At 54.3% G+C, this 57671-nt stretch carries 51 protein-coding genes and 7 tRNA genes (2 of these 58 only partly in view); 23 read left to right on the top strand and 35 right to left on the bottom strand.

The features are described 5' to 3' along the window. Window positions 1-1163, top strand: the 3' portion of a protein-coding gene (locus tag K2184_RS07135; RefSeq protein WP_049591742.1) for a glycoside hydrolase family 127 protein. It extends 805 nt beyond the left edge of the window; 1163 of the gene's 1968 nt are visible here — the last part of the coding sequence; its start codon lies beyond the left edge, outside the window; its stop codon occupies window positions 1161-1163. Window positions 1164-1221: 58 nt separating this feature from the next. Here the strand turns inward: K2184_RS07135 and purF are convergent, their stop codons facing one another. The 9 genes from purF to pdxB all read right to left on the bottom strand — a co-directional run bounded on the left by purF (window position 1222) and on the right by pdxB (window position 10293). Continuing rightward, window positions 1222-2739, bottom strand: a complete 1518-nt coding sequence (gene purF, locus K2184_RS07130) for an amidophosphoribosyltransferase (RefSeq protein ID WP_004104140.1) — start codon at window positions 2737-2739, stop codon at window positions 1222-1224. Window positions 2740-2772: 33 nt separating this feature from the next. Then, window positions 2773-3261, bottom strand: coding sequence for a colicin V production protein (cvpA, locus tag K2184_RS07125; RefSeq protein ID WP_142448116.1), 489 nt, complete (start codon window positions 3259-3261; stop codon window positions 2773-2775). A gap of 199 nt (window positions 3262-3460) precedes the next feature. Continuing rightward, a complete protein-coding gene (gene dedD, locus K2184_RS07120) occupies window positions 3461-4141 on the bottom strand; it encodes a cell division protein DedD (protein ID WP_004104150.1) in 681 nt (226 codons plus the stop codon). Further along, window positions 4131-5399, bottom strand: coding sequence for a bifunctional tetrahydrofolate synthase/dihydrofolate synthase (gene folC, locus K2184_RS07115; protein WP_196557105.1), 1269 nt, complete (start codon window positions 5397-5399; stop codon window positions 4131-4133). The genes dedD and folC overlap by 11 nt, the downstream gene beginning before the upstream one ends. 72 nt (window positions 5400-5471) lie before the next feature. Next, window positions 5472-6386, bottom strand: a complete 915-nt coding sequence (gene accD / locus K2184_RS07110) for an acetyl-CoA carboxylase, carboxyltransferase subunit beta (RefSeq protein WP_016808402.1) — start codon at window positions 6384-6386, stop codon at window positions 5472-5474. Between the two features lie 194 nt (window positions 6387-6580). After that, window positions 6581-7240, bottom strand: coding sequence for a DedA family protein (locus K2184_RS07105; RefSeq protein WP_004104153.1), 660 nt, complete (start codon window positions 7238-7240; stop codon window positions 6581-6583). Between the two features lie 27 nt (window positions 7241-7267). After that, a complete protein-coding gene (gene truA / locus K2184_RS07100; protein ID WP_004104154.1) occupies window positions 7268-8080 on the bottom strand; it encodes a tRNA pseudouridine(38-40) synthase TruA in 813 nt (270 codons plus the stop codon). Next, window positions 8080-9093 carry an aspartate-semialdehyde dehydrogenase gene (locus K2184_RS07095; protein WP_004104155.1) on the bottom strand — a complete coding sequence of 338 codons (1014 nt, stop codon included), beginning with the start codon at window positions 9091-9093 and terminating at the stop codon, window positions 8080-8082. Before K2184_RS07095 ends, truA begins: the two co-directional genes overlap by 1 nt. 63 nt (window positions 9094-9156) lie before the next feature. Further along, complete coding sequence (gene pdxB / locus K2184_RS07090) at window positions 9157-10293, bottom strand: 4-phosphoerythronate dehydrogenase PdxB (protein ID WP_163525175.1); 1137 nt, start codon at window positions 10291-10293, stop codon at window positions 9157-9159. Between the two features lie 123 nt (window positions 10294-10416). Here pdxB and flk point away from each other — a divergent pair, with 123 nt between their 5' ends. Further along, a complete protein-coding gene (gene flk / locus K2184_RS07085) occupies window positions 10417-11376 on the top strand; it encodes a flagella biosynthesis regulator Flk (RefSeq protein ID WP_004104157.1) in 960 nt (319 codons plus the stop codon). A gap of 38 nt (window positions 11377-11414) precedes the next feature. On the opposite strand, the gene K2184_RS07080 is transcribed toward flk, so the two are convergent. After that, entirely contained in the window at window positions 11415-12590 is a 1176-nt protein-coding gene (locus tag K2184_RS07080) for an MFS transporter (protein WP_004104159.1), read from the bottom strand. A gap of 206 nt (window positions 12591-12796) precedes the next feature. Continuing rightward, window positions 12797-14014: a beta-ketoacyl-ACP synthase I gene (gene fabB / locus K2184_RS07075; protein ID WP_004104161.1), complete on the bottom strand. Its 1218-nt coding sequence runs from the start codon at window positions 14012-14014 to the stop codon at window positions 12797-12799. Between the two features lie 158 nt (window positions 14015-14172). Between fabB and mnmC the strand changes: the two genes are divergently transcribed. Next, window positions 14173-16161 carry a bifunctional tRNA (5-methylaminomethyl-2-thiouridine)(34)-methyltransferase MnmD/FAD-dependent 5-carboxymethylaminomethyl-2-thiouridine(34) oxidoreductase MnmC gene (mnmC, locus tag K2184_RS07070; protein ID WP_070585473.1) on the top strand — a complete coding sequence of 663 codons (1989 nt, stop codon included), beginning with the start codon at window positions 14173-14175 and terminating at the stop codon, window positions 16159-16161. 63 nt (window positions 16162-16224) lie between these two features. On the opposite strand, the gene K2184_RS07065 is transcribed toward mnmC, so the two are convergent. Genes K2184_RS07065 through prmB form a run of 6 tightly spaced genes read right to left on the bottom strand, consistent with a single transcriptional unit; the run spans window position 16225 to window position 20775 of the window. Further along, entirely contained in the window at window positions 16225-16503 is a 279-nt protein-coding gene (locus K2184_RS07065) for a YfcL family protein (protein ID WP_004104165.1), read from the bottom strand. Between the two features lie 31 nt (window positions 16504-16534). Further along, a complete protein-coding gene (locus tag K2184_RS07060; RefSeq protein WP_004104167.1) occupies window positions 16535-17083 on the bottom strand; it encodes an elongation factor P hydroxylase in 549 nt (182 codons plus the stop codon). Further along, the gene (locus K2184_RS07055; protein WP_064355762.1) at window positions 17083-17892 is read right to left on the bottom strand and encodes a sulfite exporter TauE/SafE family protein; all 810 of its coding nucleotides are present in this window, start codon (window positions 17890-17892) and stop codon (window positions 17083-17085) included. Before K2184_RS07055 ends, K2184_RS07060 begins: the two co-directional genes overlap by 1 nt. Further along, window positions 17892-18716 carry a penicillin-insensitive murein endopeptidase gene (mepA, locus tag K2184_RS07050; RefSeq protein WP_004104171.1) on the bottom strand — a complete coding sequence of 275 codons (825 nt, stop codon included), beginning with the start codon at window positions 18714-18716 and terminating at the stop codon, window positions 17892-17894. Before mepA ends, K2184_RS07055 begins: the two co-directional genes overlap by 1 nt. A gap of 3 nt (window positions 18717-18719) precedes the next feature. Further along, window positions 18720-19805, bottom strand: a complete 1086-nt coding sequence (aroC, locus tag K2184_RS07045) for a chorismate synthase (protein WP_163525174.1) — start codon at window positions 19803-19805, stop codon at window positions 18720-18722. 37 nt (window positions 19806-19842) lie between these two features. Next, window positions 19843-20775, bottom strand: a complete 933-nt coding sequence (gene prmB / locus K2184_RS07040) for a 50S ribosomal protein L3 N(5)-glutamine methyltransferase (protein WP_024274529.1) — start codon at window positions 20773-20775, stop codon at window positions 19843-19845. A gap of 167 nt (window positions 20776-20942) precedes the next feature. On the opposite strand from prmB, the gene smrB reads away from it, so the two are divergent. Next, entirely contained in the window at window positions 20943-21494 is a 552-nt protein-coding gene (gene smrB, locus K2184_RS07035) for an endonuclease SmrB (RefSeq protein ID WP_004104178.1), read from the top strand. 20 nt (window positions 21495-21514) lie between these two features. Here the strand turns inward: smrB and sixA are convergent, their stop codons facing one another. From sixA to K2184_RS07015, 4 genes are all read right to left on the bottom strand, one after another. Continuing rightward, window positions 21515-22000: a phosphohistidine phosphatase SixA gene (gene sixA, locus K2184_RS07030; RefSeq protein ID WP_014230284.1), complete on the bottom strand. Its 486-nt coding sequence runs from the start codon at window positions 21998-22000 to the stop codon at window positions 21515-21517. Between the two features lie 209 nt (window positions 22001-22209). Continuing rightward, window positions 22210-24354, bottom strand: coding sequence for a fatty acid oxidation complex subunit alpha FadJ (fadJ, locus tag K2184_RS07025; RefSeq protein WP_163525201.1), 2145 nt, complete (start codon window positions 24352-24354; stop codon window positions 22210-22212). After that, the gene (fadI, locus tag K2184_RS07020) at window positions 24354-25664 is read right to left on the bottom strand and encodes an acetyl-CoA C-acyltransferase FadI (RefSeq protein ID WP_023329886.1); all 1311 of its coding nucleotides are present in this window, start codon (window positions 25662-25664) and stop codon (window positions 24354-24356) included. Before fadI ends, fadJ begins: the two co-directional genes overlap by 1 nt. A gap of 159 nt (window positions 25665-25823) precedes the next feature. Then, a complete protein-coding gene (locus K2184_RS07015; protein WP_004114294.1) occupies window positions 25824-26108 on the bottom strand; it encodes a YfcZ/YiiS family protein in 285 nt (94 codons plus the stop codon). Between the two features lie 371 nt (window positions 26109-26479). Here K2184_RS07015 and fadL point away from each other — a divergent pair, with 371 nt between their 5' ends. After that, window positions 26480-27844, top strand: a complete 1365-nt coding sequence (fadL, locus tag K2184_RS07010; RefSeq protein WP_004104187.1) for a long-chain fatty acid transporter FadL — start codon at window positions 26480-26482, stop codon at window positions 27842-27844. Between the two features lie 62 nt (window positions 27845-27906). Here the strand turns inward: fadL and mlaA are convergent, their stop codons facing one another. Then, complete coding sequence (gene mlaA / locus K2184_RS07005) at window positions 27907-28668, bottom strand: phospholipid-binding lipoprotein MlaA (RefSeq protein ID WP_004104189.1); 762 nt, start codon at window positions 28666-28668, stop codon at window positions 27907-27909. Window positions 28669-28926: 258 nt separating this feature from the next. On the opposite strand from mlaA, the gene K2184_RS07000 reads away from it, so the two are divergent. The 3 genes from K2184_RS07000 to K2184_RS06990 all read left to right on the top strand — a co-directional run bounded on the left by K2184_RS07000 (window position 28927) and on the right by K2184_RS06990 (window position 31326). Beyond that, on the top strand, window positions 28927-29823 hold the full coding sequence (locus K2184_RS07000; RefSeq protein WP_439237745.1) for a formate/nitrite transporter family protein: 897 nt from the start codon (window positions 28927-28929) through the stop codon (window positions 29821-29823). 74 nt (window positions 29824-29897) lie between these two features. After that, window positions 29898-29969, top strand: a tRNA-Arg gene (locus tag K2184_RS06995). A gap of 487 nt (window positions 29970-30456) precedes the next feature. Continuing rightward, on the top strand, window positions 30457-31326 hold the full coding sequence (locus K2184_RS06990) for a hypothetical protein (RefSeq protein ID WP_004114296.1): 870 nt from the start codon (window positions 30457-30459) through the stop codon (window positions 31324-31326). Window positions 31327-31530: 204 nt separating this feature from the next. On the opposite strand, the gene cynR is transcribed toward K2184_RS06990, so the two are convergent. After that, on the bottom strand, window positions 31531-32436 hold the full coding sequence (cynR, locus tag K2184_RS06985) for a transcriptional regulator CynR (protein WP_016809321.1): 906 nt from the start codon (window positions 32434-32436) through the stop codon (window positions 31531-31533). A 166-nt stretch (window positions 32437-32602) separates the two neighbouring features. Here cynR and K2184_RS06980 point away from each other — a divergent pair, with 166 nt between their 5' ends. Together K2184_RS06980 and ypdK are read left to right on the top strand one after the other, a co-directional pair. After that, window positions 32603-33790, top strand: a complete 1188-nt coding sequence (locus tag K2184_RS06980) for a cyanate transporter (protein WP_049127945.1) — start codon at window positions 32603-32605, stop codon at window positions 33788-33790. Window positions 33791-34156: 366 nt separating this feature from the next. After that, window positions 34157-34228 (top strand): membrane protein YpdK, encoded by a 72-nt coding sequence (ypdK, locus tag K2184_RS06975; protein WP_077777854.1) that lies wholly within the window; start codon window positions 34157-34159, stop codon window positions 34226-34228. A 41-nt stretch (window positions 34229-34269) separates the two neighbouring features. On the opposite strand, the gene alaC is transcribed toward ypdK, so the two are convergent. After that, window positions 34270-35508, bottom strand: a complete 1239-nt coding sequence (alaC, locus tag K2184_RS06970) for an alanine transaminase (RefSeq protein WP_004104296.1) — start codon at window positions 35506-35508, stop codon at window positions 34270-34272. A 397-nt stretch (window positions 35509-35905) separates the two neighbouring features. Between alaC and K2184_RS06965 the strand changes: the two genes are divergently transcribed. Next, window positions 35906-37585: a sensor histidine kinase gene (locus tag K2184_RS06965; RefSeq protein WP_163525199.1), complete on the top strand. Its 1680-nt coding sequence runs from the start codon at window positions 35906-35908 to the stop codon at window positions 37583-37585. 11 nt (window positions 37586-37596) lie between these two features. Continuing rightward, complete coding sequence (locus K2184_RS06960; RefSeq protein ID WP_126489399.1) at window positions 37597-38334, top strand: LytR/AlgR family response regulator transcription factor; 738 nt, start codon at window positions 37597-37599, stop codon at window positions 38332-38334. A gap of 43 nt (window positions 38335-38377) precedes the next feature. Here the strand turns inward: K2184_RS06960 and glk are convergent, their stop codons facing one another. Further along, a complete protein-coding gene (glk, locus tag K2184_RS06955) occupies window positions 38378-39343 on the bottom strand; it encodes a glucokinase (protein WP_004104302.1) in 966 nt (321 codons plus the stop codon). A 262-nt stretch (window positions 39344-39605) separates the two neighbouring features. On the opposite strand from glk, the gene K2184_RS06950 reads away from it, so the two are divergent. After that, window positions 39606-40841, top strand: a complete 1236-nt coding sequence (locus K2184_RS06950; protein ID WP_004104303.1) for an ion channel protein — start codon at window positions 39606-39608, stop codon at window positions 40839-40841. Here the strand turns inward: K2184_RS06950 and K2184_RS06945 are convergent. Further along, a complete protein-coding gene (locus tag K2184_RS06945) occupies window positions 40838-42499 on the bottom strand; it encodes an alpha-keto acid decarboxylase family protein (protein ID WP_163525170.1) in 1662 nt (553 codons plus the stop codon). The two genes, K2184_RS06950 and K2184_RS06945, sit on opposite strands and share 4 nt — an antisense overlap. A 176-nt stretch (window positions 42500-42675) precedes the next feature. Between K2184_RS06945 and mgrA the strand changes: the two genes are divergently transcribed. Both mgrA and K2184_RS06935 read left to right on the top strand, forming a co-directional pair. Continuing rightward, complete coding sequence (gene mgrA, locus K2184_RS06940; RefSeq protein WP_163525168.1) at window positions 42676-43668, top strand: L-glyceraldehyde 3-phosphate reductase; 993 nt, start codon at window positions 42676-42678, stop codon at window positions 43666-43668. A gap of 130 nt (window positions 43669-43798) precedes the next feature. Beyond that, window positions 43799-44146 (top strand): DUF2502 domain-containing protein, encoded by a 348-nt coding sequence (locus K2184_RS06935; protein WP_004104306.1) that lies wholly within the window; start codon window positions 43799-43801, stop codon window positions 44144-44146. Window positions 44147-44188: 42 nt separating this feature from the next. On the opposite strand, the gene K2184_RS06930 is transcribed toward K2184_RS06935, so the two are convergent. Beyond that, on the bottom strand, window positions 44189-45424 hold the full coding sequence (locus tag K2184_RS06930; protein ID WP_004114311.1) for an Nramp family divalent metal transporter: 1236 nt from the start codon (window positions 45422-45424) through the stop codon (window positions 44189-44191). Between the two features lie 346 nt (window positions 45425-45770). On the opposite strand from K2184_RS06930, the gene K2184_RS06925 reads away from it, so the two are divergent. Then, a complete protein-coding gene (locus K2184_RS06925) occupies window positions 45771-46973 on the top strand; it encodes a NupC/NupG family nucleoside CNT transporter (protein ID WP_004104312.1) in 1203 nt (400 codons plus the stop codon). 42 nt (window positions 46974-47015) lie between these two features. Here K2184_RS06925 and K2184_RS06920 read toward each other — a convergent pair whose 3' ends face one another. From K2184_RS06920 to K2184_RS06910, 3 genes are all read right to left on the bottom strand, one after another. Next, on the bottom strand, window positions 47016-49196 hold the full coding sequence (locus tag K2184_RS06920; protein WP_047720813.1) for an EAL domain-containing protein: 2181 nt from the start codon (window positions 49194-49196) through the stop codon (window positions 47016-47018). A gap of 197 nt (window positions 49197-49393) precedes the next feature. Next, window positions 49394-49469 (bottom strand) — tRNA-Ala (locus K2184_RS06915). A gap of 41 nt (window positions 49470-49510) precedes the next feature. Further along, window positions 49511-49586 (bottom strand) — tRNA-Ala (locus K2184_RS06910). 219 nt (window positions 49587-49805) lie between these two features. On the opposite strand from K2184_RS06910, the gene K2184_RS06905 reads away from it, so the two are divergent. Then, on the top strand, window positions 49806-50159 hold the full coding sequence (locus K2184_RS06905) for a YfeC-like transcriptional regulator (RefSeq protein ID WP_004104315.1): 354 nt from the start codon (window positions 49806-49808) through the stop codon (window positions 50157-50159). A 4-nt stretch (window positions 50160-50163) separates the two neighbouring features. Beyond that, complete coding sequence (locus K2184_RS06900; protein ID WP_163525166.1) at window positions 50164-50556, top strand: YfeC-like transcriptional regulator; 393 nt, start codon at window positions 50164-50166, stop codon at window positions 50554-50556. 60 nt (window positions 50557-50616) lie between these two features. Here the strand turns inward: K2184_RS06900 and gltX are convergent, their stop codons facing one another. Continuing rightward, a complete protein-coding gene (gene gltX / locus K2184_RS06895) occupies window positions 50617-52035 on the bottom strand; it encodes a glutamate--tRNA ligase (RefSeq protein WP_004104317.1) in 1419 nt (472 codons plus the stop codon). Window positions 52036-52294: 259 nt separating this feature from the next. Here gltX and K2184_RS06890 point away from each other — a divergent pair. The 4 genes from K2184_RS06890 to K2184_RS06875 all read left to right on the top strand — a co-directional run bounded on the left by K2184_RS06890 (window position 52295) and on the right by K2184_RS06875 (window position 52694). Next, window positions 52295-52370, top strand: a tRNA-Val gene (locus K2184_RS06890). Window positions 52371-52414: 44 nt separating this feature from the next. After that, window positions 52415-52490: transfer RNA gene (locus K2184_RS06885), tRNA-Val, on the top strand. Window positions 52491-52538: 48 nt separating this feature from the next. Further along, window positions 52539-52614: transfer RNA gene (locus tag K2184_RS06880), tRNA-Val, on the top strand. A gap of 4 nt (window positions 52615-52618) precedes the next feature. After that, a tRNA-Lys gene (locus K2184_RS06875) sits at window positions 52619-52694 on the top strand. Between the two features lie 316 nt (window positions 52695-53010). Here K2184_RS06875 and K2184_RS06870 read toward each other — a convergent pair. The 4 genes from K2184_RS06870 to K2184_RS06855 form a co-directional block, all read right to left on the bottom strand. Further along, a complete protein-coding gene (locus K2184_RS06870) occupies window positions 53011-53895 on the bottom strand; it encodes a LysR family transcriptional regulator (protein ID WP_004104318.1) in 885 nt (294 codons plus the stop codon). A gap of 98 nt (window positions 53896-53993) precedes the next feature. Next, on the bottom strand, window positions 53994-55250 hold the full coding sequence (locus K2184_RS06865; RefSeq protein WP_004104319.1) for a nucleoside permease: 1257 nt from the start codon (window positions 55248-55250) through the stop codon (window positions 53994-53996). 59 nt (window positions 55251-55309) lie between these two features. Beyond that, window positions 55310-56143, bottom strand: coding sequence for a xanthosine phosphorylase (gene xapA / locus K2184_RS06860; RefSeq protein ID WP_163525764.1), 834 nt, complete (start codon window positions 56141-56143; stop codon window positions 55310-55312). Window positions 56144-56265: 122 nt separating this feature from the next. Continuing rightward, on the bottom strand, window positions 56266-57192 hold the full coding sequence (locus K2184_RS06855) for a LysR family transcriptional regulator (RefSeq protein ID WP_004114320.1): 927 nt from the start codon (window positions 57190-57192) through the stop codon (window positions 56266-56268). An 89-nt stretch (window positions 57193-57281) separates the two neighbouring features. Between K2184_RS06855 and K2184_RS06850 the strand changes: the two genes are divergently transcribed. Then, a protein-coding gene (locus tag K2184_RS06850) for a bile acid:sodium symporter family protein (protein ID WP_004104330.1) crosses the window boundary here: on the top strand, window positions 57282-57671 show its 5' portion. 609 nt of this gene lie beyond the right edge of the window; only the first 390 of its 999 coding nucleotides appear in the window; the start codon lies at window positions 57282-57284; its stop codon lies off the right edge, out of view.

Genomic DNA, 57671 nt, shown 5'->3' with positions numbered 1-57671 from the left:
TCGGCCACGCCGTACGTTCGGTCTATCTGATGACCGGCCTGGCGCATATCGCCCGTATGACAAATGACGAAGAGAAACGTCAGACCTGTCTGCGGATCTGGAACAACATGGTGCAGCGTCGGATGTATATCACCGGAGGAATCGGCTCTCAGGGGATCGGCGAAGCTTTTACCAGCGACTACGATCTGCCCAACGATACCGCCTACGGTGAAAGCTGCGCTTCAATTGGCCTGATGATGTTCGCCCGTCGGATGCTGGAAATGGAAGGCGATGCGCACTATGCCGACGTGATGGAACGCGCTTTTTACAATACGGTACTCGGCGGGATGGCGCTGGACGGTAAACACTTCTTTTATGTTAACCCGCTGGAAACCTATCCGAAAAGCATTCCGCATAACCATATTTACGACCATATCAAACCGGTTCGCCAGCGCTGGTTTGGCTGCGCCTGCTGCCCGCCAAATATCGCCCGCACGTTGGTGGCTATCGGGCACTACCTGTTCACGCCGCGCCGGGATGCGCTGTTTATTAATTTCTACGCCGGAAGCGAAGCGCAGTTCACCATTAATGACCAGCCGCTGGCGCTAAAAATCAGCGGTAACTATCCATGGGATGAGGAGGTCAACATCACTTTCAGCCACCCGCAGGCCGTTCAGCATACGCTGGCGCTGCGCCTGCCGGAATGGTGTGAAGCGCCGCAGGTGCTCATCAACGGCGAAGCCGCGCAGGGCGAACAACTGAAAGGCTATATGCATATTACGCGCCAATGGCAGCAGGGGGATATCATTACGCTGCGCCTGCCGATGACCCTCCGCCGGGTCTACGCCAACCCGCTGGTTCGCCATAACGCCGGTAAAGTCGCCATTCAGCGCGGACCGCTGGTTTACTGCCTGGAAGAGGTTGATAACGGCGCCGAACTGCACAACCTGTCGCTACCCAAAGCGAGTCAGATACGCGAGATTCCAGGGACCGGGGTGCTAGAAGGAAAAATCGTGCTGCAGGCGGAGGGGCTTCGGGTACTGACCGCCCAGGAGGATAAACCGCTCTACAGCTTCGACCATCGCCAGACGGCGGTAGAGAAACAGACCTTAACCTTTATTCCATGGTTTAGCTGGGCCAATCGTGGCGAAGGCGAAATGCGAATTTGGATCAACGAGGCCTGACCTCTAAAAACAAAAAGCCCGCAGTCTTCGGACCGCGGGCTTCCAGTGAATCAAGGCATTACCCTTCGTTGTGCATCTCCAGGTTTTCCACTTCGTTCTGCAGCTGAACCGCTTTTGCGTCGTCGTTGCGCAGAGAGTCAAGGAAATCCAGATAGGTCTGATCAACATCTTTAGTGACGTAGATACCGTTGAAGACCGAACATTCAAACTGCTGGATATCCGGATTCTCAGCGCGCACCGCGTCAATCAGATCGTCCAGATCCTGGAAAATCAGGCCATCCGCACCGATGATCTGGCGAATCTCATCCACTTCACGCCCGTGAGCAATCAGCTCATTGGCGGTCGGCATATCGATGCCATACACGTTCGGGAAACGAATTTCCGGCGCAGCGGAAGCCAGGTAGACTTTCTTCGCCCCGGCTTCGCGCGCCATCTCAATAATCTGCTCAGAGGTGGTGCCGCGCACGATGGAATCATCCACCAACAGCACGTTCTTATCGCGGAACTCAGCGCGGTTGGCGTTAAGCTTACGCCGCACCGATTTCCGGCGCAGCTGCTGGCCCGGCATGATGAAGGTTCGGCCTACGTAGCGGTTTTTAACAAACCCCTGACGGTACGGCTTGTCGAGGATGCGGGCGATTTCCAGTGCGATATCGCAGGAGGTTTCCGGAATGGGAATGACCACATCGATATCCAGATCTTCCCACTCGCGGGCAATTTTCTCGCCCAGCTTCGTGCCCATATTGACGCGGGCGCTGTAAACGGAAATTTTGTCGATGAAGGAGTCCGGACGCGCAAAGTACACGTACTCGAACAGGCACGGGTTGCTGACCGGGTTTTCCGCGCACTGGCGAGTAAACAGCTGGCCTTTTTCGGTGATATACACCGCTTCGCCAGGCGCCACGTCGCGCAGGAACTCAAAGCCCAGCGTATCGAGCGCCACGCTTTCCGAAGCGACCATATACTCGGTACGGCCATCGCCAATATCGCGCTTGCCCAGCACCAGCGGACGGATGCCGTTCGGGTCGCGGAAGGCCACCATGCCGTGACCGATAATCATCGCCACGCAGGCGTAAGCGCCGCGAATCTGGCGGTTGGTGGCGGCAATCGCCGCAAAAATATTGTCGGCTTCCAGCGGGTAGTGGCGGAAGTTGTCCAGCTCGCTGGCAAAGATATTGAGCAGGATTTCGGAATCGGAGGTGGTGTTGATGTGGCGGCGTTTTTCTTCAAACAGCTTTTTACGCAGCTCGTGAGCGTTGGTCAGGTTACCGTTGTGCGCCAACGTAATACCATACGGTGAGTTGACGTAGAAAGGCTGAGCCTCAGAGGCGCTGGAGCTGCCAGCCGTCGGGTAACGAACGTGACCAATCCCCATATTGCCCTGCATACGCTGCATATGGCGAGCTTCAAAAACATCGCTCACCAGTCCGTTAGCCTTACGCAAACGGAAACAGTTGTTCGCATCAATGGTGATGATGCCTGCGGCATCCTGGCCACGATGCTGAAGCACCGTTAACGCGTCATAAATCGACTGGTTTACCGGCATGACACCGGCGATACCGACAATACCGCACATACGTCTTTTCCTCGTTAAGCTACATCCCAACGCTTATGCTTTGGGCAAGAAACTTGACGAGCTCTGCAGATAGTCAAAGAACCATCTGATAACGAAACTGAACTGCGGGATAAGCTCAGACTTTTGCCAGTCGTCGCTTTTCGCCATACCGGTAAAGCTATCGAGAAAGAACAGAATCGCTGAGACGATTAGCACACCGCGCAGGGCGCCAAAGCAGATCCCTAAGACCCTGTCGGTACCCGACAGGCCGGTTTTCTCCACCAGCTGACCTATCACAAAGTTTACGATAGCGCCGACGATAAGCGTTGCGATAAACAGTATCGCGATAGCAATCCCATTTCGGACCAGTTCGTCTTCAAAGCCCGTGAACCAGACAGCCAGGTAAGTGTAGTAATGACTGGCAACAAAGAAAGCACATCCCCAGGTTACCAGCGATAAAGCTTCACGAACAAAGCCGCGGATCAGGCTAACCAGTGAGGAAAAACCAATCACCGCAATTATGGCGTAATCAATCCAGACCATATACGTCCCACGATTTTACGCCCTGTCGTCCGGTTCGGGGCGCATTCTAACAGAAAAAGAAAACGTTTGCGTAGGGATTTCCGTGCCCTACATAAATAAAAATGGCGCTGAAAAAACATTCAACGCCATACTGCCTTTCGCCTCTTCAGGGCACGTCAGACAGGGGTTTCAGCTCGCTACTCTTTTAAAAAAGAGAGAGTTAGTTCGGGCTGTAGCCCATGACCACGCCGCTGAGCCCTGAAAGCTGCTTCAGTTCTCCAAGCTGGCCTTTAAGCTTATCCTTTGAGGTATCCGGCCCCACAAGAATACGGGTAATTTTACCCTGCACCGGTGTCGAAGGCGATGTGTAAACCTTAAAACCGGAAGCGCGCAGCTTGCCCACAATTTCGTTGACCTTATCGGCGTTCTTTAGCGCGCCCAGCTGCACTACGTATGCTTTACCGGTCGGCGCCGGGATTTCAGCCTGCTGCTGTGGCTTAGGCGGCGGCGTCTGCGCCGCAACCTGCTGCTGTGGTTTCTCTACCGGCTTCGGCTGAGGTTTCGGCTGCGCCTGCGGTTTTGGCGCGACAACCGGCTCCTGAACCACATCAAAACTGTTGTTGTTCACCGGTATGCGCGACGGATCCAACGATGGCGCCGCGGCGTCACCGGCTCTCACCTCTTCCGCCGCCCCTTCCGGAGGCTGCGAAGGCAGCGCCTGAGTCGCCGCTGGCAACATATCCGGCTCATCGCGGTCCCCTGGTTTAGGCACCAGAGGAATGGCGGCAAACTCATCCTGATAATGTTTTTTCTGACCATCCAGTAGCCCTGGCAGGATAATCACCCCCAGCGCTACCAGCACAATCGTCCCGACTAAACGGTTCTGAAACTTACTTGCCACCGGTTCTCCCCGCGTCTATTTCTTCCATTACATGCGCCACCGTGTGGAATGAACCACAGACCAGCACCGTATCTTCAGGTCTGGCATCCGCCATCGCCGCATGCCACGCTTGCGCAACGCTGGTATAGACTTTACCTGCGCGTAAATGTTCCAGCAGCTGCTCCGCCGTGGCTCCGCGCGGTCCTTCCAGCGGCGCGCAGTACCAGTCGTCAACTTCCGCCTGCAAATTCGCCAGCGTACCTGCGATATCCTTATCATGCAGCATACCAACAACCGCCAGTACGCGCCCCGTTTTCGATAAGGTTTTGAGACGCCCGGCGAGATAGGCCGCCGCGTGCGGGTTATGAGCAACGTCAAGGATCGTCCGCGGCGCTTCGCTGATTATCTGGAAACGCCCAGGCAGCATCGCGTTTTGAATGCCGTCGCGCATCGCCTGCTCCTTCACCTTAAGCCCGCTGGCGCGCAGGGCCGCGAGCGCGGTTGCCGCATTCGGCAGCGGTACCTGCGGCAGCGGTAGATCGTTTAACGCCCCCTGCCGATCGCGGAAGGACCAGCCTTGTTGACTGGCGTCGTACTGCCAGTCAACGCCACGGCGCAGGAGCAGCGCCCCTTTTTCGCTCGCCACCTCTGCGATGGTCAACGGCATATCGGGTTCGCCGACGATGGCCGGTTTGCCTGAGCGGAAAATCCCCGCCTTTTCACGACCGATACTTTCGCGATTGGGCCCCAGCCAGTCAGTATGATCGAGGGCAATACTGGTGACCACCGCCACGTCAGCATCGACGATATTGGTAGCATCAAGGCGGCCGCCCAGGCCCACCTCAAGAATCACCACATCCAGTCGCGCCTGCTGAAACAACCACAGCGCAGAGAGAGTACCGAACTCGAAATAGCTCAGGGAAATATCGCCGCGCGCGGCTTCAATTTCGGCAAAAGAGGTCGTATGCGCGAGTTCCGGCAGCTCTTCGCCCTGCACGCGCACCCGCTCGGTGTAGCGCACCAGATGCGGCGAACTGTATACGCCAACCTTGTAGCCCGCCGCCATCAGCACCGATTCCAGGGTACGGCAGGTGGTGCCTTTGCCGTTGGTCCCCGCGACCGTAAAGACAAACGGCGCAGGTTTTATTACCGCCATCCGCTGCGCGACCTCGCTGACGCGCGCCAGCCCAAGATCGATAGTTTTGCTGTGCAGATGTTCCAGATAAGAAAGCCACGTAGCCAGGGGCGACGTGGCCTGAGGAATAGGTTGTTTTTCCATGATGTCCGGCAAGAGTTAGGATAACTACGCGTATAAAAAAGGGCAGCGCCGTCAGGCCTGCCCTCTGCATTATCAGGCCTCTGGTTCCTGATCCGGCACCGGTGGCACCACCTCACCTTCGTGAGCGGGTTCCGGATTTGGCGCCGGAAGATTCATTAGCTTCGCCAGAATGCTGGCCAGCTTCAGACGCATTTCCGGGCGGCGAACGATCATGTCGATCGCCCCTTTCTCAATCAGGAACTCACTGCGCTGGAATCCTGCCGGCAGCTTCTCGCGAACGGTCTGCTCGATAACGCGGGGACCGGCAAAGCCGATCAGCGCTTTCGGCTCGGCGATATTCAGATCGCCCAGCATCGCAAAGCTCGCCGAGACACCGCCCATGGTGGGGTCAGTCAGCACGGAGATATACGGCAATCCGCGCTCCTGCATTTTCGCCAGCGCAGCGGAGGTTTTCGCCATCTGCATCAGCGACATCAGCGCTTCCTGCATACGCGCGCCGCCGGATGCGGAGAAGCAAATCAGCGGGCAGTTGTCTTCCAGAGCCTGCTCAACCGCGCGGACAAAACGCGCGCCGACCACAGAGCCCATTGACCCGCCCATAAAGGAGAATTCGAAAGCTGCGGCAACAACCGGCATAGCATGCAGAGTGCCTTTCATGACCACCAGCGCGTCTTTTTCGCCAGTCTCTTTCTGGGCTGAGGCCAGACGGTCTTTATACTTTTTCGAATCGCGGAACTTCAGCACATCTTTCGGCTCGAGCTCGCTTCCCAGCTCCACGAGGGAACCTTCGTCCAGCAGGCTATGCAGGCGGTTACGCGCCGACATACGCATGTGGTGATCGCACTTAGGGCAAACCTCCAGGTTGCGCTCCAGCTCTGCGCGGTACAATACCTGACCGCAGCTGTCGCACTTGGTCCATACACCTTCAGGGATACTTGCCTTACGGGTGGGGGTTATATTGCTTTTAATTCGTTCAATCCAGCTCATTGATAACCTTTCTACCTGAACCTGGTCGATGCCAGTTTTGTCGCAAGGGGCGCATAATGCCATTTTTGCCCCTCACAGACCATGAATGTTGCACATTAAATCATAACATCCCGTAACATGGGATAAAAAAGTGGTCGAACCGCTCACACTTCACTCTTCGGACGGCGGCATACCGTCCGAAGATCGTCGCCGCGTTATTTCGCCTGTTTCGCCGCCGCCCGCTTGTGGCGGATGACTTCAATGACGCCAGGCAGTACGGACAGAACAATAATCGCGACGATCAGCAGCTTAAGGTTTTCCTGTACGATCGGCAAATCACCAAACAGATAACCCGCATAGGTAAATAACAGTACCCAAAGCAGCGCGCCAACGACGTTATACATCGCAAAATGACGATAGGACATATGCCCCATTCCCGCAACAAACGGCGCAAACGTTCTGACAATCGGCACGAAACGGGCCAGGATGATGGTTTTGCCGCCGTGGCGTTCGTAGAAGCTATGGGTCTTATCCAGATAGCTGCGGCGGAAAATTTTCGAATCGGGGTTGCTGAAAAGCTTTTCACCGAACAGCCGGCCAATCGTGTAGTTCAGCGCATCGCCAACAATCGCCGCAATGACCATCAGCAGCACCATTAAATGCACGTTGAGATCGTTAGTCGGCAGCGCGGAGAGCGCTCCTGCCACAAACAGCAGAGAATCCCCCGGCAGAAACGGCGTGACCACCAGGCCGGTTTCGCAGAACAGAATCAAAAACAAAATCGCGTATACCCAAATACCGTACTCCGCGACCAGCTCAGCCAGATGCACATCAATGTGCAGGATAAAATCGATTAAAAAGTGAATCAGATCCATAATTTGCGTTAGCCCTTAATGACCAGGTTAGTCCGCCAAAAACAGCGGGCCCATCGGCATGACAGGGAGGTCGTAGCGCGCCGGGTAATCCACCGCCACCAGATACAATCCTTCCGCCTTTGCCGTTGCGGCGGCAAGCGTCCTGTCTTTTGCCGCCAGAAGTTCTGCAATCCAGCTCTCTGGCTGGTTACCGGCACCTACTTCCATCAGACTGCCGACAATATTCCTTACCATATGATGTACAAAGGCATTCGCTTTGATGTCCACCACCACATATGCACCATAACGAGTGACGTTAATGTGCATCACGTTCCGCCACGGCGTGCGCGACTGGCACTGCACCGCACGAAACGAGGTGAAATCATTCTCTCCCAGCAGGCACTGAGCGGCGCGCTGCATCCGTTCTGCATCCAGCGGGTGATAATAATGGGTTACGCCGCGGCTCAATACCGCCGGCCGCAGACGATGATTATAGATAACATAACGATAGCGGCGCGCGGTGGCGCTGAAGCGGGCGTGAAAATCCTCAGGAACCCGCTTCACCCAGCGAACCGCGATATCGCCGGGTAAATTGGCATTGACGCCCAGGGTCCATGCGGCATCCTGACGCTGCGAGCGCGTTTCAAAATGCACGACCTGGCCGGTTCCGTGAACGCCGGCATCCGTACGGCCCGCGCAAAAAACGTTAACAGGCTCGTTCGCTACCTGCGAGAGCGCCTTTTCCAGCTTCTCCTGTACGCTGCGGACTTCGTTCTGCCGCTGCCAGCCGTAGTACTTGCTGCCATCGTATTCGATGCCCAGCGCGATTTTGTAGACCGGCGGCTGCTCCATCTCAGACATCAGTACAAATACTCCTGAACCAGCTTCTCAGCGATTTTCACCGCCATCAGCGCGCCGCCAAAACGAACGTTATCGGCGACTGACCAGAACTGCACCTGTTCAGGCATACCATAGTCGTTATGCACGCAGCCGACGGAAAGGCGGGCGTTGCCGGAAGCATCCCCGACCTGCGTCGGGAATTCGCCCTCTTCGGACAGCTCGATATCTTCCCCGCGGCTAAAGGCATCGCGCGCCTCTTCGGCCGCCAGTGGACGCTGCGCTTCAAAGCTCACCATCTGCGCGTGGCCATAGAACACCGGCGACTGCACGACGTTAGCGGAGATCATCAGACCGTCATCCTGCAGTATCTTGCGGGCTTCATCGACGATACGCCGCTCTTCGCGCACGCTTCCTTCACGATCGGGCAGCAGCGGCAGCATATTGAACGCCAGCTGGCGGCCGAAGAAATCATCGTCATCGATTGGCATACCGTTGAGTAATTTAGCGCTCTGGCCCGCCAGCGCATCAACCGCTTTTTTACCGTGAGCGGAAGCAGAAAGCAGGCTGGTTACGCTTATACGCGACAGACCGCCCTGATCGATCAACGGTTTTAACGCCGACAGCAGCTGGCTTGTCAGGCTATTCGCTACCGCGATAACGTTACGGTTGCGGTAATCCGCCAGTACGAATGGGTTAACATCCGGCACCACCAGCGGCACATCCGGCTCCAGAGCAAACAGACCGCTTAAGTCAATCACCAGGCAGCCCGCGTTCGTGGCCTCTTCGACATACGCTGCGGTCGCTTCTACACCCGCGGCAAAAAATGCCAGCTGGGCCTGGGTCCAGTCGAACTCCGCCGCATCCTGTACGAGAACCGACTTGCCCGCAAAACGCAGATGTTCACCGGCGCTGTCGCTACGCGCAAGGGCATAAATATCCCCCACCGGGAACTGACGATCGGCAAGAGTTTCGAGCAGGGCTTCGCCTACGGCGCCCGTTGCGCCCAGTATGGCAATATTCCAGCCTTCAGACATGGTGGTGTACTCCAGAAAAAAAGCGGCCCTGCCGGATTATCCAGCAGGCGCATTAAGATGATATTAACGAACAGGATGATGTACGGCGTTAAAGCCAAGCTGGCGCAGCAGCGTCGCCGCCTGGGCATCACTACACTGCACGTACAGCGAAGACCATTCGCGACGTTCCTGGTAATTCTTGCGCAGCTTATCGAACTCGCCCGCAACGCCCGCGACTTTTCGCAGCGGCGCATCATCGCGGCGCACATCATACACCAAATGCGCCAGCCGTTTTAGCGTTGCCTGATCGAGCGGCCCGTGCAGCGTAATGCGACCAAACTCCGGCGCCGGTAGCAGCGTGTCCAGCGCCACCTGCTGCGGGTGGCCAATAAACGCGCTGTAGGCCTCAAAAACCTGGGCCGTACCGCGCGCTTTTCCTTCAAGGGTGTAGCCGGCAATATGCGGCGTACCAATATCCACCCGCTTGAGCAGCTCGATATTCAGGTCCGGCTCCGGCTCCCAGACATCCAGCACCACGCTTAACGGCTGATTTTCCTGTAGTCGTTTAAGCAGCGCAGCGTTATCCACCACTGCCCCACGGCAGGCGTTGATTAATATCGTCCCCGGCTTCAGGCGGCGAATCAGCGCCTCATCCGCCAGGTGCAGCGTTTTGTACTGCCCTTCCTTATAGAGCGGCGTATGGAAAGTCAGAATATCGGCTTCCTGCACCAGCTCGTCAAGAGGACGGAAGTCGCCCTCATCGCCGCGATCGGCGCGCGGGGGATCGCAAAGCAGCGTTTTAATTCCCAGCGCCTCGAGACGTTTGTGCAGGCGCCCGCCCACGTTGCCGACGCCCACGATCCCGACGGTACGGTCGCGCAGCGCAAAGCCATCGCGTTCAGCCAGCATGAGCAGCGCTGAAAAGACATATTCCACCACCGCGATAGCGTTACAGCCAGGCGCCGCGGAAAAACCGATTCCCGCCCGCTGCAGCCACGCCTGATCGACATGGTCGGTGCCTGCCGTTGCGGTGCCAACAAATTTGATAGCCTTGCCGGAGAGCAGCGCTTCGTTAACTTTGGTGACGGATCGCACCATCAGCGCATCAGCGTCATTGAGCGCTTCGACCGGAACGGGACGACCCGCAACGGCCTTCACTTCCCCCAGGCGGCTAAAAAGCTCACGCGCATAGGGCATATTTTCATCAACGAGGATTTTCACGGTTCAGTACCTGTCTGAGAGCGAGAGTAAACCGGGGAAGTGTGCCATAATCTGCCCGCCAGGAACATCACCACCCGGCCCTGAGTACAGTAATTTAGTACAGCACTACGCAAAGGATTAATCATGACGCATCCCGTTTCAGGTATGTCCGATCGCCCTCCGGGGACAGGCGAACCTCCGCTCACTACCCAGCAGCGCACCGCGCTTGAGCGGCTCATTACGCGCCTGGTGGCGTTAACATCGCAGCAAAGTGCGGAAGTGTGGGCCTGCGTAAAGCACGATCTGAGCCTGAAAAACGACGCCCCGCTGTTGGCAAGCCATTTTGCGGCCGCCGAACACAGCCTGAACCAGCGCTTAATCCTTGCCCAACAGAATCACCACCGCCGGCAAATCCTGGCGCAGCTGAGCGAACTGCTGAACCAGGGTAATAATCGTCAGGCGGTCAGCGATTATATTCGTCAGCATGACGGTCAAACCGCGCTGCATGCGCTCACTCAGCCGCAGCTGGAGAATGTTTTGCAACTGCTGCAAAGCGGCCAGCTCTCGATTCCTCAGCCGCAGCAGCGCCCGCCAACTCATCGTCCACTGCTGCCAGCGGAACACAATACGCTCAATCAACAGGTGACCAAACTGGCAGCAGCTACCGGGGAGTCCAGCAAGCTCATCTGGCAGTCGATGCTGGAGCTAAGCGGCGTCAAAAGCGGGGAACTGATCCCGGCGACCCACTTCACTCCCCTCTCTTACTGGCTCCATGCGCGGCAAACGCTCAGCACGCAGGCTACGCCGACGCTGATGTCATTGCAGGCCTCCTTGAAGCAGCCGCTTGAAGCCGCGGAGTGGCAAAGAGTGATGGATTTTGCGCAAACCAGCTGGCACGCAACGGCGCAAACGCCGCTAAGCGCAGCCCAGCTGCTGACGCTGCTGAACAAAATTTTCGTGCTCAGGGTCGCCAGAGCGCAAGAGACGCTGGCGATCCCGCCGGTTCAGGCGCCGCCTTCATCGCCGTGGCTGGCGTTTAAAAAGCCCTGGGCTATCGCGTTGACGCTGCTCGCGGGGCTTATTTTGCTGTGGTTGGTGATTTAACCGCCTGTTCGGCCCGTATACCGGGCCGAACAAAAGGCCTATTTACGCAGCGATACCAGCGTAATGAGGATCCCCAGCACGGCGCATATTGCCGCCGCCAGGAAGACGGAAGAATAGCCTAAAGAAGTCGCAAGCAATCCGGTAAGCGGGCCGGTGACGCCGTAGGAGATATCCTGAAACGCGGCGTAGCCGCCAAGCGCCGTTCCTCGAACCTGCGGCGGTACCCGCTTCACAACCTCTACGCCCAGCGCCGGGAAGATAAGCGAGCAACCGCAGCCGGTTAGCGCCGCGCCCGCCAGCGCGACCCAGGCATTGGGCGCCTGCCAGAGCAGCGCCAGGCCTACCGCCTCAATCAACAGCGAAACGATGGCCACTTTCACCCCACCGAAGCGGTCCGGCATCCAACCAAACAGCACGCGCATCAGCACAAATGCTCCACCAAACGCGGTTAAGGTAAAACCGGCCATCGCCCAGCCGTTGCTGGCGAAATAGAGGGAGACGAACGTGCCTATCACCGCGAAACCGACGCCCTGCAGTCCAAGACCGATACCGGGCCGCCAGATCATTCCCACCACGCTCCACAGCGACGGACGCTCGCCGCCGTGGGCGGGAATTTTACGCACCGTGCCGTTAATTGCCCACGCCACCAGCGGCAGCACCATGGTGACGCCGGCCAGCGCTGCAACGCCGTAATGGCTGTAGATCAGCAGCCCCAGCGGAGCTCCGGCCGCCAGCGAGCCGTATATCGCCATGCCGTTCCACGACATCACTTTACCTGAGCGCATCGGGCCCACCAGCCCCATTCCCCAGCTTAAATTGCCGGTGAGCAGCTGGCTTTCACCAAACCCCAGGATCAGACGGCCCAGCACCAGCAGGCCAAACTTCGCCATTACGGGGACCGGCAGCAGCGCGGCGCATAGCCAGGCACCTCCAGCCAGCGCACAGGCCAGCATCCCCTGTAGCACAGAGCGTTTCGCGCCGTACTGGTCCGCCAGACGACCTGCATAGCCGCGGGTTAATACGGTCGCCAGAAACTGGATACCAACGGCGATACCAACCATGGTGTTGCCGAAGCCCAGTTCCTGATGGACGAACAAGGGGATAACCGGCAGCGGCAGGCCAACGGTCATATAGGTAAGAAAAACGGCGAAAGTGATCCGAAACAGCGAGCCATTCGCTGAAGGCGTTTTTTTTGTTTCAGTGACTGCGGACATGCTTTACTCCAGTTCGCAGAGTAAGGCGAGGTGATGGCCACGCCCTCTCCACCTGATTATCAGGTTTAAGGCGCGTTGGATGACGTTAAACGCTTACGCATTATCTGAGAGAATAATGTTGTGGCAGGAGTTTGCCTTTACACCCTGGGGTCTGTCAAGAATACAAAAAAGGGGAGCCGGCAGGCTCCCCTTGCAAAGCGTGCTCGTTATGCGCTGTATTTACGCATCACCAGCGTAGCGTTAGTACCGCCAAAGCCGAAGCTGTTAGACATTACGGTAGTTAGCGCACGCTCGGTCGGCTCGGTCACAATGTTCAGACCAGCTGCCTGTTCGTCCATCTCTTCAATGTTGATGCTCGGGGCAATAAAGCCGTGTTCCAGCATCAGCAGAGAGTAGATAGCCTCCTGTACGCCAGCGGCGCCCAGGGAGTGACCGGTCATCGCTTTGGTCGCGGAGATAGCCGGGCTGTTATCGCCGAAGACTTCGCGAATCGCCCCCAGCTCTTTCACATCGCCTACCGGCGTAGAGGTACCGTGGGAGTTCAGATAGTCAATTGGCGTATCTACGCCTTCCATCGCCATCTTCATGCAGCGAACCGCACCTTCACCGGACGGGGCAACCATATCTGCGCCATCGGAAGTTGCGCCGTAGCCAACGATTTCAGCATAGATGTGCGCGCCGCGCGCCAGAGCATGTTCCAGCTCTTCAACCACAACCATACCGCCGCCGCCAGCAATAACGAAACCATCACGGTGGGTATCATAAGTACGGGAAGCTTTATCCGGCGTTTCGTTATATTTGGTGGACAGCGCGCCCATCGCGTCGAACTCACACGCCATCTCCCAGCACAGCTCTTCGCCGCCACCGGCAAACACGATATCCTGTTTGCCCAGCTGGATTTGTTCCACAGCATTACCGATGCAGTGCGCAGACGTTGCGCAGGCGGAGCTGATGGAGTAGTTCACACCGTAAATTTTGAAAGGTGTTGCAAGGCAAGCGGAGACCGCGGATGCCATCGCCTTGGTCACCACATAAGGACCTACAGCTTTCAGGCCGCGCGGGCTGCGCATGGCATCAGCGCCAAAAACCTGAGACTTAGAAGAACCGCCAGAACCGGCAATCAGGCCCACGCGCGGGTTTTGCTGATAGACCTCATCTTTCAGGCCTGCATCTTCAATCGCCTGCTGCATGGAGAGATAGGAATAGATAGAGGCATCGTTCATGAAACGAACCACTTTACGGTCGATCAAACCGGTTGTATCCAGTTTAACGTTGCCCCATACGTGGCTGCGCATTCCCGAATCTTTAAACTCTTCAGAGAAAGTGATCCCGGAGCGTCCTTCACGCAGAGATGCCAGGACTTCCTGCTGGTTATTACCAATACTGGAAACGATGCCCAGGCCAGTAATCACTGCACGTTTCATTCAATACCTCTGTAAGTCGCACTATATTAAGTTTCGAGTCGCACAATAGCGTACACTTGTACGCCGAACAAGTCCGATCAGCCAATTTGTGTATAAATTTGCGCCCTCAGGCACACATCGTTAAGATCGTTCTACGCCTTGTGATTCGAGTAACTTACGTGAAACAAAACGCCATACAACCTGCCAACCTGGAATTCAACGCTGAGGGTACACCTGTTTCCCGAGATTTCGACGATGTCTACTTTTCCAATGACAACGGTCTGGAAGAGACGCGCTACGTTTTCCTCGACGGCAACCGGCTCAACGAACGCTTTTCAACACATTCACGTCCGTTATTTGTGGTTGCCGAAAGCGGGTTCGGTACCGGCCTTAACTTTCTGACGCTGTGGCAGGCGTTTGACGTTTTTCGCCGCGATAACCCTCAGGCTACCCTGCAAAGATTACACTTCATCAGTTTCGAAAAATTCCCGCTGCGCGCGGACGATCTGCGCCTCGCTCACCAGCACTGGCCGGAGCTTGCGCCCTGGGCCGAGCAGCTGCAGGCCCGTTGGCCGCTGCCGTTTGCCGGCTGTCATCGACTGCTGCTGGACGAGGGCCGCATCACGCTGGATTTATGGTTTGGCGATATTAACCAGCTGACCAACGAGCTGGACGACTCGCTCAATCAGCAGGTAGACGCCTGGTTTCTGGATGGCTTTGCGCCCGCCAAAAACCCGGACATGTGGACGGCGGAACTCTTTGCGGCAATGGCTCGCCTGGCGAGACCCGGCGGCACTCTGGCCACCTTTACCTCCGCAGGTTTTGTGCGCCGCGGGCTGGAGGAAGCCGGTTTCAGCATGCAGAAACGCAAGGGCTTTGGCCGCAAGCGAGAAATGCTCATCGGGGAAATGAATCAACGACTCAACTTTCCCGCGCGTGCGCCGTGGTTTGCCCGCAGCGGCACCGAACAGCGCGATGCGGCGATTGTTGGCGGAGGGATCGCCAGCGCCCTGCTCGCTCTGGCGCTGCTGCGGCGCGGGTGGCAGGTGACACTATACTGCGCCGATGACGCTCCGGCACAAGGCGCATCCGGCAATCGCCAGGGAGCGCTCTATCCGCTGCTCAGCCAGCACGACCCCGCCCTGGCCCGCTTTTTCCCCGCTGCATTTACTTTCGCTCGCCGCCTCTACGACGATCTGCCGGTCATGTTCGATCATGACTGGTGCGGGGTGACGCAGCTGGGCTGGGATGAAAAAAGCGCGCATAAAATTGCCCAGATGGTTGAGCTTAATCTGCCGCCGGAAATCGCCCTCGCCGTTAATGCGCAGAGCGCTGCGGAACAAGCAGGAGTGGAAACCGGCTGCGGAGGAATAACCTATCCCGCCGGAGGCTGGCTGTGCCCCCAGCAGTTAACCGCAGAACTGTTGGCGCTCGCCGCCACTCGCGGATTACGGGTTCACTACCGCTATCCCGTAGAGACTATCAGCGCGGACAATACCGGCTGGCAATTAAACGATCGTCAGTTTCATGAAGTCGTGGTGCTGGCCAATGGCCATCAGGTAACCCGCTTCAGCCAGACGGAGCATCTTCCGATGTATCCCGTCGCCGGCCAGGTCAGCCATATACCAACAACGCCAGGGCTATCGTCTTTACGCCAGGTGCTGTGCTACAACGGCTACCTGACGCCGCAAAACCCGCACAACCAGCAGCACTGCATCGGCGCCAGCTATCATCGTGGACAGACGGATACCGCGTTTAGCGCCGACGATCAGCAGCAGAATCGACAGCGTCTGATAGACTGTTTCCCGCAGGCGCAATGGACGCGGGAGGTTGACGTAAGCGCGAATGAGTCCCGCAGCGGCGTGCGCTGTGCGACGCGCGATCATTTGCCGATGGTCGGCAGCGTGCCTGATTATGACGCGACCTTAAGTGAATATGCCTCGCTGGCTGAACATCAGGATAAGGCCGAAGCAGCGCCGGTTTACCGCAATCTTTATATGCTGGGAGCGCTGGGTTCGCGCGGCCTCTGCTCCGCCCCGCTCGCGGCAGAGATCCTCGCGGCGCAAATGAGCAATGAGCCATTACCGATGGATCAAGAGACGCTAGCTGCGCTGAATCCGAACCGGCTATGGGTAAGAAAACTGCTGAAAGGGAGAGCGGTGAAATAATAGCGGAGGAACCGTGCCCGGCGGGATGAACGCCGGGCGTCGGCTTAAGTAAGCGCTACAGAACTACGCCTGCATCGCCTTCTGATACAAACTGTCCCACATTCCCTGCACCAGTATCTGATCCGGCGGCGACAGTTCGCCCGCGCTGATGGCTTTTTCCAGGCTTTGGGTCACTTTATCATGCACCGCCTGCGCAGTATGCTCCCCTTCTCCTTCCAGCTCGGCCACCGCCAGCGTCAGGTGGCCGCGCAGATAACCGCCGGCAAACAGTTCATCATCACTGGCGTGGTCTACCATATTGTCAATTAACGCCAGAATGCGTGATTCAAACTCCGCGATCATCTTCTTTCCTCATATTATGTAAAGCGTGGCCTTAGTGCAGGTCTTCCGGCCACGGGAACTGTTCTGCCGTCAAAGGCGGCGTTTGGTAATATTCTTGCAGCGCCTTGATAAAACGCGCGGGACGCTCAGGGATCCCTTGCTCCAGGTAGATCATGACCTGGGCATGTACCCGCCGCTGAAAAGCGATCCGATCGGGTTCAAAATCCCCTTCCAGATTGTCGCAGCTGACGTTAAACGGATATCCCGCTGCCACGCAAAACAGCCAGTCGAACGCCTGAGGTTTCACCTCGACGTCTTCAAATTTTGACTGGGTCATCGCGTCGCGCCCGTCCGGGCAGTACCAGTAACCGAAATCAACCAGCTCGCGGCGCGCCTTTCCGGCAATGCACCAGTGCGAAATCTCGTGCAGCGCGCTGGCATAAAAGCCGTGGGCAAAGACGATGCGGTTGTAGGGCACCTCTTCATCTGCTGGAAGATAGATCGGTTCGTCATCGCCTTTAATCAGACGGGTATTAAAATCAACGGCAAAACAGCCGTCGAAGATTTCGATCAGCTGTTCGTATTTATGCGTACTGTTCATTAGTTCATCCCCAACCAGCGGAGGAGCTCCTGTCCATGGCTATCATAAAGAAGTTTCGCGCTCATCACCGCCGACACCACAACGATCATTGGCCGAATCAGTGACTGTCCTTTGCTCAGCACCAGTCGCGATCCCGCGCGAGCGCCGATAAACTGCCCGGCCATCATCACAAAGCCGGTCGCCCAAATCACCTTACCGCCAATAATAAACAGCAGCAGGCCGCCAACGTTGGACGTCGCGTTAAGCAATTTTGCATGCGCGGTCGATTTCGCCAGATTGAACCCCGCCAGGGTGACGAAAGCCAGCGCGTAAAAGGATCCGGCGCCCGGGCCAAAGAAACCATCGTAAAAACCGACGCAGCCGCCAGCCACCAGGGCAAACGGCAGACCGTACAGACGTCGCTGCCGGTCCTCTTCGCCGAGTTTAGGCATCAGCAGAAAATAGAGGCCAATGCCGATAACCAGGATTGGCAGTATCTGTTTGAGAACATCAGACTGGACGTGCTGGACCAGCAGCGCGCCGCCGGTCGAGCCGAGAAAGGTCATCAGAATATTGAGCTTCTGGTCGGCCAGATTCACTACCTTGCGGCGGATGAAATAAAGCGAAGCGGACAGCGACCCGCCGCAGGCCTGCAGCTTATTCGTTGCCAGCGCCTGCGCTGGAGGAAGACCCGCCGCCATCAGGGCCGGGACGGTTAATAGCCCGCCGCCGCCCGCCAAGGAGTCAATAAATCCCGCCAGAATGGCCACGAAAAACAGCACCACCATTACCGTCGGCGACACCATAAAAAGATCGATAAAACTATCCATTAAAGAACATGCTCATCCAGTAGCGCCTGGCAGGAAGGCGGCAGCGGAGGCGGCGTCTTCTTCACAGGTGGGGTTGATCCTGGTTTAGGGGGTTCAAACCAGCTTTGCAATTCCGCACCGCAGCCATCGCCGGCCGGTGGCGGAGCCTGATCTTCACACTCAAGGCTGCCTGCCGGACAGCGCAGGCGCACGTGCATATGCGCCCGGTGCTGGAACCATGGGCGAACTTTGCGTAGCCAGTCGCGATCGTTACCGGCATCCAGGCACAGCTGCTGCTTAATTGCCGGGTTGACGAAAATACGCGTGACGTCGCTATCTTCCGCCGCCATTTTAATCAGCTGGCTAATTTGCGGGCTCCACAACGACGGCACGACGCGCTGACCATCGCGGGCCACCAGATCCAGCGCCTGCGGCTTCAGCAGCTGAGCTGAACTCCAGCGCGCCTGCGGAAGCTGCAGAAAAATATCGACGTCAAGCCCGGACTGATGGCTGGCATGACCGCCGTTGAAACGCCCCCCTGCCGGCATCCCCATATCGCCAATCAGTACCGTTCCCATACCTCTGTTATACGCCTGGTTGCTTAGACGCTGAATAAACTGCACGAGATCCGGATGGCCGAAGTAGCGGCGCTGATCGGTACGCATCACCTGATAGCCGGTGGCGTTTAACGGCAGCGCCTGCGCGCCAACGATGCAGCCATTGGCAAATGCACCAATCGACTGCGGGCTGCCGCTGATGGGCTGGGTGATTTTCTGCCACGGCGTTGCCGCCAGGCTGGTACCGCTGGCGAGAAGCGCCAGCAGTGCGATAACGGTTTTTTTCATCTATTACCAGCGTGGAGTTGATGTCGTCACGTCGCCATTTTGCGCGCGCTGACGCATAAAGTGATCCATAAGCACGATCGCCAGCATCGCTTCGGCAATCGGTACCGCACGAATGCCAACGCAGGGATCGTGACGCCCTTTGGTGATCATCTCGACTTCTTCGCCAGAGCGATTAATCGTATGTCCCGGAACGGTAATACTGGAGGTAGGCTTCAGCGCAATGTTCGCCACGATCTGCTGACCGCTGCTGATACCACCGAGAATGCCGCCCGCGTGGTTGCTCTGGAAACCCGCTTTGGTAATTTCATCGCGGTTTTCGCTGCCGAGAAGCTTCACCACCTCAAAACCATCGCCAATTTCCACGCCCTTCACCGCATTAATGCTCATCAGCGCGTGCGCAATGTCCGCATCGAGGCGGTCAAATACCGGCTCACCGAGCCCCGGCGGAACGCCATCGGCCACCACGGTTACTTTCGCTCCGATGGAGTCGCCCTCTTTTTTCAGGCCGCGCATCAGTTCATCGAGCGCTTCAATTTTCTCCGGATCCGGACAGAAGAACGGGTTTTGTTCAACCTGTTCCCAATCTTTGATAGCCAGAGGAATATCCCCCATCTGGGTCAGGCAGCCGCGAATCACAATCCCGAATTTCGCGGCGAGGAATTTCTTGGCAATCGCTCCGGCAGCCACGCGCATAGCGGTTTCACGGGCAGAGGAACGACCGCCGCCGCGATAGTCGCGCAGGCCATATTTCTGTTCGTAGGTGTAGTCAGCGTGACCCGGGCGGAAAACGTCTTTAATCGCGCCGTAATCTTGAGAACGCTGATCGGTATTCTCAATCAGCAGACCAATGCTGGTCCCGGTAGTCACCCCCTCGAATACGCCGGAGAGGATTTTAACCTGGTCCGGTTCGCGGCGCTGGGTAGTATAGCGCGATGTTCCCGGACGTCGGCGATCGAGATCGTGCTGCAGATCGGCTTCGGTTAGCGGAATGCCGGGCGGTACGCCGTCGACGATACAGCCCAGCGCCAGGCCGTGCGATTCGCCAAACGTCGTGACGCGAAAGAGTTGTCCAATTGTGTTTCCTGCCATCACGGCTCCGTTCTTGTCGTTATGTTTGCGTGTTGTTTTAGTCTTTATAGATGCCGAAATGCGCGCGGGCGGCAATCAGCTGCGGTTTAGTCAGCATAAAGACGCCATCGCCGCCGTTTTCAAACTCCAGCCAGGTAAATGGAACGTCAGGATACTGTTCCATCAGATGTACCATGCTGTTGCCGACTTCACAAATCAGGATACCGTCATCGCTGAGATAATCCGGCGCGCAGGCCAGGATCCGCCGAGTTAGCTTCAGGCCATCGCTACCGGACGCCAGGCCGAGAACCGGTTCATGACGATATTCACCCGGCAGGTCGGACATATCTTCTTCATCGACGTACGGCGGATTAGTGACGATCAGATCGTATTGCACCTTCGGCAGGTCGCGGAACAGATCGGAGCGAATTGGCGTCACGTGGTGAATTAAGCCATGGTCTTCTACGTTCTGCTCGGTAACGGCCAGCGCATCAGGGGAAATATCGACCGCATCGACTTCCGCTTCCGGAAAAGCGTAAGCGCAGGCGATAGCGATACAGCCGCTGCCGGTGCACATATCGAGGATGTGCTGCGGATAGTGGTCAATCAGGCCGGAAAAATGGTTATTAATGAGTTCGCCAATCGGCGAGCGCGGCACCAGCACGCGCTCATCGACGTAAAACTCATGTCCGCAGAACCAGGCTTTGTTGGTCAGATAAGCGACCGGAATGCGTTCGTTAATGCGGCGAATCACGCGCTCAACGATGCGGTGTTTCTCACTGGAAGTCAGGCGCGCGGTGCGCATATCTTCCGGAATATCGAGCGGCAGATACAGCGACGGCATCACCAGCTGCACCGCTTCGTCCCACGGGTTGTCGGTACCGTGTCCGTACCAGATATTTGCAGCGCTGAAGCGACTAACCGCCCAACGCAGCATGTCCTGAATGGTATGAAGCTCATTAACGGCTTCATCAACAAAAATTTTATCCACGCTATCCCCCAGGGCACGCTCTGCTATAAATTCGGCGGCTAGTTTGCCACGAAGACGGGGATAAATCAGCATTCTTACGTCACGCTGAGGGGGAAAAAGAGGTTTTCCTTGCCTGGATGCGTGGCGAGTCGGGTAAACTACCGGCAAAGAAAAAATGAGACCAGGTAATGAAAAAGAAAACAACGCTAAGCGAGGAGGATCAGGCATTGTTCCGGCAGCTAATGACCGGCACTCGTCAGATTAAGCAGGACACGATTGTTCACCGTCCGCAGCGCAAAAAAATCGCTGAAGTACCGCCCAAGCGGCTGCTCCAGGAGCAGGCCGATAACAGCCACTACTTTTCTGATGAGTTTCAGCCGTTGCTGAATACCGAAGGATCGGTGAAGTATGTGCGTGCGGACGTCAGCCACTTTGAGCTGAAAAAACTGCGTCGGGGTGATTATTCGCCGGAGCTGTTTCTCGATCTGCACGGTTTGACCCAGCAGCAGGCCAAGCAGGAGCTGGGGGCGTTGATTGCCGCCTGCCGTCGCGAGCACGTATTTTGCGCCTGCGTAATGCACGGGCATGGGAAGCATATTCTCAAACAGCAAACGCCGCTATGGCTGGCTCAGCACCCGCATATCATGGCGTTTCATCAGGCACCAAAAGAGTACGGCGGTGACGCCGCACTGCTGGTACTGATTGAAGTTGAAGAGTGGCAACCGCCGGAGCTTCCGTAAAACGTCGGCTCCGGAGGAAATCAGATAGCTTTCGCCATCTTCAAATTGCAGGGGCTCATTTGCCAGTTGAACTCGCCTTTGCCGCTGGCATCAAGCGTAACGCAGGCAATCGCCGAAGTGGTGAACATCGGGGGAGTTTCCCCCGGGCACAGCTCTGAGACGAGGTACCCCACCAGAGGGAGGTGGGACACGACCAGCGCCGTCGCCACACCTTCATTCGCCAGCGCCTGGAGATAAGCGCTGACCATGCCAACATCGCCGCACGGCGTGAGTTCCGGCATCACGTCGACATCTTTTGGCAGATTCATGCACTCCCCAACGATTTCCAGCGTCTGTTCTGCACGCAGGTAGGGACTGACAAGAACTCGCTCAATATCCACTTTTTGACCTTTCAGCCAGGTTGCCATCTGACGAGACTCATCGCAACCGCAGACGGTTAATGGACGAACCGAGTCACTGGCTGCATCGAGGGCAGCGTCGCCGTGACGCATGATAAAAACTTGCATATTGCACCGCTTTTGTTAACCAGAAGCACCGCGGTCTTACCCACGTAGACGATACGCAGGTGACCCGGTGGCCGGGCATTGTGCCTGATCCATTCAACGAATGAAACGCTGTTTTTTACCTCAATGGCGTAAGTATAGTCAACTATCGCTTACAAAATCGCCAAAGCACTGCGCCATTCACAAACGGATTTACCTTCTTTGACCACAACTTAGGTCGTACGTTCATCAGCGGGCCAAAAGGCCGCCCCCTGCTCGGCCATGTGTAACAAAGTGTCACATGGTGTAAAACGCGGGCCGTATTGTGCGGCCAGACGCTGCAAAATCGCTGCGACTTCCCCCGCACCCAATCTATCCATATAGCGGAACGGGCCGCCAAGGAACGGCGGAAAGCCAATGCCAAACACGGCGCCGATATCGCCATCGCGAGCGTTGCGAATAACCTGCTCATCGAAGCAGCGCGCCGCTTCATTGAGCATCATCATGACGCAGCGTTCCGCCACCTGCTGCGCGGACAAGCGCGCCTGTGGAGAAGCGATACCCAGCAGGTTGTAAATCGCCGGGTCGGGCCGTTTTTTGCTTTTACGCCCTTTTACCGCATAAAGATAGAAACCCCGGTTATTTTTTCTCCCTTTGCGATCGTCATTCAGAATTGCGCTAATGATGTTTGCAGGCGGGCTAAAACGCTCTCCCCATGCCGCCTCCAGAACGGGAATAATTTTAGTGCCGGTATCGATCCCCACTTCATCAAGAAGCTGAATTGGCCCTACCGGAAAGCCAAATTGAATCAACGACTTATCAATGTGATCGATCGGCTCCCCTTCTATTAACAGGCGCATGGCTTCATTAATATAGGGCGCGAGAATTCGGTTAACATAAAATCCGGCTTTATCCGCGACGACAATCGGCGTTTTCCCCTGCAGCTTCGCCAGCTTTACCACCGTGGCAATAGTCTGCCGATCGGTACCACGATGTGGAATCACTTCGACCAGCGGCATTTTTTCTACCGGGCTGAAAAAGTGCAGGCCGATAACCCGCTGCGGTCTGCTCGCTTGCGCCGCGATCTCTGCGATCGGTAAAGACGACGTATTAGAGGCAAAGATCGTCTCCGGGTGGCAGTGTTGTTCCACTTCGCTGACCATTTTCTGCTTGAGCACCAGATCTTCAAATACCGCTTCGATCACCACATCGCGATGGGCAAAGCCCTGGTAATCCAGCGAACCGGTAATCAACCCCATCTGGCGATCGCGCTCGCTGGCGCGCAGATAGCGGCGGCGCACCTGTTTATCGAGCAGATCCCAACTGTATTTCAATGCATGATTTATCCCGCGCGGCTGAATGTCCTTAATGCGGACCGGCAATTCTCCTTTGCATGCGGTGACGTAGGCGATGCCGCCCCCCATCAGTCCTCCGCCAAGAATGCCCACGCTACGCAGCGCGACGGGCTGCGCATCCGCACCGCGATCTTTTTTAAGATCGGTGCTGGCGAAAAAAATCGATCGTAGCGCCTGCGATTGCGGCGTCATCGCCAGCTCGCCAAAAGCGCGGGCTTCTTCTGCGTATCCGCTGCTGCAGCCCTGCGCCAGTCCGGTCTCAATCACCTGCAGAATGCGCTCAGTTGCCGGGTAGTTGCCCTGGGTTTTGTGATGCGTCTTTTTCGCTACCAGACGAAACAGCAGGCTGCGGGCGAGAGGTCCTGCGAGAATACGTTCGCGCGCCGGGACGGTACGGCTTGCCGGACGACCTTTAAGAGCCCGTTCAACTGCGGTTTGTAGCAGGATGGTCTGTGGCACCACTTCATCGACCAGTCCCGCCTTCAGAGCCTGGCGCGGGCGAAGCTGTTTGCCGGTCAGGATCATCTCCAGCGCGCTGCTGACGCCAATTAATCGCGGTAAACGCTGGGTGCCGCCAGAACCTGGCAGCAGGCCCAACTGAACTTCCGGCAGGCCAAGCCGGGTTTTATTATCATCGCTGCATACCCGCCCGTGGCAGGCCAGCGCCAGTTCCAGGCCTCCGCCCAGGCATGCGCCGTGAATTGCGGCGATCACTGGAATGGGGAGCCCGTGGATCTCGGCCATGATTTGCTGCCCCTGACGGGCCAGCGCCTCCGCTTCCTGAGCGGAATGACAGCGGGCAATCATGTTGATATCGGCCCCGGCGATAAAGTTATCCGCTTTTGCGGAAATAAATACCGCGCCGCGCAGTTCTTTATTGTCGCGGAGCTGACGGATAATTCCCCGCACCTCGCTGGCGAACTCAGCTTTCAGGGTGTTCATTTTTTCACCTGGCGCGTCAATGGTGATGACAGCGATATTGTCCGGGCGAACCTCAAGCGTAAATGCCGACACGGTTTCCATCATTCGGCCTCCAGAACCATAGCTGAACCCAACCCACCCGCCGCGCAGGCGGTAACCAGCCCAAACCCTCCGCCGCGACGCTGCAGTTCATGCAGCGTTTGGGTAATCATTCGCGCGCCGGTGGCGGCAAAGGGATGGCCGTAGGCAATCGAACCGCCAAGCACGTTGAATTTGCTCTCATCGACTTCGCCGATAGCCTGCGAGCGGCCAAGCACCTCACGGGCAAATCGATCGCTGGCCATGCATTGCAAATTCGCCAGCGTTTGCGCAGCAAAGGCTTCATGCATATCAATCAGGGTTAAATCGGCCAGCGTCAGCCCGGCTCTTTCCAGCGCCAGCGGCGTCGACCACGCCGGACCCAGCAGCATATCCTGACGAACATCAATCGCGGTAAAAGCGTAGCTGCGCAGGTAGCCCAGCGGTATTAACCTAAGCGCTTTAGCCCGGGATTCGGTCATCAGGATCACCGCCGCCGCCCCATCGGTTAACGGCGTACTGTTAGCGGCGGTCACGCTACCGTGTTTGCGATCGAAGGCCGGACGTAACTTTTGGTAATCTGCCAGCGTTGAATTCTTACGGATGTTGTTATCCTGTTCCAGAGGTTCACGGAACGGCGGCGTGTAGGCAGTCATGACTTCTGCCGTTAATTTCCCTTCCTCCCAGGCCCTCGCCGCAAGCTGGTGCGAACGAAGCGCCAGCGCATCCTGCCGCTCACGCGTGATACCCCACGTTTTCGCCATCTGCTCAGCGGTATCGCCCATCCGCAGACCGGTGGAATATTCGGCAACAGCTGGTGGCACAGGGAGAAGATCGCGGAAACGCAGCCGGGAAAAGAGCTTCAGGCGCTGTCCCAAAGTGCGGGCTTTGTTGGCATCAACAAGCGTTCTGGCAAGTTTTTTGCTCACGCCAATGGGCAATACGGAAGAGGAGTCGGCCCCGCCGGCGATGCCTGCATGAATGGTTCCCGCCATCAGGCTCTCCGCGACGTTGGCCACCGCCTGAAAGCTGGTCGCACAGGCGCGACTGACGCTATAGGCATCAGTATGTACGCTCATACCGGTACCCAGCACAATTTCCCGCGCGATGTTCGGTGCTTCCGGCATCTGTACCACCTGACCAAATACCAGCAGGTCTATTATATCCGCGGGGATATTGCTGCGAGCCAGCATTTCGCCGACCACCAGCTTACCTAAATCAACGGCTGGAACGCCGTGGAAAGCCGTCGCCTGCCGGGCAAACGGCGTACGTAAACCGCTGACGATGGCGATACGATCGCCCTGACGGGTGACTAGCGGTAATGCCTGACTCATAACGCTCCCCTGTTAACCGATAAAACAAAGTGGTCTGACCTGATAACAGTTTTAACTAATATTTTACATTAAGCCAATCGGGGAACAGAAAAAGTGCGAGCCAAAACACATTGATTAGAAAAGATAACGCCCCTGCGAGGAGGAGCGTTTGGGAAGGGATTAACGCAGGCCGAGCTGGAAAATCAGGGTTTCAGCTTCGCAGCTGAACACGAAATCGATATCCAGCTTCACGCCGCCATCAACTTCAGTAAAGGTCGGGGTGATTTTGCACGGCTCCGATTCAACATTACGCGCTCTTTCACTCAATGCGGCAAGCATTTCTTCCGCTTCGGCGCGGTTCGCAAACACGCGGCTATAAGATGCGGTGCAATCGGTGTTGTCCATGATGGTACCAACATCCATACAGCAGCAAACCGGGGTTTCATCAGCACTGCATTTACTCATCGTAGATTTCCTCTGTATATGCACTCAAGGTGCCAGACAAATAATGTGCTTATTTTACGCCCGGGGCATGCCTGCCTCCAGTCGTTAATGGCGACAAAGGAGATAAGTGACCGAAATCACACTTAAAAATGATCCAAAACAAAAAGTGCCTACTTTGGATTGCGGGTACCCCGGCAAATTTGCCAACTGGATCGCGTTTCTTAGATCACAATTGAAAAAACTTATAAACAAACTTGCAACATATCATCTGGTCAGACCTATACTCAGCGCACTGGTCTGATTTCTCTGTCGTAAAGCAGACCCTACACTTCGCGCTCCTGTTACAGCATGTAACATTGTTTAAATAAAAATAACTCTATGAGGTTATGGGCATGAGCCAGAAAACCCGCCTTACCCAATCTGCCCTTGCAGTGGCTGTAGCACTTGTTTCAAGCCAGGCCTGGTCGGCAGGCTTTCAGTTAAACGAATTCTCTTCATCGGGCCTTGGTCGCGCCTATTCAGGTGAAGGAGCTATTGCTGACGATGCTGGAAACGTCAGCCGTAACCCGGCATTGATTATGATGTTCGACCGTCCGACTTTCTCGGGCGGCGCTATTTTTGTCGATCCTGATGTCAACGTCACCGGCAGTTCAGTTATCGGTAATGACGCCAGCCAGGACAATATCGCGCCAACCGCATGGGTACCCAATCTGCACTTTGTGGCGCCGATTAACGACCAGTTTGGCTGGGGGGCTTCTCTGACGTCTAACTATGGTTTAGCCACCGAGTTCAACAATGATTTTGCCGCGGGCTCAATGGGCGGTACAACCGACCTCGAAACCCTCAACCTCAATCTGAGCGGCGCCTATCGTCTCAACGATCACTGGAGCTTTGGTTTAGGCTTTGACGCCGTCTATGCCAGAGCTAAACTAGAGCGCTACGCGGGCGATTTACCGGATATTATCGGCGCGCAGCTACCGGGAATGGTGAAAGCCGGCAAACTCTCTCCGGCCCAGGCCGCGGCAATTGGTCAACAGGCTGGCGGTATCAGCCGCGATACGCAAATCGCTCGTCTGAAGGGTGATGAGTGGGGCTTCGGCTGGAATGCGGGCATTTTATATGAAGTCGATAAAAACAACCGCTACGGCTTAACCTACCGCTCTGAGGTCAAAGTTGATTTTGACGGAGATTATAAGAGCAGTCTGCCGTCATCCCTCAACCCTATTAACTCTGCCCTCGGTCTGGGACTGCCTTACGGCACAGGTGGTTCGACAATCGGCGGTTCTCTGACGTTGAATCTGCCCGAAATGTGGGAAATCTCAGGTTATAACCGCGTAGCGCCAAAATGGGCCGTTCACTACAGCCTGGCTTATACCAGCTGGAGCCAGTTCCAGGAGCTGAAAGCCACCAAAACCAGCGGCGGCGAAACGCTGTTCTATAAAGATGAAGGTTTTAAAGATTCCTATCGTATCGCTCTGGGTACCACCTATTACCATGACGATAACTGGACCTTCCGTACCGGTATCGCCTTTGATGATAGCCCGGTTCCGGCTTCCAATCGTTCCATCTCTATCCCGGATCAGGATCGCCTGTGGCTCAGCGCCGGTACGACTTACGCCTTTAATAAAGATGCTTCCGTCGACGTCGGTGTGTCCTATATGCACGGTCAGCACGTCGAATTTACAGAAGGGCCGTATACCTTTAAATCAGAAGGTAAAGCCTGGCTGTACGGCGCGAACTTTAACTACCGTTTCTAATCAACAGCAGCAACAAAAAAGGGTGAACATCATGTTCACCCTTTTTACTTTCAACCCGACGGTTACTGTGAATCGATATCTTTGAGATCGCCTTCAATCGCCTGAGCGTTGGGGTTCTCATTCGGAGAAAGTTTACCGCCGTTGGCGATAAAATCATGACGCTGGAAGTAAGCTTCACGCATCAGGATATACGGATCGGAGGACTGACGGAGCAAGCCATCGGAATCCAGCAGCTGCGCGCGGGTTTCGACTCCCTCTACCATCCATTTACCAATAGACATCGGCCATGTCAGCCAGGAAAGAACCGGATACAAGTCATCAGCCATATCACCGCCTTCATCACGCAGCGTAAAGCTGCCGTAGAAAGGCAACTGCACATAGGGGCCGTATCCCACACCATAGTGACCCAGGGTGCTACCGAAGCGAGCAGGCTCAACGCGTTGCAGTTTTGGATTCGCCATTCCCGCTACATCAACCAGCCCACCCATCCCGAGGAGTGTGTTCAGGAAGAAACGCGTAAAGTGCACCATACCTTTATAGGGATCGCCCTTCAGGAAGGAGTTCACCATTACCGCAGGTTCTTCAAGGTTGCTGGTAAAATTGCTCAGACCATTACGCGCCGGCTGCGGAACATAATCTCGCCACGCTACGGCAACAGGCCGAAGAACATAAGGATCGACAACATTGTAGTTGAAGTTGAACATGGTTCGGTTAAAACCTTCAAGCGGATCTGAACGCCCCTGCGGTAGATCGCCAGAACCAGAACTGGCGCACCCCACCAGCAATGTGGCGCCAAGCGCAAGCGCCGACAGGCGAAAATTCATAGGTATCTCCCTGTTAATTTTAGCTATCGCTGGGGGTTATCCGAGGACAGCCGCCTCCATTAAGATATCGCCCGTAAGCATGTGCCTGCTTTCAGCATAGCCTTTTTTGGCATCGTTGTTGATGCCCCCGATTCTATACACATTTTGCAATTTCCGTATTGCTAATCTTGTCATTACAAAGAATTTAGGAGCTTATCCACTCCAAATAAACGAAACCGCTCTACGATTATAATAAAGACCAGCCTTTGAGGAAAAGTTATGAAGCCGCAAACTCACCATGATAGTGAAGATGTTGAGGTTGAAAGTGAAGAAAAACAGAATGGTGAAGAAATTGAGGTGGATGAAGAACGCCTGCCTTCACAGGTGATGGCTACGCATGAAGTGATTCGCCAGGAAGGAGAGAAAGAGCTTGAGCGCGATGCCATGGCGCTCCTCTGGTCAGCGATTGCAGCAGGACTCTCAATGGGGGCTTCGCTGGTTGCCAAAGGCATATTCCATGTCCATCTCAGCGAGCTGCCCGGCGGTTTTTTGCTGGAAAATCTCGGCTACACCTTTGGCTTTGTTATCGTCATTCTCGCTCGGCAACAGCTGTTCACCGAGAATACCGTCACCGCCGTCCTGCCGATTATGCATAAACCCACGCTCAGCAATATCGGCCTGCTGTTACGTTTATGGGGTGTTGTACTGGCGGGTAACTTAATTGGAACCGCTATCGCAGCATGGGCGTTCGATGTCATGCCCGTGTTCGATGAACCGACTCGCGAAGCCTTTCTTAAAATCAGCCTGAAGGTGATGCAAAACCCTCCGCTGGAGATGTTTGCCAATGCGATTATCTCCGGTTGGCTGGTCGCAACCATGGTGTGGATGTTTCCCGCCGCAGGCTCCGCGAAAATTATCGTCATCATCCTGATGACCTGGCTTATCGCCCTGGCGGACACTACGCATATTGTGGTGGGCAGCGTCGAGATTTTCTACCTGGTGTTCAACGGCACGCTGCCGTGGCAGGAATTCATCTGGCCGTTCGCGCTCCCGACCCTTGCCGGAAACATCTGCGGTGGGACCTTTATTTTCGCGTTATTAAGCCATGCTCAGATCCGTAATGATATGAGCCACGAGAAGAAAGCCCGTGCGGCTGAAGAGAGAAAAAAGCGCTAAATGGCTATAGATTAAGCAGTTGGGCCGCGCAAGCTTAACGTGCGCCGAAAATAACGCTATAATCCCGGCGCCATGTCCCCTTAGTTAAATGGATATAACGAGCCCCTCCTAAGGGCTAGTTGCAGGTTCGATTCCTGCAGGGGACAATCTGCCTTGTTACATCGGGAAATCTCTGCCTGACACCCCGCCCCCTTTAGAGATATTTTCGTGTTGCAGGCCTGATGCAAGCGATGGCAGCCCGCTGTTCAACCTTCCAGCTACGCTCGTTAACCGGCGTTTATCGAACAGTTTACGTTCTGAGAACTCCCACCTCCAGCTAAAGCACACGATCCCGTATTGTCATTAACGTCGTATACACCTCCGGATTCAATTCACTACATAAATAATTAAATGCAAATCATTCCCTGTAATAATAGCCATCAATTATAACTTTCTATTAGCGATATATTTAATTACTGCAGAAAAAGTGATAGACTGCACGACAGATAACGGTCTGACCCGATTCACCAATTGATATACAACATCATCTCTGATAAATTATTTAGCATGAATTAAACATCATACAATCATCAATACGTAGACAAAATTCAGCTTAAGAAACTCAAAAGCCAACCTATTTTTCATAAGATAATAATGACCATGGAAAGAAAAGAACGGAACATATGGAAACTCAACAACCTTCCGCCACTGGAATATTGTTCAATCTCTCGCGCTCAAAAATTATTAAATTGTGAATTAGAAGATCTGCTTCATTGGCATGATATTGGTGCAATAAGCCTTTGTATCAAATTAGGCAGAACCAACGGAACGTTAAAGAGTGCTATCCGCCATCAGCAGGGCGGCAACAAACCCTATTTTTTTAACACATCAAATATTGATGAATTGAGCAGAAGCGAAAGATCGTGGTCCCCTCACTCCAAAATAAACAAAATTTTTAGATTCAATGAAAGTGAACCGAACCTGGATGCCCAATATGGAACGCCTGTTACCCAGTTAAAACTCCGGGTTTCCGTATCTGGCCTGTGGTACAGCCACACGAGGAATTTAACGGAAGTACTAGAAAACCCCGATAGCATCATTACTGAACAGCGGATCAGCATAATTTCACCGGCAAGAAACGTCCTCTTCTGTCACTTCACCCCCGATGAGGATGAGAAGCCAACCATCACGATGAATAAGCTTTACATCACTAATCAGGCGATTGAGAAAATTTATGAGCATACCATCAGCAGCCGCCCTCTGGAATTTGCAGAAAAACCGCTAAATATAATTGAGGATAAAGAGGTGCATAATCCCTCAATTATTCTTCAAAATAAACTGCTCATTGAATTCATCAATCACATCATTCAAGCCAACCCACACTTTGGTGATAATATTCTAAACGCAACGGAAAACAATAAAAATAAAATATTCAATATCGCAATGGATAGACTAAGGGCAGAAGGCGTGGTCTCCAGCTACGGCAGCATTAATCTCCCGGCATCAGAATACACGCTCAAATGACTAACCGTGAATTTAAACATTAGAATAAAAACCCTTTCTGGCGCCATGAAGCGGTGGCGCATACCACCGTTTTAAACGTCAAATGGCCTTCAATATAATTTCAGATATGAACCTGACTTCATAATAAGACCATACTTTATGAATTACCAGTCTGCTAATAAGTCATTTCATATAAACATAAATCAACATAACAACAAAGCTCGCTTATTCAGTATCTGTAAGACCTTCTCTGATCTTCATCGCAGCCCGATGCGCCATCAGTATAAATTCGCGGGCCGCGGCGCTTTGCCAGGCGCCCTTTCGCTGTAGCAGACATGCGGTTCTCGCGAGTAACGGTGGGGTGAGTTCAATGGCAGTGAGATCGTCACGCGCCAGAATAATGGACGCCGGAAGCAGGGTTGCCAGCGATGTGCGTTCTACCACGGCCAGGAGAGCGCTAATCGAGTTAGCCTCCATCTGAACTTTCGGTTGAATATCACGCTGCCGGCAGTAACGTTCGATTTGCTGGCGAGTCGCGAAAGCGCGACTGAGCAGAATCAGAGATTCCTGACTGAGCGCAGCCAGCTTGACGCGATCGGCCGTCGCCAGAGGGTGACGCCGGCCTACCACCAGCGCCAGGGTTTCCGAAAGCAGCGGCTGATAAACAATATCTCGCGCATCGTTGCCTTCAAAAGCAATGCCGATATCGAGCTCATCATTGAGCAACATGGCCTCCATTCGCTCCTGGGTCATCTCTTGCAAATCCAGCGTAATATTTGGGTAACGTTGATAGAACGAAGCCACCAGCGGCCCCACAAAGTAAGTCGTAAAGGTAGGCATCATCGCAATACGTAGCGAACCGCGCTGCAGGTCCTCCACATCATGAAGCGCACGCTGCCCCTCAGCGAGCTCCTGCCGCGCCCTGTGCGCGTACGTCAACCACACCTTCCCGGCATCCGTCAGACAAGTATGACGCCCGCTGCGATCAAAAAGCCGTACGCCCAGAGACTCCTCCAGCTGGCGAATCTGTTGCGATAAAGCCGGCTGCGAAATATGCAGTATCGCTGCGGCCCGCGTAAAACTACCTTGTTCAGCAACGGCAATGAAGTAATTGAGATGTCGCAGCAACATGAATTCACTCATAAGCAATTCAAATGAACTCAATCATAAATAAGTATTTTAACTTATCAAACAACAGGCGTACTCTCCCTGCGCCTTTTGACTGATAGCCCCAGGAGATCGCAATGAATTCCCCCCATCCTTACTTCAGCGCTCAACACGCCACGGTCACCCGGCAATGAATCAGACGCAACGTAACGGCGCCATGCTGCTGGTGTTGGTGCTTATCGGAATGAATATGCGTCCGCTGCTGACATCGCCAGGCCCGCTCCTTCCCCAGATACAGCAGGCAAGTGGTATGAGCTTCACGCTTGCCTCCCTGCTCACTGCGCTCCCGGTGATCGCGATGGGTCTGCTGGCGCTTGCCGGCGGCTGGATTAACAGCCGATTCAGCGAACGTCAAAGTATCGCCTTCAGTCTGTTAATCATCGCCGCCGGAGCTTTACTTCGCGAACTGGCGCCGCAGAGCGCGCTATTACTCAGCAGCGCGCTTCTTGGCGGGATCGGCATTGGTATTATCCAGGCGCTCATTCCTGCGGTAATAAAACGCCTGTTTCATCGTCGGACGCCTCAGGTGATGGGACTCTGGTCAGCGGCGCTGATGGGCGGTGGCGGTCTGGGAGCCGCATTTACGCCGTGGCTGGCGCAGCACAGCGCTATCTGGTATCACGCGCTTGCGTGGTGGGCGCTACCCGCAGCGACAGCGCTCCTTTGCTGGTGGCCGCTAAGCAGAACGTTACCTGTCCAGACGCCATCGACAATACAGCTCTCTGTTTTTCGCCATCGTCGAGCGTGGATACTTAGCCTCTATTTTGGTTTGATAAACGGCGGTTACGCCAGTTTGATCGCCTGGCTGCCACCCTACTATATGCAGTCAGGCTATAGCGCGCAGTTTAGCGGTACCCTTTTGGCGTTAATGACCGTCGGCCAGACTGGCGGAGCGCTACTTCTGCCTGTTCTGGCCAGGCATGAAGATCGGCGAAAGCTTCTGATGCTGGCGCTGGCGCTGCAGCTCATCGGCTTCTGCGGCTTTATCTGGCTACCGCAGCAGCTACCGCTTGCCTGGGCTATCTGCTGCGGTATTGGACTTGGCGGCGCGTTTCCGCTCTGCCTGGTACTGGCGCTCGATCACGCGAAGCACCCCGCTATCGCGGGTCGCCTGGTGGCCTTTATGCAAGGAGTGGGCTTTATTATTGCAGGCATTTCCCCCTGGCTTTCAGGGCTGCTGCGGAGCTTAAACGGCAATTTCCTTCCGGGCTGGATGTTTCACGCCGCCTGCGTCCTGGCGTTAATGATCCTCACATTGCGTTTTGCCCCGGCACGCTATCCGCAAGAGTGGCAACATCAGAACTCTGCCACTCGCTAAACCCGTCGAATCCTCTTACGGGATGGTTACCCTATCCCGTATTCAGGCAGAAAAAAGCCCAAAATCAATTAACTATATCCCTACAAAAACCATTGTTAACGACCGTCGCCAGAATGAAATTTAATACCGAATGAAATTAATGTGTCGCCGAATCACGACACTCGTAAGTAACTAAAAATTAATAAAAAAATGGCTCTTGTTTCCCTCATTTTTTAGGCGTACATTAGCGCCATCTGGAGCCGTTTACGCTCAGAATTTACAGCTACCGCCGGCTAAAAAAGTGTCGTTTTAGTTAGCGATAGCTGAGCAGGCAATGAAGAGCAAATTCATGTAAGGCGTCTCGCCGAGAGCGCGGAGTGATGAGTCGTGAAATATTTCTTAATGGGCATTTCTTTTATGGTCATCGTTTGGGCCGGTACTTTCGCCCTGATGATCTAGCTTTAACGGTGTTAAAAAAAGGAGCCTCTCGGCTCCTTTTTTTATTCGTTGCTTTCGCTGGTTAACTTAGCCGCTGCCGGAAGCAGCCCGTCGGCGCGGAACATTGATTTAATACCGCGTACGGCCTGGCGGATACGATCGCGGTTTTCGATTAAAGCGAAGCGTACGTGAGTATCACCGTAATCACCAAAACCGATGCCGGGTGAAACGCAGACTTTAGCATCCTGCAGCAGCTTTTTAGCAAACTCCAGGGACCCCATGGCCGCGTACTGCTCAGGGATCTTAGCCCATACGTACATCGAGGCCTTCGGGCACTCCACCATCCAGCCCGCCTCATGTAACCCTTTCACCAGCACGTCCCGGCGGCGTTTGTACTGTTCGGCGATGTCGCGAACGCACTGCTGATCGCCTTCAAGCGCAGCAATAGCCGCAACCTGCAGAGGAGTGAAAGTGCCGTAATCGTGGTAGCTTTTAATGCGCGCCAGCGCATTAACCAACGTTTTGTTACCCACCATAAAGCCAATACGCCAGCCTGCCATATTGTAGCTTTTTGAGAGCGTAAAGAATTCGACGGCCACATCGCGCGCGCCGGGAACCTGCATAATAGAAGGCGCTTTCCAACCGTCATACACAATATCGGCGTAAGCCAAATCGTGCACGACCAGTACGTCATAACGCTTCGCCAGCGCGACGACTTTCTCGAAAAACTCCAGTTCAACGCACTGCGCCGTCGGGTTGGATGGAAAACCGAGGATCATCATTTTCGGCTTCGGATAGCTCTCACGAATAGCGCGCTCAAGCTCGTTGAAAAAATCCACGCCTTCAACGAGGGGAACTGAACGAACCTGAGCTCCGGCAATCACCGCACCGTAAATATGAATTGGATAGCTGGGATTCGGCACCAGCACGGTGTCGCCATGGTCAAGCGTCGCCAGCATCAGATGCGCCAGCCCCTCCTTTGAACCGATGGTCACAATCGCTTCTGATTCCGGATCGATCTCTACGTCATAGCGATCCTGATACCAGCGAGAAATCGCCCGGCGCAGTCGCGGGATGCCGCGAGAGGTGGAATAACCGTGCGTATCGGGGCGCTGGGCAACGGTACATAGCTTTTCAACGATATGCGGCGGCGTCGCGCCATCGGGGTTACCCATGCTGAAGTCAATAATATCTTCGCCGCGGCGTCGCGCAGCCATTTTGAGTTCGGCAGTAATATTAAAAACGTACGGGGGGAGACGATCGATACGCGTAAAACGGCGTTCAGGACTGAATTCAGCCATAGATTCCTCGGATTAACGTTAGCGCCCGGACCGTCCGAGCGACGCGGCTGCAACCGCAGCACGTTTAGAAAATAACCCGAATATTTTCTTCCTGTCGAGAGGTGGATTAAAAAAAATTTTTCACGCTAAAAACGGGCATCATTTCAGCTAAATACGGCAGAAAGAAGCATCCTGGATATCATACTCTTCATTAAATTTAACATCTTGATATCTTTAACTTTACGCAAAAAGCACCGCCTGCGCAGACGCTATTGAAACTCAGCGCATCGCCATTAATCCCCTTTTATTTATGTGACTTTTCCTCATTCCTCTCTTCGGCTGGTCTTCTGCGACGAGGTTTTCTATCATATTGCTTTCTCGCGATTAACACGGCGCACACATGCACGAAATATTTACTATGCTGCTGGCGGTTTTTGACCGCGCGGCATTAATGCTGATTTGTCTCTTTTTTCTCATTCGCCTGCGCCTGTTTCGTGAACTTCTGCATAAATCCGCGCACACGCCAAAAGAGCTGCTGGCCGTTACCGCCATTTTCTCCCTGTTTGCCCTTTTCAGTACCTGGTCCGGCGTACCGGTCGAAGGTTCACTGGTCAACGTGCGTATTATCGCAGTCATGTCCGGCGGGATCCTCTTCGGCCCCTGGGTAGGCGCGATAGTGGGCGTCATTGCCGGCGTACATCGCTATCTAATCGATATTGATGGCGTCACCGCCATCCCCTGCTTTATCACCAGCATTGTCGCCGGTCTACTCTCCGGGTTAATCAGTCGTAACGTCCCTAAAGCGCAGCGCTGGAAAGCGGGGATCCTCGCCGGGATGCTGTGCGAAACCTTAACCATGATACTTGTGGTGGCGTGGGCTCCATCGTTCTCGCTGGGGATAGATATCGTGTCAAAAATCGGTATTCCGATGATCCTTGGCAGCGTATGCATCGGTTTTATCGTTTTGCTGGTGCAGAGCGTTGAAGGGGAAAAGGAGGCCAGCGCCGCGCGTCAGGCGAAACTGGCGCTCGACATCGCTAACAAAACGCTCCCCTTGTTTCGCCACGTCAATAGCGAGTCCCTGCGTCAGGTATGCGATATTATCCGCCGCGATATTAATGCCGATGCCGTCGCCATTACCAATACTCAACATGTGATGGCCTACGTCGGCGTCGGGGAAATCAACTACCGGGATAACGACGACTTTATCAGCCCGACAACGCAACAGGCGATTCGCTATGGAAAAATCATTATTAAAAACAATGACGAAGCTCATCGGACGCCGGAAATACACTCTATGCTGGTCATTCCTCTATGGGAAAAAGGTATCGTCACCGGTACGTTAAAAATCTATTATTGCCACGCTCACCGCATAACCTCATCGCTACAGGAAATGGCGATTGGCCTGTCGCAAATCATCTCGACTCAGCTGGAGGTCTCCCGCGCAGAGCAGCTTCGTGAAATGGCTAATAAAGCCGAACTGCGCGCACTGCAAAGCAAAATTAACCCCCACTTTTTATTCAATGCCCTGAACGCGATTTCGTCGTCGATTCGCATGAATCCGGACACCGCGCGCCAGTTAATTTTTAATCTGTCGCGCTATCTCCGCTACAACATTGAATTAAAAGATGATGAACAAATAGACATCAAAAGGGAGCTGTATCAAATCAAGGATTACATCGCCATTGAACAGGCTCGCTTCGGCGACAAGCTGACGGTGATTTATGATATTGATGATGAAGTCAGCTTTATGATCCCCAGCCTGCTTATTCAGCCGCTGGTGGAGAATGCGATTGTCCACGGGATTCAGCCTTGTAAAGGTAAAGGGGTGGTGACCATCGGCATTAATGAGTGCGGAAATCGGGTACGAATTAGCGTTCGCGATACGGGGAACGGTATTGACCCTGCGGTAGTGGCGAGAGTCGAGGCTAACGAAATGCCGGGAAATAAAATTGGCCTGCTCAATGTTCATCATCGGGTCAAGCTGCTGTACGGCGAAGGCCTGCATATCCGACGCCTGACGCCAGGGACCGAAATCGCCTTCTATGTGCCTCACCAGCACGCGCCCCAGGCGGCCAGGGAGTCGCTGCTGTCATGAGCGGAGATAAAATGAAAGTCATCATTGTTGAAGATGAGTTCCTCGCGCAGCAAGAGCTCACATGGTTGATTAACACCCATAGCGAGATGGAGATTGTCGGCACCTTTGACGACGGGCTGGACGTACTGAAGTTTTTACAACACAACAAAGTCGACGCCATTTTTCTCGACATCAATATTCCTTCGCTGGATGGCGTACTACTGGCGCAAAATATCAGCCAGTTCGCGCATAAGCCCTTTGTTGTATTTATTACCGCGTGGAAAGAACATGCGGTGGAAGCCTTTGAGCTGGAAGCCTTTGATTACATCCTGAAGCCCTATCAGGAGTCGCGCATCATTAATATGCTGCAAAAGCTGACCAGCGCCTGGCAGCAGCAGCAGCAGCCGAGCGCCGGTGCGATGCCTAATCCGGCCAGGGAAAATGACACCATTAACCTGATTAAAGATGAGCGGATTATCGTCACCAGCATCCACGATATTTACTATGCGGAAGCGCATGAAAAGATGACTTTTGTTTATACCCGAAGAGAGTCATTTGTGATGCCGATGAATATTACGGAGTTCTGCAACAAGCTACCGACGGCGCACTTTTTCCGCTGTCACCGCTCGTACTGCGTCAACCTGAACAAAATTCGCGAAATCGAACCCTGGTTTAACAACACCTATATTCTGCGGCTTCGCGATCTGGAGTTCCAGGTTCCGGTCAGCCGCAGCAAGGTCAAAGAGTTTCGCCAGCTCATGCATCTGTAGGAAAGTTACCCGGATAAGCGATTTATCCGGGTTAACGTCAGGATTAAAGAACCTGTCCCAGAGTCTGACGCAGGTGGGCTCCGGATCCCAGTAGCCCCGGATTGTCGTGGACGATCAGATAGACCGGGATATCCTGCACGAAGGCTTTAAACCGACCTTTATCTTCAAAACCGCCGCGAAAACCTGAAGCTTTAAAGAAATCGAGGAAGCGCGGCACAATGCCGCCAGCGATATACACGCCGCCAAAAGTACCGAGCGTCAGCGCCAGGTTACCGCCAAAGCGGCCCATAATGACGCAAAATAGCGATAGCGCGCGACGGCAATCGATGCAGGTATCGGCCAGCGCACGTTCAGTCACATCCTTAGGCTGCAGATTTTCCGGCAGACGCCCGTCAGATTTAACGATCGCATGATAAAGGTTCACCAATCCGGGCCCTGAAAGTACGCGCTCGGCGGAGACGTGACCCAGCTCGGTACGCAGCTCTTCCAGAATAATGCCTTCCTCTTCGCTGTTAGGCGCAAAATCCACGTGCCCGCCCTCTCCCGGCAGGCTCACCCAGCGCTTATCGACATGAACCAGATGAGCAACGCCCAACCCGGTACCTGCGCCATAGACGGCTATCGGCTTGCCTTCAATCGGCTTCGCGCCGCCAAACTGAATCAGATGTTCGGCTTTCAACATCGGGATCGCCATCGACACCGCCGTGAAATCATTAATGATTTCCAGATGCGAGAACCCCAGATTTTTTTTCATCTCGGCGATAGAAAATGCCCAGGTGTGGTTGGTCATCGCCACCCAATCGCCGGTAATGGGACAGGCGATGGCTATACAGCCGTCCTCAACCTTGACGTTATGCTCTTCCAGATAGACCTGAACAACAGCTTCAAGACTGGGATAATCGAGCCCGGAATAGGTCTTTGCACGGGAGATCTCCCCGCTTGCCAGATCGCACAACGCCAGACGAGCATTCGTTCCGCCTACGTCCCCTACTAAAGCAAATTTTGTCATTCCGTTACGGCTCCGCTAAAGTCAAAATAATTCTTTTGGCACACTCTAAATTCATGAAGCGCTAACAACAACGACCAACGCATAAGCGCCCCTGGTTTAGCGATCTGCGTCACAATTGAACTGAAATTCATGAAAAATTGAGCATCCTGGCGCTTACAATTTTCAGGTTGCATCATTACTTTATCGTTTCAGCACCATTTGCGTCGACGCTCTTTACGAGTCCATGCAAATTAGTGCCCAGGATACTCAGAAGGATATTTTCATGCTGCACCCACGCGCCAGAACCATGCTCCTATTATCGATACCCGCAGTCGTCATTGGTATTGCTTGCAGTCTGGTTTTAATCGTGGCGATGAAAATAGCCGCCGTTTTGCAAAATATCCTGTGGACCAGCCTGCCTGCGAGCGTAGGCATCAATGCCGATGGCCCTTTGTGGACGATGGCTATTCTCACCGGAACCGGCATCGCCGTTGGGCTGATCGTGCGCTTTAGTCCCGGGCACGCGGGACCGGACCCGGCAACAGAGTCGCTGATAGGCGCACCGGTCAGCACCAGCGCGCTGCCGGGTCTGCTTGCGGCGCTGATAGTGGGTCTGGCGGGCGGCGTTAGCCTGGGGCCGGAACATCCTATTATGGTCGTGAATATCGCCCTGGCGGCTGCGGTGGGCAGTCGCCTGTTTCCACGCATTACCCCTCTGGACTGGACGATTCTCGCCGCCTCCGGCACCATCGGCGCGCTATTCGGCACTCCGGTCGCGGCGGCGTTGATATTTTCGCAAACGCTGAACGGCAGCAACGATGTTCCCCTGTGGGACAAGCTATTTGCTCCGCTGCTTGCGGCGGCAGCGGGTTCCCTGACCACCAGCCTGTTTTTTCACCCCCATTTTTCGCTACCGCTGCCTTATCTGTCGGAGTTGCGCTTCGTCGACATTATTAGCGGCGCCATCGTGACGCTTATCGCGATTGCCGTTGGCATGGTCGCCGTCTGGTGCCTGCCGCGTCTACACACGCTGATGCATCGTCTGAAAAATCCTGTGCTTACGCTGGGCGTCGGCGGGTTTTTATTAGGGATTCTGGGCGTCATCGGCGGGCATATCACGCTATTTAAAGGCCTTGATGAGATGCAGCAGTTGCCGGTAAGCCTGACGCTTGGCGCCAATGATTACCTGCTTATTGCCGTGATCAAGCTTGCGGCGCTGATACTTGCCGCCGCCTGCGGTTTTCGCGGCGGGCGTATTTTTCCTGCCGTGTTCGTCGGCGTCGCGCTCGGTCTGATGCTGCATGCCCACGTTCCCGCCGTACCGGCAGCCATCACGGTTTCCTGCGCTATCCTCGGCCTGACGCTGGTAGTGACGCGTGATGGCTGGCTGAGCCTGTTTATGGCGGCGGTGGTCGTGTCGGATACCACGCTACTGCCGCTACTGTGCATTGTTATGCTTCCGGCCTGGCTGCTGCTGGCCGGAAAGCCGTTGATGATTGCCAGAAAGAATAGCGATTAAACGCGGCTGTTCCTCTCTTCCAGCGCCTGAGTGACCGTGCGCAGAAAGTCGGGGATATCCATTTTGGGCAGCATCACCTCTACCAGCGTCAGTCTGTCTGAGGCGACGCTGCTGTTCATCGCTTCTCTCAGCTCATGCGTGCGAGTCACGCGCCAGCATCGGGACGGGACATCGGGAGCAAAAGCATCAGGCAGACGATTCCAGTCCCAGAGCGCAATATCGTTATACCGCTGCTCGGGGCCGTGAATCGCGCGCTCCACCGTATAGCCTTCGTTATTGAGCAACAGAATCAGCGGACGTTGCTTATCCCTGAGCATCGATCCCAGTTCCTGAATAGTTAACTGCGCTGCGCCATCGCCGACAATCAGCACGACCCTTCTGTCCGCCGCTGCTATTTGCGCCCCGTAGGCTGCCGGAAGGGTGAAACCTATCGATCCCCATAGCGGCTGGACAATCAGCGTTGCGTCAGTGGGCAGCTTAAGCGCGGCGGCGCCAAAAGCCGCGGTTCCCTGATCGGCAAGAATAATGTCTCCCGGGCGGAGCTGTTCCTGCACCGTACTCCAGAAGTTTTTCTGCGTCAGGCTTCCTTCAGGCGCGCCGCTCACCCCGGGCGCCTGAATATTCGGCGGCACCCATTCCCCCGCCAGACTTGCGGAGAGCTCGATGACTATTTCGAGCGCCTTATCCATCGGAACCCGGCTGAACCAATGGTCGCCCACCCGAACGGCAAACGGCTGGATTTCAATCGTTTTTTCCTGCGGCAGATGCTGGGTAAAGCCCGCGGTAATGGTGTCGGTCAAACGGGTGCCGATACAAATAATGGTGTCAGCGTTTTCAATGGCCTCGCGGGTTTCCTCTGCGCTCGCAATCCCGCTGTAAGTGCCAACAAAACCGCTTTGTTGCTCATCAAAAAGCCCTTTGCCCATTAACATCGTGGCGCAGGAGACGGGCACGCTGGCGACCCATTTTCGGAGAACATTTTGTAGCCCATAGCGCTGAGCAAGAAAATCAGCCAGCAGCGATACGCGACGACGACTTCTGAGCATCCGCTCCGCGTGCTCGCGGAATCCCGCCAGCTGGTTCTCATCGGCAGGCAGACTCGGAATAAGCAAAGGATGTGCAGGGGGTGTCGCTTTTGCCTTCGCCACATCGGCAGGCAGCATCAAATAACCGGGGCGATGATGGGTGAGCATCTCGCAGAGTACGCGGTCGATTTCATGGCAGGCATTTCCCGCCGCCAGTACCGCCTGAGAGCAGGTAATCTGCTCGCTCATGCGCGAGAAGTGGCTGAAATCACCGTCGCCCAGCGTATGGTGCAGCAGCTCGCCGCGCTGCTGCGCGCCGGTTGAGGGGGCGCCGACAATATGCAGAACCGGAACATGTTCGGCGTAGCTGCCGGCAATACCGTTAAGCGCGCTCAGTTCGCCGACGCCGTAGGTGGTCAACAGCGCGCCTGCGCCTTTGATACGCGCATAGCCATCAGCGGCGTAGGCCGCGTTGAGCTCGTTAGCGCAACCTACCCACCCTAAATTCTGCTGCGCAATAACGCTATCGAGAAACTGTAAATTGTAATCACCAGGTACGCCAAACAAGCGGTCTATGCCGCAATCTACGAGACGATCCAGCAGATAATCGCCAATGGTATAAGTCGGTTGCATATCCTTACTCTCCTCTCGTGCAGGTAAGTTGAGTATTGAATAAGCAGTTGCGCTGTCCAGATTGCACTCAACAAAGACGGTGGAAAGCAAAATTTACGCGTTCCGGGAGTATACTCGCCGGCAAACATTCTTTAGTGTAAACGTATACACAACCCTGTTTTAAGTGCGGAGGAAGTATGGTTTACCAGGCAAACACCACGCGATATCAAACGATGGAATACCGCCGTTGCGGTCATAGCGGGCTAAAGCTACCGGCACTTTCTCTTGGGCTTTGGCATAATTTCGGCGACGAAACGCGGGTGGAAACCAGCCGTCAGCTTCTGCGTCACGCATTCGATCTCGGCATCACCCATTTCGACCTGGCCAACAACTACGGGCCACCGCCGGGTTCCGCGGAGAGCAATTTTGGTCGCATCCTGAAAGAGGACTTTTTGCCCTATCGCGATGAACTGATTATCTCCAGTAAAGCCGGTTACACCATGTGGGACGGCCCCTATGGCGACTGGGGCTCACGCAAATATCTGATTGCCAGCCTCGACCAAAGCCTTAAACGAATGGGCCTCGACTATGTCGATATTTTCTACCACCACCGTCCCGATCCTGAAACGCCGCTGCAGGAAACCATGCGCGCGCTGGACCATCTCGTCCGCCAGGGGAAGGCCCTGTACGTTGGATTATCGAATTATCCTCTCGAACAGGCCCGGGAAGCCGTCAATATTCTTAACGAGCTGGGCACACCGTGTCTGATTCATCAGCCTAAATATTCCATGTTCGAACGCTGGGTCGAGGGGGGTTTACTCGATTTCCTGCAGAGCGCAGGGGTGGGAAGTATAGCGTTTTCACCGCTTGCCGGCGGCCAGTTAACTAACCGTTATCTGCATGGCATTCCGGCGGATTCCCGCGCCGCCAGCGGCAGTCAATTCCTGCAACCGGATCAGCTTACCGAAAGCAAACTGGAAAAGATTCGTCAACTTGACGCAGTGGCCGAAGCCCGCGGGCAGAAGCTCTCGCAGATGGCCCTGGCCTGGGTGCTGCGCGACGAGAAAGTGACTTCGGTATTGATTGGCGCCAGCAAAACCACGCAGCTCGACGATGCGATTGGCATGCTGGGAAACCGCCGTTTCACCGCCGAAGAACAGGCAACGATTGACGCAATCCTTGCGGTGTAAATTCATTTTTACTTTAGCAAAAAGTGCTCTCACTGGCGATTTAGGAGTTCCTCCGATGCGACGGGGCTTTACTGCCCCGTAATATCGGGTTAACAGGCCGACAACGGCCCCGATCGTGAAGGAGAAGAGTATGTTCAGGTCACTGATTTTGGCTGCAGTGCTTCTGGCTTCAGCGCCATTGGTTGCTAACGCTGGTGAAATCACCCTGTTGCCATCAATAAAATTACAAATTGGCGATCGCGACAATTATGGTAACTACTGGGACGGTGGCGGCTGGCGCGACCGTGATTACTGGCGTAAACACTATGAATGGCGCGATAACCGCTGGCGTCGTCACGATAACGGCTGGCATCGCGGCTGGGATAAAGGTAAAGCCTACGAACGCGGCTATCGCGAAGGCTGGAAAGATCGCGACGACCGACGCGGCGGCTGGGGACGAGGCCATGGCGGCCGCGGCCATGGTCACGGGCATCATTAATCGCAAAAGGGAGCCATCCGGCTCCCTTTTTTAATTACCTGCTTAACCGACCAGCGTTCCAACAATCAGCCAGCCGTTGAGCACCACAACCACCGCGACAATCGCCCACCCCAGCACTTTCACCCACCGGGAATTAACCAGATCCCCCATCAGCCGCGCATTGCTGGTAAAGATGAGCAGCGGCACCAGCGCCAGGGCGATACCGAAGCTCAGCAAGACCTGGCTCATCACCAGAATACGCGTCGGATCAAGCCCCATCAAAATCACAATGAATGAAGGCAGCATGGTAATGGCCCGACGAAACCACAGCGGGATATGAAAGCGAATAAAACCCTGCATTACGACCTGCCCCGCCAGGGTGCCTACAACCGTGGAGGATAAACCGGCGGCGACCAGGCTCAGCCCAAAGATGGTGGCTGCCGCGTGGCTCAACAACGGCTCCAGCGTCAGATAGGCCTGATCGAGATCGGCAACGCCGGTGTGGCCATTGAAATGGAAGGCCGCGGCGGCGGTCGCCATCATGGCCAGGTTAACAAAACCTGCGATTGTCATAGCGATGGCAACATCCCAGCGCGTGGCGTTATAGCGCTCTTTGCGCGTCCCCCCGTGCAGGTGCTGAGTGAGCGACGAGTGTAAATAGATAACATGCGGCATGATGGTCGCCCCCAATACCCCGGCGGCAAGGAATACCGCTTCGCTGGTTGGCAGAGACGGTACGAGCATGCCTTTCGCCAGCGGCGCCAGCGCCGGCTGGGAGAAGATAAGTTCAACGACATAAGCCGCCGCAACAAACAGCAGCAGTCCGCCGATGACTTTTTCCAGCGGTTTTTGTCCGCGGCGCTGTAGCATCAGGATCAGGAACGTCGCGATCCCCGTCAATACCGCGCCCTGCAGCAATGACACGCCGAGCACCAGCTTAAATCCAATGGCTGCGCCAATAAACTCTGCAAGGTCGGTCGCCATAGCGATAATTTCCGCCTGCACCCAGTAAAACCACACCACCGGACGCGGGTAGTGGTCGCGAATTTGCTCTGCCAGATTTTTACCGGTAGCGATACCCAGCTTCGCCGACATCACCTGAATCAGCATCGCCATCAGATTTGCCCACACGACCACCCATAGCAGTTGGTAGCCAAAGCTGGCGCCGGCCTGGATGTTAGTCGCGAAATTACCCGGATCGATATAGCCAATGGCAGCAATGAACGCAGGCCCCATCAGGGCGAGCTTAATCTTGCGCGCTGCGCGACCGCTGCTATTCTCAACGCGACTGTTTGTCATTTTCTGCCTCTGGAAATATAGCCTTTGCTATGTTTTATGCTATCAAAATGCGAATGATTATCAAGTTCATTTGGAGCGATGATAATGATTGCTGTGATAGGGGGGAACGATAGCAGGTCAGTAACTTAAAACCGGGGAACTGATAAATTCTCTTAATCAGTCATCAGAATAGTACAACAGCGCAACTTTTAAAACTTTTACGTAACATAACAAAAATGCATGGTTGATCACTATTTTTGCCATTAGTCACATATCCTTGCAATAGTGTGTGCTGGCTCTCGTTTTCTTTGCGCTTGTTACATAGAATGTGCACAGAAATTTAACCTGCCTCATATTTGGAGCAAATATGGACCGCGTCTTGCACTTTATTCTCGCGATCGTAGTGGTGGCTATTCTGGCCCTGTTGGTCAGCCACAACCGTAAGCAGATTCGTATTCGTTATGTCATTCAGCTGCTTGTCATTGAAGTGCTGCTGGCCTGGTTCTTCCTGAACTCTGACATTGGTCTGGGTTTTGTGAAGGGCTTCTCCGAGATGTTCGAAAAACTCCTCGGCTTTGCCAATGAAGGGACAAACTTTGTCTTCGGCAACATGAACGACAAAGGCCTGGCTTTCTTCTTCCTGAAAGTTCTGTGCCCTATCGTCTTCATTTCCGCGCTGATTGGTATTTTGCAGCATATTCGTATTCTGCCTATCGTCATTCGCGCGATCGGAACCGTACTGTCCAAAATCAACGGTATGGGCAAGCTGGAATCCTTTAACGCAGTCAGCTCGCTGATTCTGGGTCAGTCTGAAAACTTCATCGCGTATAAAGATATTCTTGGCAAAATGTCCCGCAACCGCATGTACACCATGGCTGCGACCGCGATGTCTACGGTATCCATGTCTATCGTAGGTGCGTACATGACCATGCTGCAGCCGAAATACGTTGTTGCGGCGCTGGTACTCAACATGTTCAGTACCTTTATCGTTCTGTCGCTGATTAACCCGTATCGCGTTGACGAAAGCGAAGAAAATCTGCAGATGTCTAATCTGCATGAAGGCCAAAGCTTCTTCGAAATGCTGGGTGAATATATCCTGGCGGGCTTTAAGGTGGCGATTATCGTGGCCGCCATGCTGATTGGCTTTATTGCCCTGATCTCCGCGCTGAACGCCCTGTTCGCCACCGTTACCGGCTGGTTTGGCTATAGCATCTCCTTCCAGGGGATCCTCGGCTATATCTTCTATCCGGTGGCGTGGGTCATGGGCGTACCGGCAGGCGAAGCGCTGCAGGTAGGTAGTATTATGGCAACCAAGCTGGTTTCTAACGAATTCGTCGCCATGATGGATCTGCAGAAAGTGGCCGCCACGCTCTCACCGCGTGCGGAAGGTATCATCTCTATCTTCCTGGTCTCCTTCGCTAACTTCTCATCTATCGGCATTATCGCTGGCGCAATTAAAGGCCTGAACGAAGAGCAAGGTAACGTGGTTTCTCGCTTCGGCCTGAAGCTGGTTTACGGTTCCACTCTGGTGAGCGTGCTTTCTGCGTCTATCGCCGCGCTGGTACTGTAATCCCTCTTCGCTAGAGAGAAAGCCGGGCAAGTCCCGGCTTTTTTACGTCCGCAGCTCGCTCAGCGGCTGCGGTTTACCTACCAGATACCCCTGGAGGTAATCGACCCCTAGCTGAAGAAGTTTTTCCCGCTGCTCCGACGTTTCAACGTATTCCGCCACCACCTTCATCTTTTTAACCTTAGCCATTTCGATAATCGATTTGACCATAATGGCGTCCAGCGGATCGGTTTCGATATCCCGCACGAAGCAACCGTCAATTTTTAAAATATCGGCCTGCAGGCTTTTCAGCCGCTCATAGTTAGCGTAGCCGGTGCCAAAATCATCGATAGCGATAGCGCAGCCGAATTCTCGCAGCTGCTGTATGTTATACATACTGGTTTCCACATCGGAAAACGCCTGCTCTTCGGTGACTTCAATCGTTATCGCCTCCGCCGACAGGTTATAGCGTTTAAAAAGCGAGATAATTTGCGTTGCGCTATCCTTTTGCATCAGCGTATAGGGCAGCAGATTCACGGAGAAGTGCTGCCCTTGATGGTGCCTGAGCGAGCTGAACAGCGTTTCCAGTACCTGCATATCAAAGCGCTGGCTCAGATTAAACTGCGCGATCGGCGGAATAAACTTATCGGGCGTAATGATGTTATTACCGCAGCGCATACGGCAAAGAACTTCGTAGTATCCCTTTCCTGCGGCATCGCGGATGGGTTGGGCATACAGTACCAGACCGCGCTCGTTAAGCGCCTGCTTAATCTGCGCCAGCAGCCGGACCTGTTCGCTTGTTTGATCGGAAATCTGTTCCTGAGCGGCGTCAAGCGCTAACACGCGACGAGCCGCGCCGGCCTGCTCCGATAGCCAGCTAAGCTGACCAAGCATCGGGTGAATATCCGATTCGGTACCGCTATAGCCTCCCCACGATGCGCCAAACTCGAGATCCAACGTCTGGTTGTTCCAGCTAAACTTTTTATGGTTAAGCGTGGAAACGATATGATTTAAACGCGCCTCAGGTTCAGGGCCGTTTAGCACCAGCAATAGCTCACTACCGGGAAGCTGAAAAATCCGCTCTCCCTGAGACAATAGCGGCTGTAGCTTACAGGCGATTTGCCGTTTGCTCTCAACCCTCATCATCATGCCGTAATGGCGGCTAAGGAAATCCAGATTCTGTATTCGCAGGCTGCTTATAGCAACCGCGGGGTTACGCTGCAGATGACTCTCCAGCGCACGCAAATTGGGCAAACCGGTTAGCGGATCTTCTTCCGCCTGGTCTCGCCATCTGAACTTCATTCTTTCACTGCGCGCGTAGATATCCGCCATATAAAACAGACAGATAGTGAAACAAATTAGCACCGAAAGCACAAATGACAGGGAATATTCAGTTTGTACCCCATGCAAAAAATTCTGGTTATAGGCCACGAGTAAAAATGCTGAAACGGACCACGAAATGCGAATCAGCGTATGCGCCAGACGACTAATACCAATAAAGTACAAAATGAAAATAAGAGGAACTAAATAACCAGCAATAAAAACAGAATCATAAGGCGTACATAGCACCAGTAATATTGCCGCCAGCGCTACAAACCAGTACAGCGTAAATACTCGCTGCTCGCGCACTTGCCATGAATGACAAAGATTGCGCCAGAATACTCGCGCATATCGCGGACTGATAATCATCCGCAACGGATAATAAAAGAAGGTCGTAAAAATTAACGCAGCGCTAATCAGGCTCTGTATATCGATAACGGTGTAGATAACCGACATATTGCCGAAATAGCTGGAAATCGCCAGCGGAAACGAAAAGAAGCGCCCCGCCAGATACATTGTGATCTTGAGCAGAATTGGCGCGAAGAAACCGCCCCAGAAAACCCTCACGCCCATATGTTTCGCCGTCAGCCCGGCGCGCCAGCGCCTTCCAAGCTGATAACGGACAATAGCGCAGGAAAGGAATACCGAGAAGAGCTGGCAAAAAAGCAGGATGACCGCCTGAGTGAAGGTCAGATCGATTATCCAGGCATTGGTAATCGCAAACGCGATTACCAATGGAGCAACGGCATAGCGGCCAAAAATAAAAAGCACAGCATACATTAAGCTCAACGGCAGCCATGCCAGATAAATTTGATTTCCGTCAATAATAGTTTGAGGAGAAATAAATCTGGACAGCGGAATGGCTATAAAGCAGACCAGAAGGGCCAGCAGAGTTTTTTTGATCTTAATGTTAAAATGATCAATCATTATTGTTAATTAAAACTCCTGCGGCAACAAATATATTTAGGCAGCAAATATTATGTTGCTTAATAAAGGCAGGCAAGATTTTAAATAGTGAAAAAATCTGAAATTACTTAACGCGGAGATTTACTGACTTATTCAGAAAGTACTTTACATTTCCCTGATAAAAACAAAAACCCCCGCCGCAGCGAGGGTTCGGAATTTGGTGGAGCTAAGCGGGATCGAACCGCTGACCTCTTGCATGCCATGCAAGCGCTCTCCCAGCTGAGCTATAGCCCCACATGACCTCTTTACGAACCAAATCTGCTGGGTGCAGGATTTGGTGGAGCTAAGCGGGATCGAACCGCTGACCTCTTGCATGCCATGCAAGCGCTCTCCCAGCTGAGCTATAGCCCCGTAACGTAAAGCGTGTCGTGTTGACGGGCGGCATAATATGAATTCCTTCGTCAGGTGTCAACGGCAAAATGAATCCCCGCAATTTGATCGCTGAAAAAGCAGGCAAACGGCTGACATTGCGAGCCTTATCGCAGCCAGAAGCTAAACATGTCACTCTTTCCTGTAAAAGGATGCTATAACATGTGCAACTAATTCCCACATATTTACTCAGGAAATAGTATGCTCAAGGAACGAATGACACCTGAAGAAATAGCGCATCTGACTGGCTTCAGTCGGCAAACCATAAACAAATGGGTACGTAAAGAGGGGTGGCAAACCTCCCCGCGCCCCGGCGTTCAGGGCGGTAAAGCGCGCCTCGTACATGTCAATGAGCAGGTTCGCGAATTCATACGCAGCGCGCAGCGCGTGGCCGAAAACCCGGTCCCCTACTCCGCAACGGATAACGAACTGGAATCTCTGCTTCTTACGCTGTGCAAAGAGATGACGCCGGGTGAGCAAAAGTTGCTGATGTCGCTGCTGTTGCGTGAAGGGATCACCGGATTACTCAACCGACTGGGTATCCGCGATCGGTGAAAGCATGATGAAACTTAAAGATAAAATGACGCCAGCGGAGCTCGCCGAGAGTCTTAACCTCGCCCGACAAACCATTAACCGCTGGGCCAGAGAACAAAAATGGCGGACGGAACCGATACCCGGAGTCAAAGGGGGGCGCGCTCGTCTTATCGTTATCGACAAGCAGGTTATCGATTTCCTCGCCAATATTCCGGCGCTACGGCATCTGGCGATAGATAATCAGCTGGCTGAACAGCCCGTCAAATACTTTGTGAATGATGCTGACGCCATATGGCGGCAGATTGTCGAAACCATGCACCTGATGACCCCGACCGAACAGTTACACCTGCGCGATCTTCTTGCGCGCGAGGGGATTAGCGGATTTCTCTCCCGGCTTGGTATTACTGATGCAAAGTAGCAGGCAAAAAAAACGGCGGGGTTAGCTATCCCCACCGTTTTGCAATGTCTGTTTCAAGTATCAGGATTGTTGGCTTTCGCGTTCAGCAATAAAGGCCAGCGCCTTATTGATACGTTCTACGCTACGGGATTTGCCAATCGCATGCACGGTCACATCAAGCGCCGGAGACTGGCCTGCGCCGGTTACGGCAACTCGCAGCGGCATCCCGACTTTGCCCATCCCGACTTCCAGTTCATCAGCCGTCGCCTGAATCGCGTGATGAACATTTTCCGCAGTCCAGTCACTGATAGCGGCTAATTTATCGCGTACCACTTCCAGCGGCTGACGAGCAACAGGGCGCAGGTGCTTTTTCGCCGCATCGGCATCAAACTCGGCAAAATCTTCATAGAAATAACGGCAGCTCGCCGCCATCTCTTTCAGCGTTTTGCAGCGTTCGCCCAGCAGCTTAACCAGCTCAGCCAGCTGCGGGCCGTTACGGGTATCGATATTTTCCTGCTCAATGTGCCACTGTAAATGCGTTGCCACATATTCCGGGGCCAGCGAGTTGATATAGTGATGGTTCAGCCACTGCAGTTTTTCGGTGTTGAACGCGCTCGCAGATTTGCTCACCGCTCCCAGGCTAAACAGCTTAATCATCTCTTCACGAGAGAAAATTTCCTGGTCGCCGCTGGACCATCCCAGACGCACCAGATAGTTCAGCAGCGCTTCCGGCAGGTAGCCGTCGTCGCGATACTGCATAACGCTGACCGCGCCGTGACGCTTGGATAATTTTTTACCGTCATCGCCGTTAATCATCGAAACGTGGGCGTAAACCGGCACAGGCGCATTCAGCGCTTTCAGGATGTTAATCTGGCGCGGTGTATTGTTGATATGGTCTTCACCACGAATAACGTGGGTGATTTCCATATCCCAGTCGTCAACCACGACGCAGAAGTTATAGGTTGGAGAACCATCGGTACGGCGAATAATCAGATCGTCCAGCTCATGGTTGCTGAATTCGATCGGACCGCGGATCTGGTCGTCAAAAACAACGGACCCCTCTTCCGGGTTGGCAAAACGAACAACGCAAGGTTCATCATCAGCATGATGTTCGTGGCCATGGCGGCAGCGACCGTCATAACGTGGCTTTTCGCCTTTTGCCATTTGTTCTTCACGCAGCGCTTCCAGACGCTCTTTAGAGCAATAGCATTTATAGGCCGTGCCCGCTTCCAGCATTTCATCAATGACGGCGTTATAGCGATCAAAACGCTTGGTCTGGAAGTACGGACCCTCATCCCATTCCAGGCTCAGCCAGTTCATACCATCCATGATGGCTTCAATGGCCTCCGGCGTGGAGCGCTCAAGATCGGTATCTTCAATACGCAGCACAAACTCACCGCCGTGGTTACGTGCAAAAAGCCAGGAATAGAGAGCAGTACGCGCGCCGCCAACGTGCAGATAGCCTGTCGGGCTGGGCGCGAAGCGAGTTTTGATTTTCATGAAGTGGCCTTACGTTTGATAAAGGTGCCGACACGCGGCAGTGTTCGTTGGATTTTATGGAGGAATATTCTAACACCGTGGGCTGATTCCTCAATGTTGTTACCGTTTCAACGTCAAGCTTTACCCTTTTTGTTTATAAATCATGCGTCATAGATGACATTGCGATCGTTTTGTTTAATTTTACGACGAACAAACAAATTATTTAGAAAAGGCGTTGACTCATTTTCAACTCTCCCTATAATGCGACTCCACACAGCGGGGGTGATTAGCTCAGCTGGGAGAGCACCTCCCTTACAAGGAGGGGGTCGGCGGTTCGAACCCGTCATCACCCACCAACTACTTTACGTAGTCTCCGCCGTGTAGCAAGAAATTGAGAAGTGGGTGATTAGCTCAGCTGGGAGAGCACCTCCCTTACAAGGAGGGGGTCGGCGGTTCGATCCCGTCATCACCCACCACTTTCTCGCCAGCTGGATTTCTTGTCATAAAATGTGAAGTACCGAAGTGGGTGATTAGCTCAGCTGGGAGAGCACCTCCCTTACAAGGAGGGGGTCGGCGGTTCGATCCCGTCATCACCCACCACTTAGGGTCGTTAGCTCAGTTGGTAGAGCAGTTGACTTTTAATCAATTGGTCGCAGGTTCGAATCCTGCACGACCCACCAATGCAAAAAAGCGCCCTAAAGGCGCTTTTTTGCTATCTGCGATTCAAAAGATTCGAACCTGCTGCAGGTTCGAGTCGACAAAATTGTCGGGAACAATTTTGTACAACGCGTAGCGTTGCCCGAAGGGCGAGTCTCAGGATGAGACGAGTAGCGAAGAGAGACAACGGAGCCGCCTGCGGCGACGGCCCGAAGGGCAAGCGAAGCGAGTCATCCTGCACGACCCACCAATGCAAAAAAGCGCCCTAAAGGCGCTTTTTTGCTATCTGCAATATACGAAACCGGCACAGGCCTTCATCTTGCTATCCGGCACTGACCATCAATTCACCAGCGCCGCTACCAGCTTCTCCAGCGCGGGCGTCGCCTGTTGTTGGTCATAGACAATATACAAGTCAGCGGGTATGCGCTCTTCCAGCGGACGAAACACAACGCCCGGCCAGGTCATTTGCGCATAGCTATCGGCAATGAGCGTAATACCAATTCCCATGCTGACCATAGCCAGTACCGTTTGCGGCTCCATCACTTCACGGATAATCATCGGCAAGAATCCGGCACTCTGACAGACGCGCTGCAAAAACGTCCAGTCGGTATGTATTGAAGGCATCGTAACAAAATATTCGTTACGCAGCGCCGCAAGCGGGATCGCCTCAAGCATCGCCAGCGGATGCTCCTCCGGCATGGCCACCAGAAAAGAGGACTCGTGCAAACGCAGGCTGGTAAATCCTGGCGTAGGCGCTGTCGCCATCCGCCACACGCCGGCATCCAGCTCCCGTCGCTCCAGCATCGCCATCTGCATGGCGGGCATGTTCTCGCGGAAAAGCACCTCTACGTTAGGGTTCTCTTTCAAAAAACGCCGCATTACCGGGCGCATTTTCCCCCACATCGCCGTACCTATCACGCCCAGTTCTACCCTCCCCGCCTCACCCCGGCCAATCTGCTCAACTCGCGCCAGCGCCTGATTGGCGCTGGAAAGCAGGCGGCGGGACTCCTCCATCAGAATTTTTCCAGCATGGGTCAACGCCACGCTACGAGAGTGGCGAACAAACAGCAGCGTACCGAGCTGCTGCTCCAGCTCCTTGATGTGGATACTAAGCGGCGGTTGCGACATGTTCAGACGGGCAGCCGCACGACCAAAATGCAGCTCTTCTGCAACAGCCAGAAAATAGCGCAATAATTTCAGATCGATACGATGCGTGCGTTCCATGGGACATGCGCTCCTGAGGCGAAGGATAATGCGCAAAGTTACCACACTGCATCCTGGAAAATGAAACGGCGGAGTATAAACTCCGCCGCTGAAGAAGATTAATGCGTCAGCGCTTTGTTGATAAGTTTCTCAGGCTCATGTTGATAGCGGAAGAACAGGGCAAAAATAACCGCCAGCAGTAATGAATAGGCGGCGAACACCAGCCAGATAGTCTGCCAGTCTTTTACGCCATCAATAGAGAAGTAATCAACGGCCATACCGCTCAGAACTGAACCAACCCATGCTCCAATGCCGTTCACCATGGTCATAAATAGGCCCTGGGCGCTGGCGCGAATATTGGCACTGACCTCCTGCTCAACAAATACCGATCCAGAAATATTAAAGAAGTCGAATGCGCAGCCGTAAACAATCATCGACATCAGCAGCAACACAAAACCGAACGGAGAGGGATCGCCAAAAGCGAAAAGGCCAAAGCGCAGCGTCCATGCCAGCATACTCATCAGCATGACTGTTTTGATGCCAAAGCGTTTAAGAAAGAACGGTATGGTGAGGATGAAAGCGACCTCCGCCATCTGCGACACCGAAAGCAAAATTGAGGGATAACGTACGACAAAGCTGTCGGCAAACTCCGGATTGCGGGCAAAATCATGCAGGAAAGGATTACCGAAGACGTTAGTTATTTGCAGTACCGCTCCCAGCATCATCGCAAAAAAGAAGAAAATGGCCATCCGCGGATTTTTAAATAACACAAAGGCATCCAGCCCCAGCCGGCTGGCCAGGGTGGTTCCGGCTTTCTTCTCGACGACAGGAATTTTCGGTAACGTAAATGCATAAATCGCCAGTAATAGCGACGCGGCAGAGGCGATATATAGCTGTGCGCTGCTTAACTCCAGCCCCATCAGGCTCACCGTCCACATTGCGGCAATAAAACCGAGAGTGCCAAAAACGCGAATGGGAGGAAACGCGGTCGCCGGATCCTGGCCGGACTGCGACAGACATGAATAGCAGACGCTGTTAGACAAGGAGATAGTGGGCATGTAGACCATCGCGTTAATGAGCATCACCCAGAACATCGTATCCGGATCGGTCACGGTCGTCGCATAAAGAAGCACTCCCGCGCCAACCAAATGGCAGAACATATAGGCCCGTTCTGCACGAAGCCATTTATCAGCAATGATCCCCATGATGCCGGGCATGATAATGGCCGCCAGCCCCTTAGAGCTATACACCATGCCGACGTTTGCGCCGGTGAAATGCAGCGTATTGATCATGTAAGAACCCAGGGTGACCAGCCAGCTTCCCCAGATAAAATATTGCAAAAACGACATGAGCTTTAAGCGAGAAGCGATACCCATTTTTTCCGTTCCTTGCCATTAAAGTAAGACCCCGCAAGCGGGGTCAATATTTATTATTTTCAGGCCAGTTTGCGTAAGAAGCCGCAGATCAGGTTGATAAAGTTCTGCCGGGAGAGTTCGGCCGCTGCCAGGGTTTGCGCGTGGGATAACTTCACATCGCCCAGACCTTCAGCCAGATTAGTAATCGCTGCAACAGCCACCACTTTCAACCCGCAATGGCGGGCGCTTATCACCTCCGGCACCACGGACATCCCCACCACATCGCCGCCGATAATTTGCATCATGCGGATCTCAGCCGCCGTTTCAAAATTCGGCCCGGGATAGGAGACAAATACGCCTTCAGTCAGCGGAAAACCCTCCTCTGCCGCAACGCGCTGCAGAACGGCGCGATAATCCGCATCATAGGCATTTGCCAGCGAGAAAAAGCGCTCGCCGAAGCGTTCATCATTCAGGCCCACCATCGGCGTACCCGGCATAGTATTAAGATGATCGCTCAGCGCCACCAGACTTCCCGGCCCCACTTCTGGACGAAGAGAACCGGCCGCGTTAGTACAAAACAGCAGTTCACATCCCAGAAGCTTTAGCGTACGGATGGCATCGGTCATGACCGTCATGCCGCGCCCTTCGTAGAAGTGCCCGCGCCCCTTCATGCAGGCAACCGGTACGCCAGCCAGATTTCCCAACACCAGCTCGCCGGCATGGCCGTGAACGGTACTCACCGGGAATCCAGGCAGCTTCTCGTATGAAATTGCCACTGCATCTTCAATTTGCTCCGCTAGCGCCCCAAGACCCGAACCAAGAATAAAAGCCACCCGCGGCATAAAGTCCGGCTTATATCCGCGAATGATGTCTGCGCTATACCATGGGTTCTGTGAAAAAAGCGTGTCGCTCATAAGCTGTCCTTAGAAACTGAAGAATCGATAAGTTAATTGGCTACCATGATGTTATAACGAGGGTACGCAATCGATTACCAATACAGTTTTCCCGGACGTTCGATATCAAAAAGCTATTGATTTCATTTCTGATACAAGGGGTCATTCTCGCGCAAAGCGGTCAGCTGGCCAGCCTGATGCCGCACCACCTCCCACAGCGCTTCTGCGGCAGTTGAAAGCGAGCGATTTTTACGCCGCGCCAGCATCAGCTGACGCTCCACCACCGGAGTGAGTCGTTTCACCTGCAAATGGCTGCCCTGAGGAAGCGGCAGCGCTAATGCGGGTAAAATACTGATACCTATCCCCGACTCAACCATCGGAAATAGCGTGGCCGGATGACCGATTTCCTGCACGATATTCGCTTTAACGGCAAATCCCGAGAGCGCGGCGTCAATCAGCGGACGACTACCAGAAGCATAATCCTGCAGAACCAGCCGCTGCTGCTGGAGGTCTTGCCAGTTCACCGCGCTCCGTCCGGCAAAAGGGTGATCGCTACGGCAAAGCAACAGAAAAGGTTCGGCGAGCACCGTCTCACACTGTAAATCGGTAGCAGCGCCAGGATCGATCACAATGCCAAAATCCACTTCCCCCTGGCGGATACTCTCCAGCACCCACTGCTGGGGGCGGTCGTGTAGTACGAAATCGATTTCCGGATAACGACGGTTGCTGTCGGCAATGCACTGCGGGATAAGATGGGCGGAAATAGTCTGGCTGGCCGCCACCCGGACGGTTCCCATCAGCTGCTGCCCGACGCGTCCGGCCTCTCGCAGCGTGCCGTTTAGTTCATCCAACAGACGCTCAAGCCGGGCCGCGAGCTGCTGGCCGGCCTCCGTAAGCACCACTTCGCGCGTCGTTCGGTCAAGCAAGCGTACCCCGGTCTGATGCTCCAGCTCTTTGACGCTATGGCTTACCGCTGACTGGCTAAGGCCAATACTCTCCCCTGCCCGGCTAAAGCTTTTGACGCGAGCAACGGTCACAAAAACCTTCAACTGTCGTAGCGAGTAATTCATCTCTTTTTTTCATGAATAGATGCAATAAATCGATTTTATTTCTCAAACTAAAGAAAGCACAATAGCGACATCGATTTTCAGGAGCGTTTATGAAATTTTTCCGCATTCTTGATCCATTCACCCTAACGTTAGTCACCGTCGTCCTGCTGGCCTCTTTTTTTCCTGCTCGCGGCGGATTTGTCCCCTTCTTTGAGCATTTAACTACCGCCGCCATCGCGCTGCTGTTTTTTATGCACGGCGCCAAACTCTCGCGTGAGGCGATCGTTGCCGGAGGAAGCCACTGGCGTTTACATCTCTGGGTCATGTGCAGCACGTTTATCGTTTTTCCCGTGCTTGGCGTGCTGTTTGCCTGGTGGGCGCCTGTCAACGTCGATCCGGCGCTATACACCGGGTTTATTTATCTCTGCATTCTGCCAGCCACCGTCCAGTCGGCCATCGCGTTTACTTCCCTGGCGGGCGGTAACGTGGCGGCAGCGGTA

This window comes from Klebsiella sp. K5-306 (genome assembly GCF_051835185.1).
GTDB lineage: Bacteria > Pseudomonadota > Gammaproteobacteria > Enterobacterales > Enterobacteriaceae > Klebsiella > Klebsiella oxytoca.
The sequence above is the reverse complement of the archived record's forward strand: the minus strand, read 5'-3'. Positions and strand labels throughout refer to the sequence as shown.

What these genes read in the sequence shown, in the direction of transcription:
- purF (WP_004104140.1), bottom strand. Translation starts at nt 2,739, where the DNA reads ATGTGCGGTATTGTCGGTATCGCCGGTGTCATGCCGGTAAACCAGTCG.
- cvpA (WP_142448116.1), bottom strand. Translation starts at nt 3,261, where the DNA reads ATGGTCTGGATTGATTACGCCATAATTGCGGTGATTGGTTTTTCCTCA.
- folC (WP_196557105.1), bottom strand. Translation starts at nt 5,399, where the DNA reads ATGGAAAAACAACCTATTCCTCAGGCCACGTCGCCCCTGGCTACGTGG.
- accD (WP_016808402.1), bottom strand. Translation starts at nt 6,386, where the DNA reads ATGAGCTGGATTGAACGAATTAAAAGCAATATAACCCCCACCCGTAAG.
- K2184_RS07105 (WP_004104153.1), bottom strand. Translation starts at nt 7,240, where the DNA reads ATGGATCTGATTCACTTTTTAATCGATTTTATCCTGCACATTGATGTG.
- truA (WP_004104154.1), bottom strand. Translation starts at nt 8,080, where the DNA reads ATGTCTGAGATGGAGCAGCCGCCGGTCTACAAAATCGCGCTGGGCATC.
- K2184_RS07095 (WP_004104155.1), bottom strand. Translation starts at nt 9,093, where the DNA reads ATGTCTGAAGGCTGGAATATTGCCATACTGGGCGCAACGGGCGCCGTA.
- flk (WP_004104157.1), top strand. Translation starts at nt 10,417, where the DNA reads ATGACGCATCCCGTTTCAGGTATGTCCGATCGCCCTCCGGGGACAGGC.
- K2184_RS07080 (WP_004104159.1), bottom strand. Translation starts at nt 12,590, where the DNA reads ATGTCCGCAGTCACTGAAACAAAAAAAACGCCTTCAGCGAATGGCTCG.
- fabB (WP_004104161.1), bottom strand. Translation starts at nt 14,014, where the DNA reads ATGAAACGTGCAGTGATTACTGGCCTGGGCATCGTTTCCAGTATTGGT.
- K2184_RS07065 (WP_004104165.1), bottom strand. Translation starts at nt 16,503, where the DNA reads ATGATCGCGGAGTTTGAATCACGCATTCTGGCGTTAATTGACAATATG.
- K2184_RS07060 (WP_004104167.1), bottom strand. Translation starts at nt 17,083, where the DNA reads ATGAACAGTACGCATAAATACGAACAGCTGATCGAAATCTTCGACGGC.
- K2184_RS07055 (WP_064355762.1), bottom strand. Translation starts at nt 17,892, where the DNA reads ATGGATAGTTTTATCGATCTTTTTATGGTGTCGCCGACGGTAATGGTG.
- mepA (WP_004104171.1), bottom strand. Translation starts at nt 18,716, where the DNA reads ATGAAAAAAACCGTTATCGCACTGCTGGCGCTTCTCGCCAGCGGTACC.
- aroC (WP_163525174.1), bottom strand. Translation starts at nt 19,805, where the DNA reads ATGGCAGGAAACACAATTGGACAACTCTTTCGCGTCACGACGTTTGGC.
- smrB (WP_004104178.1), top strand. Translation starts at nt 20,943, where the DNA reads ATGAAAAAGAAAACAACGCTAAGCGAGGAGGATCAGGCATTGTTCCGG.
- sixA (WP_014230284.1), bottom strand. Translation starts at nt 22,000, where the DNA reads ATGCAAGTTTTTATCATGCGTCACGGCGACGCTGCCCTCGATGCAGCC.
- fadJ (WP_163525201.1), bottom strand. Translation starts at nt 24,354, where the DNA reads ATGGAAACCGTGTCGGCATTTACGCTTGAGGTTCGCCCGGACAATATC.
- fadI (WP_023329886.1), bottom strand. Translation starts at nt 25,664, where the DNA reads ATGAGTCAGGCATTACCGCTAGTCACCCGTCAGGGCGATCGTATCGCC.
- K2184_RS07015 (WP_004114294.1), bottom strand. Translation starts at nt 26,108, where the DNA reads ATGAGTAAATGCAGTGCTGATGAAACCCCGGTTTGCTGCTGTATGGAT.
- fadL (WP_004104187.1), top strand. Translation starts at nt 26,480, where the DNA reads ATGAGCCAGAAAACCCGCCTTACCCAATCTGCCCTTGCAGTGGCTGTA.
- mlaA (WP_004104189.1), bottom strand. Translation starts at nt 28,668, where the DNA reads ATGAATTTTCGCCTGTCGGCGCTTGCGCTTGGCGCCACATTGCTGGTG.
- K2184_RS07000 (WP_439237745.1), top strand. Translation starts at nt 28,927, where the DNA reads ATGAAGCCGCAAACTCACCATGATAGTGAAGATGTTGAGGTTGAAAGT.
- K2184_RS06990 (WP_004114296.1), top strand. Translation starts at nt 30,457, where the DNA reads ATGACCATGGAAAGAAAAGAACGGAACATATGGAAACTCAACAACCTT.
- cynR (WP_016809321.1), bottom strand. Translation starts at nt 32,436, where the DNA reads ATGTTGCTGCGACATCTCAATTACTTCATTGCCGTTGCTGAACAAGGT.
- K2184_RS06980 (WP_049127945.1), top strand. Translation starts at nt 32,603, where the DNA reads ATGAATCAGACGCAACGTAACGGCGCCATGCTGCTGGTGTTGGTGCTT.
- alaC (WP_004104296.1), bottom strand. Translation starts at nt 35,508, where the DNA reads ATGGCTGAATTCAGTCCTGAACGCCGTTTTACGCGTATCGATCGTCTC.
- K2184_RS06965 (WP_163525199.1), top strand. Translation starts at nt 35,906, where the DNA reads ATGCTGCTGGCGGTTTTTGACCGCGCGGCATTAATGCTGATTTGTCTC.
- K2184_RS06960 (WP_126489399.1), top strand. Translation starts at nt 37,597, where the DNA reads ATGAAAGTCATCATTGTTGAAGATGAGTTCCTCGCGCAGCAAGAGCTC.
- glk (WP_004104302.1), bottom strand. Translation starts at nt 39,343, where the DNA reads ATGACAAAATTTGCTTTAGTAGGGGACGTAGGCGGAACGAATGCTCGT.
- K2184_RS06950 (WP_004104303.1), top strand. Translation starts at nt 39,606, where the DNA reads ATGCTGCACCCACGCGCCAGAACCATGCTCCTATTATCGATACCCGCA.
- K2184_RS06945 (WP_163525170.1), bottom strand. Translation starts at nt 42,499, where the DNA reads ATGCAACCGACTTATACCATTGGCGATTATCTGCTGGATCGTCTCGTA.
- mgrA (WP_163525168.1), top strand. Translation starts at nt 42,676, where the DNA reads ATGGTTTACCAGGCAAACACCACGCGATATCAAACGATGGAATACCGC.
- K2184_RS06935 (WP_004104306.1), top strand. Translation starts at nt 43,799, where the DNA reads ATGTTCAGGTCACTGATTTTGGCTGCAGTGCTTCTGGCTTCAGCGCCA.
- K2184_RS06930 (WP_004114311.1), bottom strand. Translation starts at nt 45,424, where the DNA reads ATGACAAACAGTCGCGTTGAGAATAGCAGCGGTCGCGCAGCGCGCAAG.
- K2184_RS06925 (WP_004104312.1), top strand. Translation starts at nt 45,771, where the DNA reads ATGGACCGCGTCTTGCACTTTATTCTCGCGATCGTAGTGGTGGCTATT.
- K2184_RS06920 (WP_047720813.1), bottom strand. Translation starts at nt 49,196, where the DNA reads ATGATTGATCATTTTAACATTAAGATCAAAAAAACTCTGCTGGCCCTT.
- K2184_RS06905 (WP_004104315.1), top strand. Translation starts at nt 49,806, where the DNA reads ATGCTCAAGGAACGAATGACACCTGAAGAAATAGCGCATCTGACTGGC.
- K2184_RS06900 (WP_163525166.1), top strand. Translation starts at nt 50,164, where the DNA reads ATGATGAAACTTAAAGATAAAATGACGCCAGCGGAGCTCGCCGAGAGT.
- gltX (WP_004104317.1), bottom strand. Translation starts at nt 52,035, where the DNA reads ATGAAAATCAAAACTCGCTTCGCGCCCAGCCCGACAGGCTATCTGCAC.
- K2184_RS06870 (WP_004104318.1), bottom strand. Translation starts at nt 53,895, where the DNA reads ATGGAACGCACGCATCGTATCGATCTGAAATTATTGCGCTATTTTCTG.
- K2184_RS06865 (WP_004104319.1), bottom strand. Translation starts at nt 55,250, where the DNA reads ATGGGTATCGCTTCTCGCTTAAAGCTCATGTCGTTTTTGCAATATTTT.
- xapA (WP_163525764.1), bottom strand. Translation starts at nt 56,143, where the DNA reads ATGAGCGACACGCTTTTTTCACAGAACCCATGGTATAGCGCAGACATC.
- K2184_RS06855 (WP_004114320.1), bottom strand. Translation starts at nt 57,192, where the DNA reads ATGAATTACTCGCTACGACAGTTGAAGGTTTTTGTGACCGTTGCTCGC.